The sequence below is a fragment of the Serratia sp. NPDC078593 genome (genome assembly GCF_050268245.1).
Lineage (GTDB): Bacteria > Pseudomonadota > Gammaproteobacteria > Enterobacterales > Enterobacteriaceae > JBNNGK01.
Genome location: NZ_JBNNGK010000012.1, coordinates 57672 through 114922 on the forward strand (window position 1 = coordinate 57672; position 57251 = coordinate 114922).

Here is a 57251-nt window from a genome sequence, read left to right on the forward strand (position 1 = left end):
ATCTGATGATGTCCTGTATTGCCTGTCTTAAATCGTCTTCGGCGCTCTGAGCTGGCTCAGTCGGCCTCTATTGCTGACGGCGCGTGGTATGACAGTAAGAAAGTTCGCCTTACTCGCCTGTTAGCAGCCTATCTATTGCGATATGAGAGCGCGTAGGAGGCATCGTTAAAATTGTGCACAACCATGGCGAGCCATGATGTTTAAGGGGCGCAAGATTACTCCTTGGCCTGGCAAATTAACAGACTTTATGGTGGCTATCTTGTTGATAAAAAAAGAAGTTAAAATTTCGCATGAAAAAAACTAATGTTAAAAAAGGCGGGCTAAAACGTAATGGACTTCACATTATTAAAGCAGCAGATGTGTTGTTAAACATGTGCGACAGTATACGCAACCATGCGCTTTATTGACCGATCGTTACCTTCTATTTCATAACAATCATACCGTTATCGCCGTATTATCCGGTTAATGAATATCCCGTACGGCAAATTTTTTGCCGTAAGAAAGCGCATTTTCCTCTTTGCATCTGATCTCGCAAGGTGGTGTGGTGTATTCAGAGTAGGGAGACAGCGAGATTTTTTATGCTGGAAGGCGTGCGTTTACCCGCAAAACAGATCATGAAAAATGGGTAGCGGAGATTTGTTCTTGTCAGTGTTCTGGGAAGGTTTTTTGGCGTGGTAAATTGAGGCAATCGGGCGGATAGAACGCTTTGCCGATCACAAATTACGGATAAATTAATACCCGCTCTCCATGGGCAGAAGTAAGCTTGTTATTAATGGAACTACCAAAGAAGGGGCTGAATATGTACAAGACCATTTTAGTGCCGGTAGATATTGCAGAAGAGCAACTGACTGAAAATGCGATAAAACACGTTGAGTACCTGGCTAAATTGTCAGGTGCAAAAGTACATTTATTCCACGCGTTGCCGGATGCTTCGGCATTTGTTACGGCGTATTCGTTTGGTATAAAAGAGTTTGAAAATCAAGCGGAGGTCATTGCACTCGATAAACTGAAGAAAATTATTTCAGAAATGGATATTCCGTTAGAACGACTGGCGTATACCATCAGTTTTGGTTCGCCGCGTGACGAGGTATTACAACTTGCCGCGGAGATTGACGCGGATCTGATCGTCGTTGGTTCACGTCGGCCAAGCGTAAAAACGTATCTGCTCGGCTCCAATGCTGCCGCGATTGTTCGGCATGCCAAAACCTCCGTCATGGTAGTCCGTTAGTGGTGAGTTAAGGCCTGTGAAACAGGCCTATTACTGACTGCGTCCGCGTCATGCCCATATCGTAGCTGCTACAATAAGGCATCAATATCTATTAAACAGGCGAATAAAGGATGACTGACGCACTGATTACCTTGGGATTATGCCTTTTGCTACTACCGTTGTTGCTATGGTTGATTGCAAAAGCGCTGTCGTCAGCGAAACCTAAGCCTGATGAAAATCGCAAAGCTAAACCAAAAACAGGTATGCCAAATGGTGAAGATGAGTAACCGCTTCGCAATATTACCATTGTGGCCAATAGTAGGTTTTTTCATGCCAACCCTTGCCGTACATACAAGACTCGATGGTCGCTGAACGGGCGCTTGCATTACGATCGTTTTGTACTGTACGGAATGAAGGGCGTGGCTCAAAGCGATAGCCATTTGGGCACGTTTTTTTATTTTTTTCGCAGGTCACGTATTTATCGCTGTAATCAAATTCGAAATCCCTGACCACGTCGGGAGGAAAGCGATCGAAGCCGCGAGCTTCGCATTCGGCATAATCCGCTTGGCGGTCTATCTCACCGCCACCGGGGCGTTCCCACTGAGTACAACTGACCAGCGTCACTATCGGTAATATCACTAAAAAACGACAATTCTTCATCGTATCCTTACTCACTTACGCTCTCTTAGTTGCTAGGATTATTCCTAGCTGCAATGCTGCGAATTCTAATCAATTGTTAGTAAAATTAAAAAAGAGAATGATTATCGTTTATAAATGATTGAGGTTAGTGCTGAAGAGCTATCGTCTATACTTGGTGCTGACTTTCCTTGGAGGCGACCATGCTGCGTATGCTCATTATTATCTTGATTTTGCTGGCAGTCGTAGGAGGAGTCTTATGGTTAGGACGGTTATTACCGCTGGGATATAATCCGTTCACACCGCTTTCAATACACGATCCGCCGACTTTTATTACGCGGATGAAAATAAACTGGGTAACTGGCGATCGGCAACGTTGTCTTACTCTCTTGGCGCAGGCGCGTGCTGATGGACGGATAGATTATCAACAGGAACAGGATGTTCGCGGTGATTGTCCTTTATTGTCGCCGATTCGCGTAAAAAGCTTTGGGCAGGTAAAATTGAGCGCTAGTTTTTTGGCCAGTTGCCGACTGGCATTACGCAGTACGATGTTTGTTTCGCAAGTTGCTGCACCGCTCGCGCAGCAGCAACTGGGATCTCATTTAACGCGAATTGATCATTTGGGGAGTTATGCTTGCCGTAATATCTATCATCGCCCAGAGGGACGATTGAGTGAACATGCGACGGCAAATGCGTGGGATATTTCTGGTTTTCGCTTGGCAAATGGCCAGCGTTTACGGATAGAAAAAGATTGGCCGAAAGAGACAAGCAATGGCCTATTTTTACGCCGTGTGTTTCACGACGGATGCGGTTTTTTCGGTAATTCCCTCGGGCCTGAGTATAACTCGGCACATGCTAATCATTTTCATTTTTCCGTGCGGGGATATGGCTTGTGTCATTGAATATGGTGTATCGATCGGGTAATGAGAATAATCTCAATTAATGGGATGTCTATGAATAAATTTTATTATTTTTATTGAGTCTACTTATTTAAATATGCGGTTGTCGGACGGTTTTAAGATATTTCTTGCGGATAATGTGATTTCGAACGCGCATTCCACGCCTAGGGGGTATGCTGATGGGAAGTTGTCTTAATTTGTAGCTCAACGCGTTTTCATCAACGGCAGGCGCTGTTTCTCTTGCTATTATTAAAGATGATTTTTTGAGGAGTGCAGGATGAAGCGTTACGCAGCGTTACTCATTACTACAGTGTTTTTATCGGGGTGTGCTACGCAGGCTGTTCCACTACAACAGGCTAAATCACCACCGCCAAGCCGCCTGATGCTTTATCAAAATATGCCAACAACGCCTTATGCGACGGTTATTGTGATACGTGACAGCGGGATGTTGGCAAGTACGTGCCGTACCGGTGTTTATGTTAACGGTGAGTTTGCGGCTTCGTTGGCGAGTGAGGAGAAAGCCGAGTTTCGGGTGCCGATAGGTAACAATACACTCACTATTGGTCAGGATATGATTGAAAGCCATCTGTGTATTTGGCGGAAAACGGCAGGACAGCAGCCGATGACCTTACGTGCTGGTGAAGTACGTTATTACCGTATTGGTGGTGATGTACAGCGCGGTTTTATTTTGCAGTCTGGGCGCGCATAACACTTTTGCTTGTCATCCAGAACACACTACAGCCCCGTAATGATATACGGGGCGTATTGACGCCATCGCTCGTTATTGACGATAAGCGTGTTTGATCTGAAGCAAGCTGTTCTTGAATACTTCAGCTTGGGTAGGGTCTTCAATTTGAGCGATGAAACGCTCCAGATTAATGATGACTTTTCCCGCATCAGCTTGGCCGATGGATTTCAAGATCAGCGTTAGCGTAGCTTTCAGGCAGGCGACTTCCGTAGCCAGTGTTTCTGGATCTGCAGACGTAGTGAAATCAACGTTGCTCATTTTATCTCCTGATTTTGAGGTCGTAGCCGTATAAATTGCAGTTATATGCAAATCAAAAGTGACTTAATTCACTTTAGCGTATGCCGGCACCGTTAAGTTGGCGGCGGAGTATAGCATAGCATTTTGTCCCAACCCGCACCGTTTGGATTGTTGTTTGGCTATTGGTTTAGTACATGGGTCCGTGCTTGACTATCAATGACGGAAATTATCTCGATTGGTCGATAGAGCCTAATGAATAGATATGTACCTACAGCGGAGGAATAATGTGCACGGATATTCCTAAATGGTTAATAAGTATTTAGAACCCACGTTATTGAGGTTGTTTTCAGCATATTTATCAATGAAAATGGCATCTTTTAGTGCGCTAGCGGTATGATTAGCGAATGCTTAGATGTTAGTGTAAATGAACGCAGTATTTCATCGCTAATGAGAAGGGGAAGTTGTGTTAGCGGTGATAAAAATATGAAAAAATAGGCCTATTTCGCAACGTTGATCGAAGGTACGTATTAATCTGTATTCATTATTTGATGAAAACCAAGTAATATCTATCTAGATAATAGAGGCTGGTTGCGTTACTCCCCCTTTTTTTGGAGATTTTTCCTTGATTAGCGTTCTTCTTGTTGATGACCACGAACTGGTGCGCGCAGGGATACGACGCATTCTTGAAGATATCAAAGGCATAAAAGTTGTCGGAGAGGCTCAGTGCGGTGAGGATGCCGTTAAATGGTGCCGTGGCAACTCGGTTGATATCGTACTGATGGACATGAATATGCCGGGTATTGGAGGGCTGGAAGCCACTCGTAAGATTGTGCGTTACGCGCCTGACATTAAGGTTATCATGTTGACCATTCATACTGAAAATCCATTGCCTGCGAAGGTGATGCAGGCTGGTGCGGCTGGCTACTTGAGTAAAGGGGCGGCACCGCAGGAAGTGGTGAACGCCATTCGTTCAGTACATTCTGGCCAGCGTTATATTGCTTCGGACATTGCTCAACAGATGGCGCTTAGCCAACTGGAACCACAGACAGAAACGCCGTTCAGTTGTCTTTCTGAACGTGAGTTGCAGATCATGTTGATGATTACCACAGGGAAAAAGGTCAATGAGATATCCGAACAATTAAATCTTAGTCCTAAAACGGTGAACAGCTACCGCTACCGGATGTTCAGCAAATTGAACATCAGCGGCGATGTGGAGTTGACTCACTTAGCGATCCGACACGGTTTGTTTAATGCGGAGACCTTGTTAAGCGGTGAGTAAGCGTTTTGATGACAAAGCATTCCTTAAAACCGTAACCAGCCAGCCTGGCGTTTATCGTATGTATGACGCCACTGGCACGGTTATCTATGTTGGAAAAGCTAAGGATCTGAAAAAACGTCTTGCCAGTTATTTTCGTGCGCAGGTTGGCAGCCGTAAAACCGAAACGCTGGTAAAGAATATTGAACAAATAGACGTAACTGTTACACATACCGAAACAGAAGCGCTCTTATTAGAACATAATTACATAAAATTATATCAACCACGATATAATGTTCTGTTACGTGATGATAAATCTTACCCTCTGATTTTCCTCAGTGCTGATACGCATCCGCGATTGACAATCCATCGTGGCGCCAAGCACGCTAAAGGGGAATATTTTGGGCCATTCCCCAACTCTTATGCCGTGCGCGAGACGTTGGCGTTGTTACAAAAGCTGTTCCCAATTCGCCAATGTGAAAATAGCGTATACCGCAACCGTTCGCGGCCTTGCTTGCAATATCAAATAGGCCGATGCTTGGGCCCTTGTGTCGGTGGCTTGGTGAGCGAAGAGGAGTATCAACAACAGGTTAATTACGTTCGCCTGTTCCTTGCAGGTAAAGATCAGCAAGTGTTACACCAGTTAATCGAGCGTATGGAAAAGGCCAGCAAGGTGCTGAACTTTGAGGAAGCAGCGCGGGTGCGCGATCAAATTCAGGCGGTGCGTCGGGTAACTGAGCGCCAATTTGTTTCTGGTAATAGCGACGATCTCGATGTTATCGGTGTATCGTTCCAGTCTGGGTTGGCTTGTTTGCATGTCTTGTTCATCCGCCAGGGTAAGGTGTTGGGTAGCCGTAGTTATTTCCCTAAAATCCCAGGCGGTACCGAGATCGGTGAAGTGGTACAGACGTTTGTTGGCCAGTTCTATCTACAAGGCAGCCAAGCACGAACCTTGCCCGGAGAGATTTTGCTTGACTTCACCTTACCTGAAAAAGCGTTGCTGGCTGAGTCACTGTCGGAATTGGCAGGGCGTAAAATTTCTATTCAGAGCAAACCGCGCGGCGATAGAGCACGCTACCTCAAATTGGCGCGAACCAACGCGCATACTGCGCTCGTCACCAAGTTAGCACAACAATCAACCATTCATCAGCGGTTGGCTGAGTTGGCGAAGACGCTCAAGTTGGCTGAGATTAACCGTATGGAATGTTTCGATATCAGCCATACTATGGGTGAACAAACTATCGCTTCTTGTGTCGTGTTTGATGAAAATGGCCCGGTACGCGCAGAGTATCGCCGTTATAACATTACCGGCATTACGCCGGGTGATGACTATGCGGCAATGGCGCAAGTATTACGTCGCCGTTACGGCAAAGCGTTAGAGGAGAAAAAAATCCCAGACGTGATTTTTATTGATGGCGGTAAAGGGCAGTTGGGCATGGCCATTGATGTGTTTACTGAGTTAGATGTACCTTGGGATAAAAGCAAGCCGCTATTAATCGGTATTGCTAAAGGAAGTGACCGCAAGGCCGGGTTGGAAACGTTGTTTTTCGTGCCAGAAGGTGAGGGCATTTCCCTCCCGCCAGATTCCCCGGCACTGCATGTTATTCAGCACATCCGTGATGATTCCCATAATCATGCGATTACCGGCCATCGTCAAAAACGTGCGAAAGTCAAGAATACCAGTGCATTAGAGTCTATTGACGGTGTTGGACCTAAACGGCGTCAGATGTTGTTGAAGTATATGGGGGGACTTCAACCATTATTGAATGCCAGCGTTGAGGAAATTGCAAAAGTGCCGGGTATTTCACAAGCATTGGCAGAAAAGATCCACAATGCATTGAAACACTGAGGGCAATGTAGCAACATACTCATTATTTCCACTCAAGCCAGATAGTTACCGTAGCATTATGCAATTGAATATACCGACGTGGATTACCCTGTTTCGTGTAGTTCTGATCCCATTCTTTGTTCTGGCGTTTTATTTGCCGTTCACTTGGGCCCCGATGGTTTGCGCCATAATATTTGTGTTTGCGGCAGCAACCGACTGGTTTGATGGATTTTTAGCCAGGCGCTTGAAGCAAACGACGCGTTTTGGCGCATTCCTCGATCCTGTTGCTGATAAAGTGATGGTTGCTATGGCGCTGGTGTTGGTCGCGGAACATTACCATTCATGGTGGATCACGCTACCTGCAGCGACGATGATTGCTCGCGAGATTATCATCTCTTCATTACGTGAATGGATGGCTGAGATTGGCAAGCGCAGCAGCGTGGCAGTTTCTTGGATCGGTAAGGTGAAAACCACGGCTCAGATGATGTCGCTCGTTGGTCTGTTATGGCGCCCCGATCATAATGTTGAGTATGCGGCGATAGGTTTGTTGTACATTGCTGCCGTGTTGACTTTTTGGTCAATGTTCCAATATTTAAACGCAGCGCGTGATGATTTGCTGGAACCGTGATCAATACGCTGCAAAAATCGTCAAACAAACGTGATGAGGCAACAATTTTATTGACTCATCACGTCAGGTAAGTAGAATGCATCGCATCGGAAGGCAGCGATGGTTTGCAGAAAGTTAGCAAAAAAATCAGCAAGTTCTGATGATGCGGGAATAGCTCAGTTGGTAGAGCGCAACCTTGCCAAGGTTGAGGTCGCGAGTTCGAGCCTCGTTTCCCGCTCCAAATTAAACAAGGTTGGTACTTTACGAACCTTGTAGCTTGAAAAAGTAAATAGTATTACGGCGCGTTAACAAAGCGGTTATGTAGCGGATTGCAAATCCGTCTAGTCCGGTTCGACTCCGGAACGCGCCTCCAAATTCCCGAGCCCGGGTGGTGAAATCGGTAGACACAAGGGATTTAAAATCCCTCGGCTTATGGCTGTGCGGGTTCAAGTCCCGCCCCGGGTACCAGGGAATAAATTTTAGAATAATCAAAGCAGTATGTAGTAACGTTATAGCCGCCGAAAGGCGGTTTTTGTTTTATACCTTCTCTCCTTGTTCTACACCCCAAATTTTTTCCATGCACTGTCAGTGATAAAACAACTGATTAATCATATCCTGATATGAACAGTTACTACGGCGGACGTGCGGTTTACAAAATAATACTGTGTTCTGGCATCGTCGTTTTATCGCAAGATGTACTTTCAAAAGCACAATACTTTCCCCTTATTTTGCTATACAAACATGTTCTGAAACGTTGTAGTGTTGTAAGTATCCCGCATAATCGAGCCATTCACATTTAGAGATCTTCCGGCATACTCAATCTGCCAACGAAGGAGATCGCTATGCGCAAAGCCCGTTTTACTGAGCATCAGATTATCGCCATAATTAAGTCCGTTGAGGCCGGACGAACTGTTAAGGATGTTTCCGACATCAGCCTTGAGAACCGGGCACTGAAATACGTTATCGAAAAAGTTCTGAAACCAGCCTTTAAGCGTGAGCGGGGGGCATATGTGATAACGACATTTGGACTGAGTGTCTGTCAGGCCTGCCGGAGTCTGAATCTGAACAGAACCGTTTACCATTATCGCCCAGACAGCACGCGTGACGAACCCGTTATTGTCGCGTTGCAGGCTGCGGCCGAACGGTATCCACGCTATGGTTTTCCAACGTTGTTTCAGGTTCTGCGACGGCAGAGATACGCGTGGAATCATGAAAGGATCCACCGTGTTTACTGCCTGCTTAAGCTGAATTTTCGCTGCAAAGGTAAATAATGCCTGCCGGTGCGCAATCCATCAGCGTTGGCTACGCCAGAAACGTTTTCATGCATGACGTCTTGATTTGCGCTCGTCGTTTTCGCACGTTCAATGTCGTTGATGACATTAATCGAGAGGCCTTATCTATTGCAATAGACCTGAACCTACCCGCCAGCGAGTGGGTCGTCTCCTCGATAGGATCGCGGCAAACCGTGGCTATTCGATAATGCTTCGCATGGATAATGACCCGGAGTTTATCTCTCTGACACTGGCTGAATGGGCAGAAAAGCATGCAGTAAAACTGGAGTTTATTAAGCCGGGGAAACCAACGCAGAATGCTTTCATTGAACGTTTTAACCGGACATATCATACAGAAGTACTCGATTTTTATCTGTTCCGGACACTGAATGAAGTGCGTGAAATCACAGAGTAATGGTTGTCAGAATATAACTGTGAACGCCCGCACGAATCGCTGAATAATATGGCACTGGAGGAATACCGCCAACAACAATATCAGGCCGGGAGCTCAAAAAGTGCGTGGAACTAGAGCGGGTCTTTTTATAAACGATAGCGGCGTAAATTTCTGATAATGGATCGGTCGGCTCTTATCTTTCTGGATCACTTCGACTCAATCGCATGCCATAACCCACAATCAATAATGTTATTTACTGATTGAGTTTGATAGGTGTTATCGTATTGTTGCTGGGATGTTTCTTATATAGCACATCATAAAACGGTATCCTCTCCTCACAATACTTCTACAATTGTTGTAACACTATAGAGACTGATAGTGACTCATGTGCAATTGGCAAATTCATAACAGATCTTGTCAGGCCATTAAAAATACATTGATGCTTAGATAATTTTTTGAAAACTATGAGGTATGAGATGAGTAATGTAACGAAGACAGTGACAAAAGATTTTAATTTCAACAGTCAAAGATATAGGGTGTTTATCTCCCATAAAAAAATACGTTTGGACATTTCCAGCCTGTATATATTATGGATGCTAATTCACAATTTGACATAATGGTTAAGAATAACAACGAGAATGATGGCGCACAGGTGATCTATATTGGCGTCGGTTATCAGGATGGTGTAGATATAAAGCAATCCAGAACTAAAGATCTTACGATCTATTCAGCAGATGAAGAGTTTGCAAACGGCGGCGGAGCGGAAGATTTCTATGACTTTATTGTTACGTGTGTCCGTCCTTGGGTTGAGTCGCACTATCCTATAGACGTAAGCCGGCAAACGTTAGCTGGCCATTCGCATGGCGGGCACTTTGTACTCTTTACTGCTCTCAATCATCCCGATGCTTTCCAAAATTATGTGGCGGCAAGCCCATCAATTTGGTGGGGTAACGGTGATTTGATCCCTGAAGGTGAGTTGATGCTTGACGAACGCATCAACAAGTTAACGCTTCTAATCGGGGAGTATGAAGAAACACTACATCCTCTCAGTAGTAATACTGAGAAATCACGAGTTGAAAGGATAAATGCTAAGGCGAAGTTACGGACAAGAAATCTCGCGATGCGACTGATAGCGAATGAACAACGTTGTGATTTTGTCTTTCTTCCCGGACGCCGCCATCCGGGGGTTATTAAAGATTACGCGAAGATCGCTAACATTATTGCCGCGCAAAATCCCCTAAATGATGGGCTCTAGCGTGTCGGTAATGGTGTCGACAATGCCGGTATTGTAACTATATGCGCACATTGTATCTTTAGGTTTCACGTAGGGCGCATGTAAGAATAGTACTCGAGATTCATTATTGTCCGAGGTGCAGCTCAAAAGATGTTGTAATGTTCAGAGAAACGAGCAAAGTTTTTTGGGCTAGGTATTGGGGCTGCATACATGACGGGGCCGCAGGCATGATGCTCGTTAATTAAATAGCGAAAGTTACAGTTATGAACTGGTAATGCTTTGATATAGTTATTTATTTCCATACTTACAAAATTAAGTGTGGCAATGGGTTTGTAGGATTTTTAGCCGGCGTTGTAGTCGATGAAGCGTGAGGTTAATGTGCTAATTATCACTTAATTTATTAATTTCCTAATTAAAATGTCCGGATAAATATCCCTGGTGTATTGAATTACTCCTATATAAAATTATTCTTGGTTAATTGGAATTTCTCGATTTCAACCAAGAATGATCCTGTTTATTTTTGTTTTATTTACGCTCGATTAATCTTGGTGCTATGATTAATTCGCCTTTACCAAGGCGTCTTATTAAAAACAACAACTCTATATCAGCCTGACGACACCCATACTTATATAAGTATGGGTTATGTCTGCCTGAATGACATAAAGAAAAGGAATGCTTTATAATGATAAAAACAAAAACACAGCTCGTTGCAAAACTGTCTCCCATCTGCTTTTTTAGCTTAGTTTCTTGGGGGGCCGTAGCTCATGCAGCAATTACTCCGGCAGGTGGGCCTTCAGTCAGTGCGGGCGCTAATGGCAGCACAGTGATTAATATCAATGCGCCAGGGCAAGGCGGGGTCTCTCACAATATCTATACGCAATTTGATGTAGACAAAGGTGGTGTCGTCCTTAATAACAGTAATGCAGGGAGTGCTACACAACTGGCAGGGAATATTGCAGGTAATGCAAATCTGGCCGGTGGTACGGCATCTATCATCCTTAACGAGGTTAACTCCAACAAGGCTAGCCAGTTGAACGGAATGATAGAAGTTGCAGGTGATAAAGCTCAGGTTATTGTCGCTAACCCATCAGGTATTACTTGCAGTGGTTGCGGGTTTATCAACACCGATCGTGCTACCTTGACCACAGGTAAGGCGCAAATTGCTAATGGTTCGTTACTGGGTTACACCGTTAATAAGGGAACGATCGTCATTGAGGGGAATGGCCTGAATGCGTCGAATGCTGACTATACGGATATTATCTCTCAGGCTGTTCAGATTCATGCTGATATACGGGCTAAAGATCTAAAAGTCACGGCAGGCAGCAATAGGGTAAATAAAGATAATACTCAGATTGATGCACTGCCTCAGTTGGGAAGTAAACCTTTAGTGAGTATTGATGTTGCTAAACTCGGAGGTATGTACGCCAATAAAATTACGTTGGTGAGTACAGATAATGGTGTTGGTGTTCGGAATTCAGGGACTATTAATACTTCAGTGGGTGATATTAGCCTACTATCCGGTGGGTATTTGCAAAACAAAGGAATCATCTCTGCAAAAGGTAATGTAGATGTTAACTTTGAGCAGGGTAACAATGTTAATAGTAAAAAAAATCATATGGTTTCCAATTTAGATAGTGGTGTTATTACATCCGGAAAAAATGTAAATATTGACGTTGGTAATGGCTCGTTAGTTAATGCGGCTTTAATTTCTAGTGGCAATGATATAAACGTAGTTGGTACGATTTTCGATAACAATCATGGTAAAATTGAAAGTAAAGGGTTTATTGATATAAGTCAAAAACCTTACTCCAATGGCTATGGAGTAACACTTCGTAACTCTAATGGTGTTATTAGCTCAGTTAATGGAGTGAAAATTAAAACTGCTGGTGTTAGCAATAGAGATGGTATTATTACAACAAGTCTCGGTGGGGTTGATATAGATGCTCAGGGAAGTATGAATGCACCAGGATATGCCTTAGATAATACGAACGGTATTATTGAAGCCTGTTGTGAAATAAATTTAAATGTTAATGGTATTGAAAATAGAAATGGAGTAATTCAAGCCCTTGATAATATAAATATTAATACCAAACTAAACTCATTGGCAAATGATCTTGGGGTTATCCGTAGTCAAAATGATATTTATATTGACGGGTTTAGAGTAAATAACGTTGGCGGCACGATAATGGCCGCGAATCATTTAGATATTAATACCGGCAATGGTGTGATAACTAATGCTGGGACATTAAATAATCCAGTCGGTGCGGGCTTGTTCAGTGGTAAGGGAGGTACAATACTATCCTCAGGATCTCTATTCAATAGCAATGGTCTTATTGCATCAAAAGGTGATGTTGTCAGCAATTCTACCGGTACTGATAATAGGAATGGTACGATTCAAGCTGAAGGTAATGTGACCATTAACTCTATTACTCTATCTAATGATAAAGGAAAAATAAACTCAATAAAAGATACCGTAGTTACCACTAAGTCTTTGAATAATATGTATGGCGAAATTACTGCAGAAGGTAAGGCAAGTTTAATTTTGTCGAGCAACTATCAGAACTTTGGTAAGTTGAGTGGTAATGAAGGAGTTTATATTTCCAGTACCGGTTATGTTATAAACAATGGAAGCATTAACTCACAGAATGGTGTGACAACCGTTAATAGTACACGCTTCCAAAACAATCGTGGTGGGAGCGTGAATAGCCCAGCTGGAATAAATTTAGAGTTGGGAATGCCTAGTTCATATATCAATTTTGGATATATTAATGGTCCTGTAAGTCTTAGTAAAAATTAATAGTAGTACAGCTCTAAAATATTTTAATTTATACGATTAAACTAATACGTTACCAATAAACCAACACTTACGGTTGTAGGTGTTGGTTCATTCGTTAAGTTGCTATTCATCGAATGTGTATTAGAGAGAGGGTTATTGCTCTGCAAGCACCATTAACAAAGAGAAGTGGCTCTTACCAGACTATTCCTATAAAAAAGATATTTCTCACTCGATGTGAAAATTTGTTTCTACGAATAGTGGAGAAAAAAAAGCCCCTCATAAGAGGGGCAACATACAACAACACCAGGGAAATCGGTTATAAATCTTAGTTATTGTAAGGTTTTTGAGACGAAAGTTTAATAAAAAAAGTGATGCAAAAATTCAGCATGGTGATGTGTATTTGCATCAACAGGGCGTTTGCACCATTTATGTTCGATAAAATTACCCACTATGAGACGGAGTTTCGTTTTTGCGGAAGTAATGCCCACAATTCGGGCAAATCATCGTCATGTTCTTCATCAGTTTTAGGCGCTCTTGAGCCGATACGCGTGAGCATTCTGGACAGGTAACGTCAATGGATGAATGTCGAAACATCTTGAAGGCACTCAAGATAGTCATATCTTTAACCGGGTAGATGTGTGGGGATTTAGTATACGCTTATTGGTGATATATTGTGCGGTCTTTCTTTTTACGCAGAGATTGGTTTCTGAGTTTGTACTGTCATTTGATCATTAAATTGACGCCCTTTGCTAGGCGTCAGGCGTTAAGTCGATGTTCAGGAAGGGAAACTGGCTACTTTAGGTATGCTCGGAGCGCTAATGGAAATGATAAAAAAATCATTATCCTTAAAAATACGCGCTCCTTTATCTTGGCAAATTGTCGTAAGCTCGGAAATATCATCGGCGCTGACCGGATAATCCAGTTTGATTCTCTTTACTTTCCCTGTCGAGATGGCAACTTTAGCTTCTTTCTTGCTTTTAACTGTAATTGTCATAATAACCTTTTATTTCATAATGTTAAAGGTAGTAGCTGACCAAGTCGGCTTTAGCAAACTAGCTTTATGGGGGCTATGACGCAAGCCGTAAGCTATAGCTTCCCTTAAAAACGTGATATTTATCCCATTTATGATGAAAATAAAGCTCTAAAAAGAGGGCGGTTAAATAATGACGCAATTTTTTGCAGAATGGCGAGATTTTGTTAAATCTAATTACAATTATTGAGTAACCCTAAAATAATTGTGTATTGCGAAAAATCCTAAACCCGAGCAGTTACGTAGGACGTGCTTGCTCATTTTCGGGAAAAATCTTATTGTTCTCCTATTGTGAGTTAAATCTCGTTATCTTTGTTAGCATAATATGAAATATATTACAGCATGCTTTACGATGACTGATTTTAGGGGAATTGGGTAACGATGATAGATTATACTCTGTATGGGTTGCCACAAGAGAATGCGCACCTTTATCGTGATAAATTAAGCGCGATTTTTGGTGAAAGTATTATTCATTTACTTATGGCACAGAGAGCAATTAATAAAGACAATATTTTTAAGTATTTAGTCTCTGAAATTGAACGACAGCCAGAGCATCAGCAAAAATATTACCGGGCTGCACTGGAAACTATAGGCTTACATGCCCGTTAGTCAGTCCTATGATAGAGAAAATAAAGCTAGCAATGACGGATGTAGCCGCCATCATCCTGTAGACGGCTAAATTAATGTTTGATACTTAGAAGCGTCTTTAGGCAATGGTATCGGCAACGGTATTAACAACACCGCTGATTTCAACAGCGATTTGAGCAGAACTGTCTTGTGCTACATGTGTAGTATTATCCAGTGCAGCGATCAGGCCATCTGTGCTCAAATTACCGGAAGTCACTCCATCGGTGACACCGCCGACCGTATCGGTAATATCTCCTGCGGTGTCACCAATCTTGTCTAAGATACCCTCTGCGATGCCAGTAACAGTATCGGCTATCCCGCCGATGACACCGCTAACGGTGCCAACTACTCCTACAACGGTACCAACGACACCGCTGACAATTCCGGTTAAACCGCTTAATAAACCGGTTAAGCTACCTAAGTTTAAAGCCATAGAACCTCCAGAGTTAAGGGGATCACACATTCATGTTTGCTCTTGAACCGGTTTTGGCCGGTTCAACATGTATAGTTCAGAAATTAAAAATCTGTCAATGAAATTGGCAATTTTATATAAGAAATATTTAATTGATGGGTAGGGCGTATGACAGCGAATCTTAACCGTCAGTGTACGAGGATGTGATTGAAACCTTAAGGCATCAATTGAGGTTAAGCTTTTGATCTACAATGTGAGATGGTTTTAATTTGACTATTCACTTCTTTTTGTATTGATTGTAACTCATTGTAAATATAGGGTTAAAAATTAAGCCCCCCATCTCTAGATAGGAAAGGGGGCCTTTAAGCAGATTAATCCAGTTTTGGATGCTGATCGATCAACACTTGCTTTTTCTTCTCTAGTGTCTTGATTTGTTCTTCCAAATCAGTGATTTCGTCACTGATATTTTCCACCTTTAGTTCAATATTATCGTAGGTTTCCTGCAGTAACTCTTTAGCTTCAGAGCGGTCGGATGCAGCCGGTGTCGCACCACGTAGTGGTTTATTTGCCGTTTCCTTCATGTAAAGACCGGTGACCAAACCAATGACTGCAACCACCATCAGATAATAGGCTGGCATGTACAAGTTGCCGCTAGATTCAACCAGCCAAGCGGCAATAGTTGGCGTTGCACCAGCGACTAATACCGAGATATTGAAGGAGATAGCCAGTGCGCTGTAGCGTATGTGAGTCGGGAACATTGCTGGTAAGATGGATGCCATCACGCCGGTAAAGGAGTTTAGTAATACGGCCAGAATCAGCAGGCCAACGAAAATGAGGCCAATAACGTTGCTGTTTATCAAAAAGAAACACGGTATAGCGAGTACCAACAAGCCGATACTGCCACCTATGACAAAGGGTTTACGACCAATTCGGTCACTGGTTAAGCCAATCACGGGTTGCACAAATAACATACCCAGCATGATGGCAATGATGATCAGCACGCCGTGACTTTCTGAATAATGCAGGTTATGCGACAGATAACTTGGCATATAGGTTAGCAGCATGTAATAGGTCACATTGGTGGCAATCACCAAACCTACACAGACTAATAGGCTGCGCCAGTGATTGGCTGCAATTTGTTTGAAGGTAGAACGCGGTGGATTTTGAATAGCATCGCGATCGTTTTTTTCCATCTTATCGACGTGTTGCTGAAATGCCGGGGTTTCTTCCAGCGCATGGCGCAAATATAGGCCGATAATACCAAGCGGGGCGGCCAAGAAGAAAGGAATACGCCAGCCCCAATCAAGGAAGTTGGCTTCACCAATAGTGCTTGAGATTAGCACCACCACGCCAGCACCGAGTACGAAACCAGCGATGGAGCCAAAATCTAGCCAACTGCCCATAAAACCGCGTTTCCGGTCTGGCGAGTATTCAGCAACGAAAATCGCAGCCCCAGAATATTCACCGCCGACTGAAAAGCCCTGTGCTAGTTTAGCGAGCAGCAGTAGGATAGGTGCCCAGATACCAATTGATGCATAAGACGGTATCAGTCCAATACAAAATGTACTGATCGCCATAATAATGATGGTGACAGAAAGCACCTTCTGTCTACCGAATTTATCACCCATAGCACCAAAGAATATCCCTCCCAGTGGACGAACTAGGAAAGGCACTGAGAACGTCGCCAGTGCGGCAATCATTTGTACGCCGGGGGATGCGCCAGGAAAGAATACTTGTCCAAGCGCGTAGGCGACAAAACCGTAAACACCAAAATCGAACCACTCCATTGCATTACCTAAAGCGGCTGCGGTAATGGCTTTTTTGAGTTTACTGTCATCAATAATAGTTATGTCATTAATATGCAATGGCTTATTGCGTTTTTTTCTTAGCTTCATAGCGTCATCCCTTAATACATTGGTCTATCGTGGCTTTGTCATTTCTTGTTTCACGAAGATTTGCCCAGATATCATTACCGCTAATATTAGCGCACTGAAAAAACTGTCATTCAGCGGCACGTTTTTTCACGCCCGGCGTTAATATTGCCGTTTTATGTCATTAACGTGACTAATTTTTTGTATCTATATCTTAACGTTATATGTGACGACGATCAAATCTTCGAGATTGGCTTACCGCTGTTTTGATGAGGTTACAGGAGGGGGAATAATCAACAAGCGCATGAATTGCCAAGGTAAATTCATCATCTCAACGTTATTATATAAAGCATGATTATAGTAACGGATGTCATTATGTGGGTTCAACTACGTCTAATTATTAAGAAATTATCTCTTTTCGCACTCTACTCTGTGGTTCTGGCTCTGTTGATGGGGCTGTTGATGATTGATGTTCATTGGTTACATAATTTTGTTCATGAGATGTCGTTGACCGAGTTCGCTCAGGAGATTTTGCTGGCAATTATTGTTTTCAGTTTCTTCATCTCTGCGAAGCGGCACCCATTATATAGACACTCTAGGGTATTGATTGGTGGTTTCTTTTTATGCATGTTGATACGTGAGTTGGATTTTGTTTTTGATTATTTACATCATGGTGCCTGGGTATGGTTGGCATTGTTCACCACCGTGGTCTGTGTGTGGTATGCCATTCGTCAACCGAAGGCAACCGTTGATGGTTTAGCACATTTTTTTACCCACTCTAGTTACGGTATGATGTGTGCGGGGTTGCTCTGTATTTTGGTTTTCTCGCGTCTTTTTGGCATGCACCAACTGTGGCAGGACCTAATGCTAGATAGGTATGATCGAGTGGTAAAGAACATGGTGGAAGAGGGATGCGAAATCCTTGGTTACGCTCTCTGCTTTTTTGCTACCTGTAGCTATTTGAGCCGCAATAAGCAATCATGAAAATGAGCCTTGTGATGCTAATGCGTGACGAGGCTTCATAGTTATGTTCGCCTGTGTGATATGTGTTGCGCAATGACGCTATAAAACAGGGCATTCATTTAATCTTCTAAAGTTATTGCTAATATAATAAACGCGTTGTTGATGTTGATAATTAAGCTGCAGAATTTCCTGACTTACATTGATATTATTAGCTGGGATTATATTTCATGAAAATGAAAAATAAATAGGCAGCCTGATGGTTTGAATTTATACTGGGCATAGAAATAGGTTGATAGCGAATTTGGATTTTTCTGTAATATGATGTCTCACCAACCAGAGCCCGGCGTTAATATCTATCAATATCCCGAACACCTACGCGACTACCTGGCAATTTTACCAAAAGCACCAGGCGTTTATGTGTTTCATGGCAACGGTGATCGAATGCCGTTGTACATTGGTAAGAGTGTGAATATCCGCAGCCGTGTGATGGCCCATTTTCGTTGCAAAGATGAGGGAAAGCTCTTACGGCAAACCCAGCGCATTAGCTTCATTGAAACAGCGGGTGAACTAGGGGCATTGCTAATTGAAGCGCAGATGATAAAGAAGCTTCAGCCCTTGTTTAACAAACGGTTACGCCGCTCTCGTCAATTATGCTCGTTGTATTTACACGCTCAGCGGCTTGATATTGTTTATGCTAAAGATATTGATTTTGCGACCACGCCTGCGCTATATGGTTTGTTCGCTAATCGCACCACTGCGTTAGAAAAATTGCGTGCTATCGCGGATGAACATCGCTTATGTTACGGCACGTTAGGCATTGAAACTTTACCGAGTGGCAAAGCCTGCTTTCGTTATAGTTTGCGTAAATGTCACGGTGTCTGTTGTGGTGAGGAAAGCCTTGAGGCGCATACTCTGCGTCTGGTTCGTGCATTGGAAAGGTTGCAGATTAACTGTTGGCCATATCGCGGGCGGGTGGCTTTATTTGAACAACGTGAGCGTTTTCAACAATATCATATTATCCATAACTGGTTTTATCTGGGCACGGTGAGTTCGTTGGATCAGGCAGAATGTTTACAGCGTACCGCCAGCCATTTTGATAGTGATAGTTATAAGGTTTTATGCCGTCCTCTGTTGAGTGGCGAGTATCCGATGATAGAGATGGATGAATAGTCGGTTGAATCGATTCTTTGCTAGACTGTAGTAAGCCAGACTTATTGCATGGCAACCGGAGGTCGATATGTCTGAATCAAGCCAACTACAGGCGTTAATGCAACGTGTTGCTGTGCTGGAAGCGCGCGAGAAGGTTCTGACAGCAGAGTCTAATGCTTACCAAGCCATCATTACTACCCTATTGGGTAATCTGGATGAATCTTTACGTGACTCGGTTATCACGATGATCGAGCAAGCGCATGAGATCGCCTATGCGCGTGCTATTCACCGTGGTAATAGTAACCAGCAGAACAGAATTAAGCAGGCAGATGATGTTGCACAGCGTATGTTTATGTTTGCTCAGGGTAAGATGTCGCAATCGCGTTAAATAACTATAACAGTTTGTGGTTTTTTATTGCTGAATTGTTCTACCTGACTCAACTGTACTTGTGCTAGTTTGAGGGACGATTATTGATAGAAATTATCTTCCCACGTTAAGGTTGCAAAGATGGACGCGATTAAAAACATCCTGGTGAAAGAGATCGAGCAAATTAACCAGCAAGAACGGCGTGACGGCAAACCACGTTTCAATAGCGAGTTTGCCCGCAATCACCGCTATCTCTGTTTTGCTATGTTTGCGGGCTATTTTGCAGTCATCGCGGTCATGTATCCGGTACCTTATATGGGGACGTGGTCATTTATTGGTTTTACCGCTTTTGTGTTGTTCATGTTCGCCATGTTGCTTATTGAAATCAAACCGACTTATCGATTCGAAGATATCGGCGTACTTGACCTGCGAGTTTGTTACAACGGTGAATGGTTCTTTACGCGTGCACTTTCGTCAACAGCGGTTGCAGAGCTGTTTGCTGAACCGGCCATTAGTCATCGGTTGAAGACACGTTTGCAGCAAATTCTTGCCAGCAAAGGTGAACTGGATTTTTATGATGTATATGACTTGGCTTACAGTAAAAAACTGCAGGATACCCCGGCGTTAGTTGCGACTCATTGAAAGGTTTGCGACGACAAGAATGTCAATTATACTCTACTTTTGACGTCATTAAAGAGTAAGGAAGTAACAATGAGTGATGACATTTTTGATTTTGACATTGATGCTGAATTGGCCGTAGCTGAACAAAAAGCGGCCGAAAAAGCGATTGAAGTTCCAGAAATCCTTGAAGATGAAGCTGACTGCGAAGGATGCAAAATCTAATTTTTTTGCCGCTAAAGCACCGGTAAAACGGTTTTTAGACCGCTGATAACGTATCGAATCTCCAGCAATATTTTTAGCACCGTGAGCCGTTATAATCACTCACGGTGCATTTGATTTGCCTATCCCGCCAATCGCCAATCCCAAACTACTAATGCCGCTGGTGAGATTGACAATTACTCCAATAAGAATCCCCAGATTAAAAATCCGGCTACGATACACAAAAAAAGTACCGAAACGGTGATTAGAATCTTTCCCAACAGGTCTTTCTCTTGTTCGCGTTCTGTCACGTTACGTCATCCAAAAAAATTTATGAACCAAATCGGCAATTCCCTGATCAAGACTGACATGTCTCTCATTACTGAGGCTTTTCTCTATTTTTAATCAGCGGGTTACTGAGTTTTATACTTTGAGTGAGAATTTAACCATGCCGTAACCTTCTCTGAATTGCACAGCCAATATTAAGAGTTTTCTTAAGTCTATAAGTTCCAAACGATTGGATCTTATGTGCGTGTATAAAGGAAGTTGCTGAGATAGAAAATGGCGCGGACGCGCCAGGCTGCGTTACGAGTACAGAAAGCGACTACCGGGTAAGGTCTTAGCTATGGTGCTAACTATTGCTCAGGATGAATTAGGCGGACAAAAATCTCATCCGCCAGAATGAATTAATCTTCACCGATCTTTACGCCGATTTTACTGACCTGATTACCTTCCATTTCAGCAATTGTCCAGGTTAGACCATCCCACTCGACATGGTCACCCACTACCGCTTCACCCCCTATCATCTGGATAACAAACTGGCCCAAGGTTTGCTGTTCGTCTATCCCATCTTGTAGGTTTAGTCCGTAAATTTGCGAAATATCGCTCAATTTTGCATCCGATTGCAGAATGAAATCGCCGAAGAAACGTTCGTCTAGTGTTATCGCTGGTGCTTGACTAAACAGTTTGCCTAACGCGGGCAAGTCATGCTCATGACCAATAACGCACAGAATATCTTGCTCTCGAAGACGCGTGCTGCCGCTAGGGTGTAACAGTTCTTTGCCTCGGAACACGGCTGCGATGCGTGTTCCCGGCGGCATTTTAAGTTCGCGTAACGCTGCGCCAACGCACCAATTTTCCGCGGTTAACTGGTAAACAAACTGCTCCCATTGATTTTCAGGATGAATATCCAGCCCAACACGAGAGATAGGCGACAAGGCAGGCGGCACCACAACCTTGGCTTTCTTGGCTGCAAAAGAGAGCGTGGTACCCTGTAACAGTAAGGAAACCAATACGACGAAAAATGCCACATTAAAGAACAGATGGGCGTTGGGTAATCCTGCCATCATCGGAAATACGGCAAGAATGACCGGCACCGCACCGCGTAGGCCAACCCAGGAAATAAATACGCGTTCGCGTAGCGTAAAGTTGCGAAACGGTAACAAACCGATAAAGACCGAAATCGGGCGGGCAAATAAAATCATCCACAACGATAGCATCAGCGCGGGAAGGGCGATCGGCAACAGATTGCTGGGTGTCAGCAATAAACCAAGTACCAGGAACATGGCAATTTGGCTCAACCAAGCCAAACCATCGAAGGTTTGTACTATGCCATGACGGTTGCGAATCGGTCGGTTGCCAAGGACTAATCCGCACAGGTATACGGCCAGAATACCACTGCCATTAAGTGCCGTCGTCAGCGCAAAAATAAGGATGCCGCCGCTTACCGCCAGCAAGGGATAGAGGCCTTCGGGCAATTTAATGCGGTTAATCTGTGCCAGCAGTAGCCAGCCGCCACCGAGGCCAAAAGCAATGCCTAAGCCGAATTGCTGCAATACATGTAGCAAGAAGCTCCAACTGAGCGTGGTTTCACCGGCGGAGATCATGGCAATCAGCGTAATCGTCAGGAATACCGCCATGGGATCGTTACTGCCTGACTCGATCTCCAATGTCGCGCCGACACGTTCATTCAGCCCTTTACCGCCTAATAACGAGAACACGGCGGCGGCATCGGTCGAACCGATGATGGCACCGATTAGCAAACCTTGTAGTAAATCGATATTAAACAGCCAAGCTGCCGCTAAACCGGTTAAACCCGCAGTTATCACTACGCCGACCGTTGCCAATGATAACGCAGGCCATAACGCAACACGGAAAGAGCTGACGCGGGTGCGCATACCGCCGTCAAGCAGGATCACCGCCAGAGCCAGGTTGCTGACCAGATAGGCAACAGGATAATTATCGAAGGGGATACCGCCAATACCATCAACGCCGGCCAGCATGCCGATCGCCAAGAATATGACTAGAATAGGAATGCCCAGACGCGATGAGAAAGAACTAAGGAGGATACTGGCCCCTACCAACACGGCGCCGATGATAAACAAGTTATTGATCGTGCTGGCATCCAAAATAATCTTCTCCTTTGGCGGGTTGACGTGGTGCGCGATTACGCGTCGGCCCCTAATGATAGCCTGTTTTTTGGGTAAAACGCTAAGGCTGATTTGGGGATGACTTGGTTTTTATCGGCACTGTTTCGATAAACTCGAGAGAAGAGCGTTAAAAACATCGCTGTTTGAGATTTTATACTGATAGATCAGCAGTTTGGTGGTTGAGAAGAAAACGAATTATTCATTGATATCACGAATCAGGAGAATAACCATTAAACCTCTGATGAGGCTTAATGGTTATTGGGCAGAGTGCGCTCTAATGGTCGAGAGACTGCAGTGCTCGCCGGATCAATTCTGAGGCGAGTTTGCGCTCGCCTTCTGAAACGCCATCAAGATTAAAATTAGCAAGATCATGTACTAAGATGCTGCGATCTTTACCGCTGATGGAAGCATCCAACGCTGAAAGTAATCTACCCAGAATTTTCAGTAGGGTGGTATTGGTTGGTACCGATTCTTGCATTGAGATGTCTTTATCACTCATTAAAAATCCTCTCTGTCGTGACGGAAGGGAGATACAGCTACCGTATCACGTATGGGGTGACGGCATCCCTCAGGGTTCATTGAGCCCAATCACTACCGTAAGGCAGGATGTGGATTTCTACTTATGCACTGTTGTTATAACAATTTGCTGCAATAGGCTCCAGTATAAGATTGCAGTCATTTTGCGCAGCGGAGAGAGCAATGTGTTTTTATGACGAGATAGACCAAGCGTAAAATTCAATTATAACGGCTGCGGGGGTATTCGGCGGGAGGGGCGAATACCGCCCCTAAGTACTTTGAGTTATAATGTTTTAATATTTTTACTAGGCAAAATATTACGCGGCCTTTCCAATAAGAAATGGAGGTTTAATCGCTGAATTATATAATAAACAACTACTGGTGCAATCAAACCGAACAATGTGCCCATTATGATATGAATTGACCAGTTATTTATGTGTAATCCTTTGCTTAAAATGATACGTAGGCCACTGCCTGCAAGGATATGCATCAAATAAATAACCATGCTGAGTTCCCCTAACCGACGTAGCCAGCTAAGTTTGATCTTGGCTAACCGTACGGATAGGCAGACAATAAAAATAATTGATGTGAGTGCTAATAATAAAGATAACAAACCAGTTTTGGTATAATCAAGATTTAGAGAGTGGTGGAATAGCCATTCAAACGATACAAAAGAAACCAGTGAGCATAGGGTTATCCCCCAACTAATGTTGGTAACCACACTAGCATAGCGAGCTGTTAATGCACCGAGTAGGAAGAAAACTATAAACTGAGTAATGTAATTCAAATTTGCAACACGACCTAGGCTATTTTGATAAATATAGAGCCCGGCTGAGATCACTATCATAACGGGAAGTACTAGGTGAAATTTTTCTTTACTATATAAGAGTGTTGCAACGACAAATATCATAAATAAAGCATAAAGGAACCAGAATTGTGCACGCGGATGCGTAAACAACATTAATATATCCGAAAAATTGGTTGAATTATTCGTATAGCGGGAGAGTATGACCTCTACCGTCCCTTGCAAAAATGACCAAACAATATACGGATACACAATGGTATCTATCTTACTGATAATAAATCGAGTTTTCCCTTTTCGGTTCAATGACTGAACGAAAAAAAGCCCGGAAATGAAGAAGAACAGTGGCATGTGAAAGCTATAAATCACACTATCAATTAATTGATAGGTGGACGATGACAAGTGGATACCTGCACTGTATAAGCCACGGTTAACGTGGCCAAAAACCACAAGAATAATACCGATTCCTTTCGCATGATCTACCCATGTTTCTCTCATGTCTGTCTCTGTTTGTGATGAAAATATTGTATTTTTCATTATATCAGGGGGTTGCAGATTTACAATATAACTTTATTGCAGAGTTTTCATTTTAAGAAAAACTTACTCATTATTATTTGACTATTTTTATATTTAGTTTTGGTTATAAACATTAAGCTATTAACAATAAGATAGATCCTGCATTTTCAAACTAAAGAAATTTAGTTATGGTTTACCTGAAAACAGAAAACGTAGCAGTGGCACGCGCTTATGGAATTCATATAAGGCGAACGCCAGTCCTGAGACAAATAGGATGCCAAGCGCAAAACCGATCAGATTATTATCAATATGCGGCGTAACAAATGCGCCGTATAGCAGCGTGAGTGGATGGTGTACCAGATATATAAACAATGACGCATTAACCAGATAAGTGATACGTGGTGAATGTTGGTTCAGTAGCCGGTGGCCGAAGGAGAACACCACGTTGGTCATCAGTACGCCCATCACCGCTTTAATCAAAATCTCCACCTCAAACATCACGTTAAAGTGACTGTGGGCAAAAAGCTTTTGGTTTAGCATATAGGCAATCAACAGCAATAATGAGCCAAGTACCGCCCAAGGGGAGGGGTTAATAAAAATCGCTTTTAGCCATGCGTACTTGAAGGCATACGCCCCAAGTAAGAAGAATGGGAAATAGAAAAGTGTTTCCATGACCACGAAGTTAAACATGGCATTGGACAGTATTTCAGGTATAAAAATTAGAATAAGGCGATGGAGGGCAGAATAAAATAATGCATAAAACAAAAAATACATTAAGATAATTCTCAAATTTATCATTTTATTTATTGGGTAGGGCGCAATAGGCGTTTTTATCGCTTTGATTCTGCGGAACAGAAAGAAACATATGCTGGTTAGAAGCGCCAGCGTTAATAAAAACCACAGGTGTGAAACTAGCTCCCAAACCGCGATATTTATTTTTTGATACAAAGATGAATCATCCCAACTTGTCAATTTATTGGTGAAATACTTCAGTAGGAAAAACTGCGGGATTGTAATCAAAGGGATTGAGCTTAACAGCGGTATGGCAACGCGCTCTAAGCGAACCTTGAGCCAACGACGACGCTCATATCGCTGATAGAGCATAAAGGAGAAGTAGCCAGAAATGATGAAGAACACCTGCATGCGAAAGGCATGGATGAAGTCGTTCAACACCGTCAACGGGAACGACGGTGTGGCACTGTTGACTGCCCAAGAATGACTGGAGTAAATCAGAGAAAGATGAAAAGGAATACCGAGCAACATTAAATACGCTCGGATTGAATCAAGGAAAAACTCGCGCTGATTGTTACCGTTTGTCATAGATTACCGCAATTATTTTTATGGAAGGTCATTAACCTGCTTATTTTATTAGCATCGGTTAAATTGCAGATAAAACTCTACTATACCCATTATTAACTTTCCATAGCGTCTTGGTTGCCGGCTTGGTACGCTGGTGTTTTGTTGGTTGCTTAAACTCTGAGCCATAAGCATGAACCATTCATTTATCATGTTGTCGGAATGCTGAATAATCAATTAATATGCATTTTGAATGATTTGAGCACACGAATAGGGGGGGATGTGCAAATTAATAATTTATCCATAAAACCACGCGCCGTGGGTGGACGTTGGTTGGGTGCTACCGTGTTGTTCACACTGTTTACCTCGCAAGTATGGGCTTTTTCTATTGATGATGTGGCCAAGCAAGCGCAGGAGCTGGCAGGAAAGGGCTTTACTGCCCCTAAGAGCAACCTTCCTTCTCAATTCCGTGATATGAAGTTTGCGGACTATCAACAGATTCAGTTCAATCACGATAAAGCCTATTGGAACAAGTTGAAAACCCCTTTCAAACTTGAGTTTTACCATCAGGGGATGTACTTCGATACGCCCGTGAAGATCAACGAGGTGACCGCCAGCACCGTTAAGCAGATTAAATACAGTGCAGATTATTTCAATTTCGGTTCGGTCAAACACGATCCTGAATCAGTGAAAAATCTGGGCTTTGCCGGTTTCAAAGTATTGTACCCGGTAAACCACGCGGATAAAGATGATGAAATTATGAGCATGCTGGGCGCCAGCTACTTCCGTGTGGTCGGCAAAGGCCAGGTTTACGGCCTGTCTGCGCGCGGTTTAGCTATCGACACCGCATTACCTTCCGGTGAAGAGTTTCCACGCTTTCGGGAGTTTTGGATTGAACGTCCTAAACCGGGTGATAAACATCTGGTGATTTACGCGCTGCTCGATTCTCCACGCGCGACGGGGGCCTATCGCTTTGTGGTGTATCCAGGTCGTGATACCAAGGTTGATGTGCAATCGAAAGTTTTCTTGCGCGACAACGTCGGCAAATTGGGTATTGCGCCGTTGACCAGCATGTTCCTGTTCGGTCCCAGCCAACCGTCGCCAACATTAAACTATCGCCCGGCGTTGCATGATTCCAATGGTCTGTCGATTCATGCGGGTAACGGCGAATGGATCTGGCGTCCGCTGAACAATCCTAAGCATCTGTCGGTTAGCACTTACACCGTTGAGCATCCGAAAGGATTTGGTTTGTTGCAACGTGGCCGCAACTTCAAAGATTATGAAGACTTGGACGATCGTTATGACCTGCGTCCCAGTGCTTGGGTAGAACCGCGTGGCGATTGGGGGAAAGGTAAAGTTGAACTGGTAGAAATCCCGACCGCGGATGAAACTAACGATAACATCGTGGCGTTTTGGACACCTGATGTGTTGCCAGATGCGAAGACGCCACTGTCGCTCAACTATCGCCTACACTTCACGCGTGATGAGGATAAATTACACTCGCAAGATATTGCCTACGTAAGCCAGACCATGCGTTCAACGGGTGATGTTAAGAAGTCTAATTTGATCCGTGAACCCGATGGTAGTGTGGCTTTCTTGGTCGAATTTGAAGGCCCAGTGCTAAAAGGGTTAGACGAGAAAACGCCTATCGCCTCTCAGGTGAGTATGGGGGATAACGGTGAAATGGTGGAAAATAGCGTTCGCTATAATCCAGTAACCAAAGGTTGGCGTTTGACGCTGCGACTGAAAGTGAAAGACGACAAAAAGCCGGTAGAAATTCGTGCCGCGCTGGTCAATGGCGATAAGACACTGTCGGAAACCTGGAGCTATCAGCTACCTGCCAATGAATAAATTTACTCAATCTGCCCAAGGTTACCTTGAGGCAATGCCCCTGACCGATGCGCGGTCAGGGGCGCTTAAGCAACAACTGACTACTGGCGATCGGCCATCGCTAGAGGCACTGCATCGCCAAATGGGCGTTGATGATGCCAATGTCACAACGTTGTCGTCTGATGACGTGGCGCTGGCGTCGGTAAAAAATCGTATTGAAAGTGCTTGGCCGGATGCCGTCAGTGATGATGAGTTTGATACGGATGCGGAAGGCCGAACGATTCTGAAAGCTATACCGCCCATCAAACGTACCAGTATGTTTCCTGAAGCCTGGCGGACTAACCCCGTGGCACGCTTCTGGGATTCTTTACTTGGACGCAGGCCGCACAACCGCCATGCCAATAAAGAAGATGCCGAGGCGGAAAACCGCTGGCGTCTTGTGGGGTCAATGCGCCGCTATGCATTGTTGGTGCTGATGCTCGTGCAAACCGGTATTGCAACCTGGTATATGAAGACCATTCTCCCTTATCAGGGATGGGCATTGATTGATCCTATCGGCATGTTGGATCAAGACGTTATGCAGTCGGTATTGCAATTACTGCCATACGTGTTGCAAACCGGCATCTTGATATTATTTGCGATTCTGTTTTGTTGGGTATCGGCGGGGTTCTGGACGGCGCTGATGGGTTTCCTGCAATTGCTGATTGGTAAGGATAAATACAGTATATCCTCCACTATCAAGGGTGATGAGCCGATTAACCCTGCGCACCGTACCGCGCTGATCATGCCGATTTGTAATGAAGACGTTGAGCGGGTGTTCGCCGGTCTGCGTGCCACTTATGAGTCAGTGGCTGCGACCGGTCAGTTAGCGCATTTTGACATTTATGTACTGAGCGATAGTTACGATCCGGATATTTGCGTAGCAGAGCAGAAAGCGTGGATGGAACTGTGTCGCGATGTTGATGGCCACGGTCGTATTTTCTATCGCCGCCGCCGCCGCCGCGTAAAACGTAAAAGCGGCAACATTGATGACTTCTGCCGTCGTTGGGGCGGTGAATACAGCTATATGGTGATTCTGGATGCCGATAGTGTGATGAGCGGCGAGTGTCTCACCGGCTTGGTACGCTTGATGGAAGCGAATCCAAATGCGGGCATCATCCAGTCGGCACCGAAAGCATCGGGTATGGATACGCTGTACGCGCGCGTTCAACAGTTTGCAACCCGTGTTTATGGCCCTTTGTTTACCGCAGGCCTGCATTTTTGGCAGTTGGGGGAGTCTCACTACTGGGGTCACAACGCGATTATCCGGGTTAAGCCATTCATTGAGCATTGTGCCTTGGCACCGCTGCCAGGGGAGGGCTCGTTTGCGGGGGCGATCCTATCGCATGACTTCGTTGAGGCAGCATTGATGCGCCGTGCTGGCTGGGGGGTATGGATTGCTTATGACCTGCCGGGTAGTTACGAAGAGTTACCGCCAAACTTGCTCGATGAGTTGAAGCGAGATCGCCGTTGGTGCCACGGTAACCTGATGAACTTCCGTCTGTTTCTGGTCAAAGGTATGCACCCGGTACATCGTGCGGTATTCCTGACCGGCGTGATGTCTTATTTGTCAGCGCCGCTGTGGTTTATGTTCCTGGCGTTATCAACGGCGTTACAGGTTGTACATACGTTGATGGAACCCCAATACTTCCTGCAACCGCGTCAGTTGTTCCCCGTTTGGCCGCAATGGCGGCCGGAGTTAGCCATTGCGCTGTTTTCCACGACGTTAGTGCTGCTGTTTTTGCCTAAGTTATTGAGCATCGTGTTGATTTGGGCGAAGGGTGCGAAAGAGTATGGTGGCGCATTACGTTTGCTGGTGTCGATGTTAATGGAAATGCTGTTCTCCGTACTGTTGGCGCCGGTGCGTATGTTGTTCCATACGGTATTCGTCGTTAGCGCATTTCTTGGCTGGGAGGTGGTGTGGAACTCACCGCAGCGTGATGACGGCGATACGCCATGGAGCGAGGCCTTTAAACGCCACGGTTCACAAATGTTGCTCGGTTTAGTGTGGGCAGGTGGCATGGCTTGGCTGGATCTGCGATTTTTATGGTGGCTGTCGCCGATTGTATTCTCATTGATTTTGTCGCCGTTCGTTTCAGTCTTGTCTAGCCGAGCGACGCTGGGGCTGAAAAGTAAACGCGCTAAGCTGTTCCTCATCCCGGAAGAGTACTCACCACCGCGTGAATTGGTGGCGACGGAAACGTATCTGCAACTGAACCGCGATCGTGCGTTGCGTGATGGTTTCTTGCATGCCGTAGTGAATCCGTCTTTCAATGCGTTGGCAACGGCAATGGCGACCGCACGTCACCATCTGCGTGCCGCCATTGAACGTGTGAGGGCGGAGCGGGTTAATGAAGCGTTGCAAGCCGGGCCTGAAGGATTGACGAAATCCCAGCGTCTTGAACTGCTGAGCGATCCGGTCGCGTTGGCACGTCTGCATCACTCTGTGTGGCAGTGTCCTGAAGGTGAAAACTGGCTTCAGTATTATCAGCAGTTACCGCACAATGCGTTGGCGCATCCTGTAGGTCAGCGCTAAGTAAGGTCATCAACCTCAGACACGCATTGCGCGTCTGAGGTTGATAACAAAATAGCCTTTGAACCTGAGATACACGCACCGAGGCGAGTCGGTGGCTTACGCTACAACGGCGTCATCGTCACGCTCTCTTTAATCACAGGTTGATCAACAGTCTGAGACGCGCATTGCGCGTCTTTTTTTCATCATTATTTACGCGATACGAATATTCTGGCCGGTAAAAACAGGTTAATATTCTTATTAACGGTGTTGATATCTAAATAATTATAGGGATGAGTGTAGCGGGTGAAATTACGGTCTCTTTTTTGTTTGCTCGCGCTGGCACTCAGCACCATAGCATTATCCGGTTGCGGTAGCATTATTAGCCGTACGGTGCCGGGCGCAGGACATGGCAATCAATACTATCCGGGTGTGCAGTGGGATTTACGTGATACGCCTTGGCGGTATATCACCGTGATTGATGTACCGTTGTCGATGGTGGCCGATACCTTTATGCTGCCGTTCGATATGCAGCATGGCCCGTATAACTAATTCAGATGCGGGGGGTAAATGCCAGTAGTTGATAGTGTTCACCCTGACTGCTAAATTCGCCGAGTATCGTCATGCCTAAGCCCTTAACGTGAGCGGCTAAGGAGTGCGGGTTGCTCTGATTGATAAACAAGATGCCAATATCAAATTGATCACGAGTGCGCGTTTTTACCGCGTTGAACAGCCGTTTCAGTACACCTTTTCCTCGCCAATCGCTTGCCAGGCAGACTGGGCCATACAAAAATAGCCGCTGTTTGGTGATGAGGGTATCAGCGAAATAATGATTCGCCAGTTCGCTAAGCATGGCGTCAACTACCGGTGGCCGAGGTTGCATGTTGGGTCGTGCTAAACAGACAAAACCGGCTAACCGACCGTCCTGCTCTGCGATCAAAATGCCGAGCTCGTCATTGAGCTTTGCTACCTGTGCTTCATTCATTTCTGACACAATGAAACCTTGTTGGCGCTGTTGGGCATTGAGATTCTCTGGCGTGTTTTTCGCCTGTAGCGCTAAAATGGCCGGATAGTCGTGGGAGGTGGCTTGGCGGATAAGCATATGATTGTCCTACGTAATGAAAAATCAGCTTGCTATTGTACATGCCGCTTGTCAAGCCTTCGGGCAGAGCCACGATGTGTGCCCTGCCCGAGGGGATTAACGCGCATCCCATTCGTCAGCGGCGGTTTCGCCTTCTTCGGTGTCGAGTGGCGGTTCCAGTTGGAAATCACCTTCATCCCATTCGTATAAGGTATTTTCATCCAGCCATTCTTCACGTATTTCTATCTCGTCGTAATCGCCGTCAAATACCGCTTGGGCGGCAGCACCACTGCGTAATGTCAGACATTCAACCGACTCTCCTTCCTCCTCGAAAAACTCAGCCTGCCACATGATCTCGCCTTCCTGCATCACATACTTTTGCAGGTTGAACTGTTGTGGCACCGGTAGCGCGTCACCATCAACGTCGTCAGCGGATTCAATAAATTCTTCGCGAGCGGCGTCAATTGCTTCTTCCAGCGTGACATATAGGTTCATAAGCACCTCCAGTAACGATAGAGTAACGGTGTGAATTTCAGGTGGTTCCTGAAGCGTTGTGATAAACATCAGCATTAATTGTTGTCGTGTTGGCGCAGGATGCAACTATTTTAATGCCGTTTTGTTGCAGATTGGGTGAGCGTATCGGCGAACAAATAATGCAGCGGCATTATCATACCGGCTATTTTAATTCGGCATGTTCGTAGCGACAGGTCGCTCGGGTATTTGGGCCGAGTAGATGCTTGGTTTGCGCACATTTTATTGGGTGCTGTAGTGTGATTCGGAGCTATTTTATTGAGCATTCAGAATTCGGCGTAAGAACGGGCAAACTTGTGCCGCTAAAGCGGAGTATTTGCATGACATCATTAAACGCGGTGCTACGTATAGCGAGACCGACAGATTCTCTTGAGGCTGTGGCATTGATGTATTGTCAGGGATTAGGGTTTCGGCGATTAGGTGAGTTTAATGATCATCAAGGTTTTGACGGTATTATTATCGGTCACCCCTTTCATAACTATCACTTGGAATTCACCCATCATCGAGGTGTGCGGGTTGGTAAGGCACCAACCCAAGATAATCTATTAGTGTTCTATTTACCTGAAAAAATGCAGTGGCAGGTACAGTGTCAGCAGATGCGGAATGCTAATTTTCGGCAGGTGACATCTTATAATCCCTATTGGGATGTCGGTGGTATGACGTTCGAAGATCTTGATGGTTATCGCGTGGTTTTACAACAGCAGGCATGGCAGGGATAAAAAAACCGGTGCCCTAAAAGGGCACCGGTGGATAACGCCACAACGGAGTGCTGTTACGCAGCAGTCTCGGCTTTCTGTTCGTTTTTGCCTTGGGTATTTTCCATCATGCGGCGAATTGGCACGATCAGTAAAATCAGTATCGCAGCGCAAATCAGCAGGGCGATCGAGCAACGCGCGAACAAGTCCGGCAGCATGTCTAATTGGTCTGCTTTGACATGCCCCCCGATCAGGCCGGCCGCGAGGTTGCCCAACGCGCTGGCGCAGAACCACAACCCCATCATTTGCCCACGCATTCTCTCCGGAGCTAGCAGCGTCATCGTTGCCAAGCCTATCGGGCTCAGGCACAGTTCACCCAATGTTAGCATTAGGATACTGCCTACCAGCCACATCGGCGATACGCCCGCGCCATCGTTGCTTAACACATGTTGTGCGGCCATCATCATTAAACCGAAGCCGGCAGCAGCGAACAGAATGCCGATGACAAACTTAGCGATGCTACTTAGGCGAACGTTGTTACGTGACAGCGCAGGCCACAACCAGCTAAATAGGGGAGCCAGCAGAATAATAAACAGCGCATTGATCGATTGGAACCAGACCGCAGGGATCTCGAAACCACCGATCATACGGTTGGTGTAATCATTAGCGAACAGGTTAAATGATGTGGGTTTTTGTTCAAATGCAGACCAGAAGAACGCGGCCGAAATCAGCAGGATAAAGCACACTAACAACCGTGCGCGTTCTTTACGGTTAAGACCCGCGAACATAAACAGATAAATAAAGTACAGTGTCACCGATGCGGCAATGACATAGACTAAACCGCTCGCGACCGCAACCGGGCTAATGACGATAATGCCTTTTGAGATCAGCACGATGACTACGGCGATACCGGCGGCAATAGCCAGCAGCCAAGCGCCTACGCCATTTTTCCGGGCAACCGGATTGTTCCAGGTCGAGTCCAGACCGACCTCACTGTCATAGCGTTTCATCGCAGGCACCGCGAAGACGCGGAAAATCACCAGTGCCACCAACATACCGATGCCACCGATACCGAAGCCCCAATGCCAGCCGTGTGAACGAATCAGCCAGCCTGAAATCAGCGGAGCGATGAAAGAGCCCATATTGATGCCCATGTAAAACAGCGAGAACCCGCCGTCACGCCGTGCATCGCCTTTTTTATACAACGTACCGACCATGACCGAAATACAGGTCTTGAACAGGCCAGAACCCAGCACAATGAACATCAGACCGATGAAGAACCATGCGTTGCCCATAATGGCAGACAGGGCAATGGACAGATGGCCTAGGGCAATAAGAATGGAACCATACCAAACGGCTTTCTGTTGACCAAGCCAATTATCGGCTAGCCAGCCACCGGGTAACGCAGCCAGATACATACTGCCGGCAAAGATACCGACAATGGCCGATGCATTTTCTCTCGCCAAGCCCATACCGCCGTCATAAACGGTGGCGGCCATAAACAAAATTAATAACGGACGAATACCATAGAACGAGAACCGCTCCCACATTTCGGTAAAAAAGAGCGAACCGAGCGGGTACGGGTGGCCGAAGAAGGTTCGGCTTTCTGTCTTGTTGTTAGAGGATTGCATAACTATTCCCAATAAAATGCACCGCAGTAAGGCGGTTTATATTTGTGGTATGACTGTGTTTTAAGGAGGGTGCTCCACTAACGTGGATAACCCGACAAAACCTGAGCTGCAGCGCTTGATAACCGTGGAAGGCGCAGCACCCCTTTCTTCACTTGGCCGGAAGTTAACAACCGGCGTGATATTATTTAACCATTTGATAACCAAATACTGGTTTTGTCTAGTCCTTATATCCCATTTATTAGATGAAAAGTCGACAAACATCTACTTTTTTAGTTTTTATGTTGGTGGTTGTCGAAAGAGGGTTGACAGCTTAAATTGACAGGGTTTGCATAAATAATCAAATTAAAACAACAGATTACAATGTTATTATGTTAGTTGTTGGAATAATGAAAGCGTGAAAAACGCCAAAGAGTAAAAAGAGTAAAAATATTGGTTAAGGACAAAAAAACGTCAGTAAGGCAGATAAGTGCGGTTAACGTTCTTCCCGCAAGGTGTCCTCGCGCATGCGTGCGGGGCGACGATGTTGTAAACACCACCAGGAATAGATGGCATTAAACAAGACGACAAGCGCCGTAACGCAAAATACGGCGCGGAAGCCATAACTGGCGGAAACCGCCGCACCAAGTAAAGGGCCGGTGACGTTGCCGACATCACGGAATGACTGGTTGTAACTGAATATTCGCCCGGCGACCTGATTAGTGCAGTTGTAGATAAGTAACGTCTGCACTGCGGGGAGCAATGCGCCATCGGCTGCGCCAAGCAGGAAACGCAATACGCCGAGTTGCCATGGGCTCTGGACGAATGCCATGGGAATCAGTAGCAGGACGGAAAACACCAGCATGCAGATGAGAATGCGTTCTGGCCCGATCTTATCACCCAGCTTTCCCAGCCTGGGGGCACTGAGCAGGGCGGCGACGCCGGGCACCGAAGCAATAAGCCCGCTGACAAAGGCCAGGTTGTGAATGTCACCGGCCAAATCTCGTACATAAAGCGTCAGGATCGGCGCGATAGAGCCACTGGCGACCTGAATGATCATGGTGGTCACGAATAACGCCAAAATAAGTTTAGGGCTTTTTAGCGAGGCAAAGACTTGCTTGGCGTGCAGCATGTCTTTCTTTTGTACCGGCGTAAATCGTTCCTTGACGAAACACAGCGTCAAGATAAAGCATAAAAACAGCACGGTGGCGGTGATATAAAAAACGGGACGTAACCCATATTGGTCCGCCAGCAGCCCGCCAATCAATGGACCGATTAACGCGCCGCTAACGCCACCCGTCGCTAATGTCCCTAATGCCCAACCGCTACGGTTACGTGGTACCTGTGTGGCAATTAACGCGTTAGCATTGGGAATAAACCCGCCGAGCAGACCAAGCAAGGCGCGCAGGCCAAGAAACTGCCAGATATTTTGCGCCATCCCCATCAGCACCATCACGATGGCCATGCCGAGGGCTGAACGTAACAGCATCAATTTTCGCCCGCGACGATCGGCCAGCCCCCCCCAAAACGGCGAGGCAATAGCCGAAAACAGGAAAGTAATACTGAACACTAAACCTGACCACATATTTAAGGCTTCGTGGCCGGTAACGCCTAATGCTTCAACGTACAATGGCAGGAATGGCATGATTAGACTAAAGGCCGCGCCAGTCAGAAAGCAGCCAAACCAAATGACAAACAGATTGCGTTTCCAGTTAATAGTGACTGATGCCGGAGCCATAAATTACCGCTACAGAAGGTGACGAACTTTGCGATCGCACAAAAGCAGAGCAAAGGAAAAAGTTAGCGTGTTAAGTATGCGCTCGAATCTGGCGGACTTCAAATGCGTAACCGCGATAGAATCCATTAAAATGAAATTAGGTTTTAAAAATTAAAAATGCGCCGTACGATGCACCTTGGGGGACTAAAGGATGTTGGGGCTTTCGATACCGCGCGGTGCGGGCTATTGCGGTTTCAGATGTGTCGTGGGCGATGGCGGTAAAACCGGGTTTTGCGCCACAAAAGTGCCTAACCGCTTGCGTTCCACGCTGTTCACCAAATCATAGCCGCTGCTATGCGGTTGTTTTCAACCCAAAGCAATAATGTCACTTTATGCCGAGACGAAAGGGGCTTCGTCCCGACATCTTCAGGTGATTTTGCGCAGTAGCGGCTGCCAGGCTCTGCGCTTTGCCACCGGCTCCATTGTCATTAATATCTCACCGCTGAGGTTGGGTGAGATTAATACAGTGAGGGTTCACCTTCGGGACGAGTTTTGAACCGACGATGCAGCCACATGTACTGATCCGGTGCCATCAGAATTTCTTTTTCGATCACTTGGTTCATAAATGTAGCCGCTTCCAATTCGCTATCGAGCGGGAAGTTTTCCACTGCGGGCTGCATGATTAATTCATAACCTTTGCCATCCGGCAGGCGACGCGGGGTAAAAGGAATGATCGCTGGTTTACCCATACGTACTAACACATAGCTGCCTGCGGTAGTTGCGGCGTTCTCTACGGCAAACAGTGGGGCAAACACGCTGCTACGTGGGCCATAGTCGTGATCGGGCGCATACCAAATAATGTCACCTTGCTTCAACGCGCGAATCATGCCTTTCAAATCTTTCCGATCCAGCATGGATTTGTTGGATCGCATACGTCCCCACGTTTGCAGCCAGTCCATCAGCTTATTGTCATGTGGACGATAAACTCCAATGCCGGGATTATGAATACCAAAGATGCGAGCACCTAACTCTAATGTCAGGAAGTGCAGCCCGATAAGCAATACGCCCTGATGGTTGTCGCGTGCTTTTTGAATGTGCTCGAGCCCGGAGACGGTAAACCAACGTTCGATTCGCCAGTTTGGCCAGAACCAAGCCATGCCGGTTTCAAATAGACCCATGCCGACCGATTCAAAATTCTTTACTAAAAGCGCATCGCGTTCTGACTTTGGCATATCAGGGAAACACAGTTCTAAATTGCGCTCGGCAATCTTTACCCGCCGTTTCAGAAAGCGCATTGAAAAACGCCCTAACGAGGTGCCTAAATGATAAATTACCGGATAAGGCAACAAGACCAACAGGTAGAGCAGGCCAATACCAAACCACGTTAGCCAGTATCGTGGATGCAATAGAGATCGATTAAAAGAAGGAACTTGCGTCATGTGTTCTCAGCTTAGAAACAGTCATTTAATAATAATAACAGAGGATTAGCATGAGCGGACGCCCAAAGGACTCTTTACACGCGTTTCATTTTCTGCCGGTTATAGAGACATAGTGTGACATTTTTTTGGCATAACAGGAAAAGTCACAGCATTAAATCATCATTTTCTTTATTAACAGCTCTAACGCGTTTATGTCCATGTCGTGCTTATCATTGTCCAATAGGCAATCGTAATACCTCTGGTTACGAGTATGATAGCAGTATAACTATTCATAAGGTAACTGTGTCACAGGGGAGCAAGCGTATGTTTGCTCAATGTTGCAGTGTTATTCGTTTGCTAGTGGCATATTTGCCGCAGAATCATTGGCTTGAGCCGCTGAGTTATTCGGTAGCGCTGAAGCTTGGAATTGACCGTGCTGCACAATGAAGACTAAATGGTGAGACGCTAAAGGCTCAAATTAGAGTGCACCAGCCAGTGTCGGTGGGGCTGACAGATAGCCAGCATCTGTGGGCGGTTAATGCTGTGTTAGGCAATATTTTCGGGTATGATGTGTGCCGCGTTTGGGCTATGGCCCGTCGCGTAAGCACATCAGTCACCTCCGAAGACAGGAACGTACACCATGCCAGTGTTACATAACCGAATTTCTAATGAGGAACTGAAGGCGCGCATGCTTGCTGAAACCGAGCCGCGAACCACAGTTTCTTTTTATAAATATTTTACCCTCGATGACCCAAAAGCATTTCGCGACAGCCTCTACATTCAGTTCGAAAAACTGAAGGTATTTGGCCGCATTTATGTGGCTAAAGAGGGTATCAATGCGCAAATCAGCGTACCGCAGAATAACTTTGATGCTTTTAAAGCCGCGCTGTTCGCTTCTCATCCGGCGCTTGATCAGGTGCGCTTGAATATTGCACTTGAAGACGATGGCAAATCGTTTTGGGTGTTGCGGCTGAAGGTGCGCGACCGTATTGTCGCGGATGGCATTGAAGATCAGACTTTCAATCCAGCGAATGTCGGCGAGTATCTGAAAGCCGATCAAGTCAATGCGATGGTCGATGATCCCGATACGCTGTTTGTCGATATGCGTAATCACTATGAATATGAGGTCGGCCATTTCGAGAATGCTATTGAAGTGCCCTCGGATACTTTCCGTGACCAACTGCCTATGGCGGTTGAAATGTTGCAGGACAATAAAGACAAAAAGATCGTCATGTATTGTACCGGCGGCATCCGTTGTGAGAAGGCGAGTGCTTATATGCTGCACAAGGGCTTCAAGAATGTCTACCATGTAGAAGGCGGTATTATTGAATATACGCGCCGGGCGAAAGAGCAGGGTTTGCCACTTAAGTTTATCGGCAAAAACTTCGTGTTTGATGAGCGGATGGGGGAGCGTATTTCTGACGATGTGATTGCTCATTGCCACCAATGTGGCCAGCCGTGTGATACGCATACCAACTGCAAAAATGACGGTTGCCATCTGTTGTTCATTCAGTGCTCGCATTGTGCCGCCAAGTTTGAAGGGTGTTGCAGCGAAACCTGTCGCGAGGAGCTCAAACTACCGCGTGAAGAACAGCGAGCGCGTCGCGCAGGTCGAGAAAATGGCGTCAAGATTTTTAATAAATCTAAAGGGTTATTACAAACAACGATGCACATACCGGCACCGGAAAAGAAATAACACGCAAGCTGAAGGAAAAGGCACGATATCGCTATATCGTGCCTTTTTTATTATTTCTCGCGAACGCCTTCGACTGAGATGATCAGTTCAACGTCTTGAGAGGCTGGGCCAAGATCGGTGGTGATGTCGAAGTCTTTTAACGCGATGGTTCCGTTGGCTTCAAAGCCTGCACGATAGCCGCCCCACGGGTCATTGCCTTGCCCTGTCAGTTTGGCATCCAAGGTTACAGGCTTGGTCACGCCGTTCAGCGTTAGGTTGCCGACCACGGCGTAACCTTCGCCGTTTTTCTTCACTTCGGTCGATTCAAACGTGGCCTGTTTATTCTTCTCTACGTTCAGGAACTCAGCGCTACGCAGGTGTTTGTCACGCTCGGCGTGATTGGTGTCAACGCTGGCAGTGTTGATGGTGACACTGACTTTATCTTTGGCAGGATCTTTTTCGTCGAAGGTAAAACTGCCATCGAAGTCGTTGAAACTGCCGTATAACCAGCTATAACCCAAGTGCTTAATACGGAATTCGATAAAGGCATGCTGCCCTTGTTTGTCAATCTTGTAGTTGGCGGCTAAAGCCGAACCTGCGTTGAGCAGCAGTGCGCCGACGGTCAGGCCTAATACGGTCTTTTTCAACATAACAATCTCCATATATCCAAGAGGTTAATCGGCGCTGCGACCCAGCATCCGTTTTAGAGTGGCATCACGATCCACAAAGTGATGCTTAAGCGCGGCGAGTCCGTGCAGTACTGACAGTACAACCACGGCCCAAGCCAGATAAAGATGTACGGTACCCGCAGTATCGGCCTGAGAGGCCATCCCGGTGAGGGTGGCAGGAACGTCGAACCAGTCGAACACGCTAATGGCCTGACCTTCTGCCGTCGAGATTAGATAACCACTGATCAGAATACTGAACAGTATGACGTACAAGGCCAGATGCGCCAGTATCGCGCTAATGCGAGTCACGCGGCTGTAACTGCTTAACGGTTTAGGCGGTGGTGAGATGAAGCGCCAAATCACGCGCGTAACCATAACCATGAAGAGTATTACGCCGATGCTCTTATGAATTTCCGGCGCTTGGTGATACCAGACGTCGTAATAACCAAGCGTAACCATCCACAAACCGAGCGCGAACATGCCGTATACCGTGAGTGCGACCAGCCAGTGAAGCAAAACTGAAATATGACCAAAACGGTCAGCGGTATTCTTCCAAAGCATAGGACTTCCTTACTTTCCTTATTTGCTGGTGGCAATAATTAAACAATCAGAACGTCAAAATCAATAATAAATTGATCTATGTTACTACTTAGTTAGTTATGTCAGTAAATTTGTTGTAATTTGTCATTGTTAATCAAAGTAATTGTCAGGGTGCTGAATGGGTGGCTCTCGTGATTTCGTCGTTATATATTGAAATATCTGTGTTTTGTTATTTTTTTCGCGTTTTGTCATTTAATGTAAATATTTCGATGGAATTAACCGAAAAATACCGGTTTAGCTACGAGTGTAGCAATCACAGTTGGCGATGAATCGAATGATTCTGTTTATTAGCTTAACAGTGAGTGAACCTGCGGAAGTCGCGTAGAATTTGCTAACATACCCTGTTATTAGCTCTGCTCAGGGTCTGATGCCTTGAACGAATACAAAGGATAAAGTCATGGGACGAATTATTCTGACCGATCGCTCGCTGCGTCTGGCGGTCCTGCTCGCAATGATTGTGGTGATTCTGGCTGGCATAAAGGCGGCATCCGAAATTGTCGTGCCGTTTTTATTGGCGGTATTTTTAACCATTGTACTCAACCCGTTGGTAACGCTGCTTGAACGCCAACGGGTGCCGCGTGCGCTGGGTGTCGCATTTTTAGTGATCGCGGTGGTCGCGCTATTGTTGTTATTCATCGGTATGTTAGGCGCGTCGTTGAATGAATTTGCCCAATCGTTGCCACAATATCGTGGCATGATGGCGGAAAAAATGCGTGAACTTCAGCATTATGCCGATCGTTTTAATATCACGATTTCGGTCGATGCCATCGTTAAGTATGTTGATCCTAGCTCAGCAATGAATCTGGTGACGCGTTTGTTAAGTCATTTTTCTGGCGCTATGACTAATATCTTTCTGTTACTGATGACCGTGGTGTTTATGCTGTTTGAAGTTCAACTCTTACCGTATAAACTGCAACACGCACTGAATAAGCCGGATGAGGGTATCGCTAATATTCGACGGGCAGTGCAGGGTGTTACACGTTACTTGGTGATAAAAACAGCGATCAGTCTGGCTACCGGGCTGATCGTGTGGGTGTTTTTAGCTGCTGTTGGTGTGCGTTTTGCCTTTATCTGGGGGCTGTTGGCGTTCTTACTCAATTATATTCCGAACATTGGCTCAGTCATTGCTGCTATTCCACCGCTCATTCAGGCGTTGTTATTCAATAGTTTTGGTGATGCATTAGTGGTCGCTGGTGGATTTGTGACGATTAATCTGGTCATTGGCAACATGCTTGAACCACGCTTAATGGGGCGAGGGCTGGGGTTGTCGACATTAGTGGTGTTTTTATCATTGATATTTTGGGGGTGGCTGATGGGACCGGTTGGGATGCTGCTCTCCGTGCCACTGACCATTATTGCGCGTATCGCATTAGAGGCCAATGAGGGGGATAGGTTGGCGGCAATACTGGGCGATGGCCGCCAGCAGGAGGCTAAGGCAATACCTCCAGAGGCATGATTGAATATATCAATTGGCGACAGGCGTGTTAGAACTCGGCATTCAGACCGTAGGCTGAGTCAGAGACACGCGTTGAACAGGACCGCCAGCTGGATAAAAATAGCGCAATATTTTATACAGTGAGTAGAATTCAAGGCGATTACGCACGTTGATTTTCTCTGTGATATGCCGCTTGTGCACATAGACCGTGTGTGAGCTGATTTGTAATTTCCGCGCAATGCGGTAGTTTGGCATTTCTGCCATCCAGAGGTTCATCACCGTGAGTTCTTGTGGACTGAAAAGTGCCGGCGAGCTGCTGCTCATCGATAGCATCGGTGCCTCGCGCAAGGTGCGCAGTGCTGTTGACAATACTGATTTATTAAACAAGAAGGCGTTGTTGGCGAAACGTATTGGTGAATCACCGTAGGGATACGGCATCTCCAGATAAATAAACAACATGACGTGTTGGCTAGCGTTGATAAAAGCCGTTAGCGCACTGTCATTATCATTGTGGCGACAAACGTTGGTCAGGTTTAGCAGGATATGCGTTGGTTTAAAACCAGCAAGTACATGAACGGCAGAGGTGAGATTTGTGCTGCATTTAATGTTGTTGAAAGCCGTATCGGCAAAATAGTGGGTAATGCCTAAGCGTGTGTAACCGCATTCGTCCACGACAAGTAGTTTCATGGTGACATCCTTGTGATAATACAAATAAACCTTGGGCACAGCACCTGTAAAATAAGGGGAATGCCAGATCCATTCAACTCGGAAATCCAGATTGAAACACGCGAATTTTCCGGTGTGAGGCTGTTATCATGACAAACGTGAGGTGAAGTTGGCTGAGAGGGAAACAACGATGCCAGCTAGCAAGCCAGGCGGCCACCAGCTGGCAATTAACATTATGCACTCAGTTGAAGCGATTTAACGCAAAGGGTGTGAGATCAAAAGATGCTGCTTTACCCTGAGCGAACAGCGCGGCAATTTCACCTAATACGCTGGCGAATTTGAAGCCGTGACCACTCAACCCGCTGATGACCATCATGTCGTTGCAATCAGGGACAGTATCGATAATGAAGTCTTCGTCATCTGTCATGTCGTAGGTACAGACTTTACCGTGTAGGCAGACGCCAATGCCAGGGATATGTTGGCGAAGGAAGTTGAACACTTCACTGCCGTCAGTGGCAATACTGCCAAATACCGTGCGTTGTTGTGGTTCGTCAATGGGCTGCCCGCCGTTGTGTTTACCAATCTTCAGGCCATTATTATCGGCCGGGAATCCATAGTAATGGCAACCGTCTTGCGCTTCCACGGTGAACGCTGGGAAACCATTCGCTTCACTGTAGCGGCCATCAGCTTGATGCCAGGAAAAGACTTTACGGAGTGGGGTAATGGGTATTTGTGGCAGCAATTTTTTCACCCAGGTTCCGGCCGCGATCACGGCTTTTTGCGCCTGGTAGCGGCCTTCTTGCGTAACAACCTCGACTCCGCCGGGAATAGGCTTAACGGCTGTTACTGGGCAATTGAACAGTTGGCTGCATCCAGCTTCTTTGGCAAGCCGGATGTAATGAGTAATAGCCAACTCTGAACGCAGGAAACCTGCGTCAGGTTCAAATACGCCAACATAGTTTTGCGGTACGCTAAATTCAGGCCAACGCTGTTGAACTTCATCGGCGGTGAGTAATTGAGCATTAAGACGAAATTTTTGAGCACTTTGGCGCGCATGGGTAATAAATTCAGCATCATGTGGGCCAAGGTTCAGTACGCCGCAGGCGTGAAACAATGGTTCACCACATGTCAGTGTCAGGCCATTCCACAGTGCCTGTGCCCGTAACGCTAGCGGAACATACTTTTCACCTTCGCCATAAGCATGACGAATAATACGCGTATCGCCGTGGTGGCTTCCGTCGTTGTGCGGGGGAATTGCGCTATCTATCATCAACACATTCAACCCTGCCTGGGTTGCATAATAACCCGCGGCGGCGCCAACCGATCCGCTGCCCACCACGATCAAATCATATTCCACGGAAACTGCCCTCGTTATTGCGTATGACTTAGGGTGCCATAATAAGCAGTTGGCTGCCTCAATGCATCCGTTGTTGCGCTATCAGCCAAAGAAAAAGCGCCGGGAATAATTGCCGGCGCTTCATGGTCGTTGATGAGTCGTTTAATGTTTCTTACGATCAAGTTCCTGGTAATCAGTCGATTCAATCTTGGCTATGCCCGCTTCTAAAATGTTAATGAGTTGACGGGCAACGTCCGTAGTTAACCAAAGCGTTCTGTCTACTTGTGCTTCTTCAGGCGTTTGGTCTCGTGACGACAGGTAATGAAGGCGTATCATCATGGCGTCATAGACGTCGACAGTACTGATATCCCATCCAACAAGCGGGTGTGTCTGAATTACTTCATCATTTCTGTCCATAAAGACCCCTTATTGAGTAGTAACTAGCATGAGTGACTAACGAGGATCGATGCGGCTCATCTTCATGAGGAGCAATTACAGTATACGCATCACGTAGATAGGATGTGGCTTTTCCTGCGTTATTTTGCAAAATAAATTTCGCTAGTGCAGATAGGCCACAAATTTAAGATGCGGGGGAGGCGTTTATTTGCCTGAACCGAAAGGCGGAACAGGCGAGAGGTTACTCTGCCGAGAGTTCAGTTGAAGGCGGTTGGATGCGTTTTTCTAATTCGTTAGCCAAATGGGCAAAGTGCTGTTGAGTTTCTGCATCACGATTTTGATTTTGCGATTCCAGTTTTAAACTGTGGATCAATAACTGATTTGCTTTGGCATCCAAGCCAAATGCCAAATATGAAAACGCGACTTCAAGCACGCCTAAGCGCCGTTTTTGATCGGCAATCAACGCCAGCAATTCGCCAAAAGTCATCGCTTCTTCTGGTTTTACTTTGTCCGGAGCCATATAACCATCCTCTGATAAAATATCGCCATTATTACAGACTAAATATTGGGTTTAATCCAGCCGTTATTGCGCAGTACAAAGATAAAAAAGCCGGAGAGCGACCCCCGGCAAAACTGCTTTGCAGTATTATTCTGCTGTGAACCAATCGTCAGCACTTTCCCAGGTTTCCTGGAGAATTTCCGCGATCAGATCTTTATCCGTCTTGAGCCCCCCAAGCACTGAAAGCCCGTTGGAACCGGTATATCTGACCTGAACCACCGCGTCTGGGAACTTGCGGTTTACCCGCTTGCTGAACTCGCTGGTCAGCGCCTCGATGGCACCTGACGGCAGTGGCCTGGTTTTATCTAGAGTGACTTCAACACGCATTATTGCCCCCGAAGTTATTTACTGGTTATTTATACAGTCAATAAGATCTGAGAGCAAGCAAAACATCAGCAAGATGTCACTGACCAGTCGACAGTTTCACCGGCAAGGAAAGGCACGATACTTTCTTGGCCGAGAGCAATCTCTTCGGGTTGTTTGGTTGGTACGCGTTGCAGTTCGATGTAGCCTTCGTTCACTGGCAGGCCGTAGAACTGAGGGCCATTGAGTGAGCAAAATGCCTCCAAATGCTCTAGCGCGCCAAGTTGTTCAAATACCGTCGCGTAAGCCGGTATGGCGCTAGGTGCGTTGAATACACCGGCACAACCGCAGCTGGATTCTTTACGGTGTTTCGCGTGTGGCGCAGAATCTGTACCTAGGAAGAAACGATCGCAACCGCTCGACACAGCCTTACGCAGAGCTTCTTGGTGAATATTGCGCTTGAGGATTGGCAGACAGAACAGGTGAGGGCGAATACCGCCAACCAACATATGATTACGGTTAAACATCAAGTGTTGTGGGGTGATTGTGGCGCCAAGAAAACGATTGCCTGCTTGCACATACTGAGCCGCCTCTTTAGTGGTGATATGCTCAAACACTATTTTTAACTCTGGGAAATGGTGACGAATAGGCTCCATGACCTGCTCAATGAAACGCGCTTCTCGGTCAAAAATATCGACACTGGTATCGGTGACTTCGCCATGAATCAGCAGCGGCATACCGATTTTCTGCATTTTCTCAAAGAGCGGATAAATCCCTTTTACATCGCTGACACCATGGTTGGAATTAGTGGTGGCATTGGCGGGGTAGAGCTTAGCGGCGGTGAACACGCCTTGATTAAAGCCGTCAACCAATACGGATGCGTCTAAAGAATTGGTCAGGTAGCAGGTCATCAAGGGAGTAAACTGATGGCCCTGAGGCACTGCTTGCAAGATACGATCGCGATAGTGTTGTGCCGCGGCAATGGTGGTAATGGGGGGCGCCAGATTCGGCATCACAATCGCCCGGCCAAATACCTGGCTGGTATAGGGCAGAACCGTTTTCAGCATGTCATCGTCACGCAGATGGATGTGCCAGTCGTCAGGGCGGCGAATTTTCAAGGCTTGAGGTTGTGCGGTCATGTTGCAAAGCTCCGGCGGTTAGAGATACGTCTGAGTAAAAGCGAATAATAAGGTTGTTATTCACGCCGGGGTGTAAGAATAAGCGGAAAACCATTGCGATGCATCTGTTTGTTAATCATAAATTGAAAACAATGGGCTAACAGAAGTCTATACACCTCGAAACTTGACGTTGCTTTTGTTGCGGGGGCACTCATTCATTCGCATCAATGACCGCGGTCATCGCATCGAGTTCACTCGCACGCTGTCTTGATACAACGCCAATCATTTTCGGTATAGTAACCGTGTTTGAACCGGCCCTCAGTTTGCTATTCGGCTGGGGGAGCGAGTTTTTGTGTGCAAATGGGAGAATGAGATGGAAGTTCGAGTGATCGCGACACTGCAGGCCAAGGCGGAATTTATTGATGAAGTAAATGATGCGGTGCACCAAATCATCGATGCCAGCCGTCAGGAACAAGGCAACTTGCAGTACGATCTGCATCGGGAATGGGATACACCGGATACTTTTGTATTCTTTGAACGTTGGGCCAGCGTCGAAGCATTGGATCAGCATAACGAAACGGAACACTTCAAATACTTTGTTAGTCAGATAGACGGCAAACTCAGCGTACTGGATATTAAGCGTTTGAAGAAAATTGCTTAAGACGACGATAAGCTTTGAGGAAATAAAAAACCCGCCAAGTGGCGGGTTTTTAACGCGTTGATTAACTTAGTCGTTAATAGGTTGCGGCTTAGTTGCCGGTGCCGTAGCCGTGTTAGCGGCCGCATGCGCGCCAGCAGTCCCTTTCCCTTCGAAATTAAAGGACGGGCGTTGCCACTCACTGTGCTGCGGTGCTTCTTCAGGCTGATAAGCCGGCGCTGGGGCTTTAGTCATCGGCGCTGTAGCCATACGCTTATACAGTGTTGCCCCTTGTACCTGCTCCGCTTCAGCAGGGGAAGCAGGTTGTTTGCTTACCACTTCCGATACGTTCGTCTCTGACTGCGCAGTAACCGTATCTTCCACGACAGGAAGTTTAACCGGCATAGCAGGAACATCAGTGACCGGCATCGGCGTCTCTGCATGGGAAGGCTGCTCAGCATCAGCTTCAATAACTTGAGCTGGCTGAGGTTTCTCCGACTCAATAACCGGAACTGATGCGTTCGCTGCGGTTTCCTCAACCTTAGCCTTAACATTAACCACATCAGGCTCGCTAGCCGTTGTCTCTGCGGTATGCGCAATCTCCTCTGCCGGTGGGGTGTTGATCACCGGCTCAACGGCAACAGGTTCGGCTTGGACCGTTTCTTGTTTAGCGCTTGGTTGGGTTGCTGGCGTTGGCGTTTCTTCGCTCGCTGAAACCTGTACCGGCTCGTTAACCTGGACGGAGGATACGTTCTCCTTGGTCATCCCGTTTTCCGCGGCGATTTCTGATGCTTTGACAGCGACCGCAGCCTCTTCAACCGGTTGCACGGATTGAGCAACGGGGTAACTTACCCAAACTTTGCCTGATGCCATTTCTGGTGAGGCAAACGCGCCAGCTAACGGAGTCGGTGACTGCGTTGGGTAACGCTCGTCACGATAGCGGCGGCGACGCTGGCCACTGACACGCAGATGGCGCGGCGAACGACGCGAGCGACGCGGCATACCATTCTCACCGTTACGGGCTTCGCTTGGTGTTTCATCTTCAGAAACCGCAGCAACCGTTTCCTGTGGCTGCTTGGTGCTGTCATCCGTCGGTTTCACGGGTTTCACCTCTTCCGCTTTCACCGCTGGCGTTTTAGGTGCCAACAACTCTGCGGCTGCGCTTTGCAGCTCCTCGTCAGCAGACAGCACGCGTACACGTTGTGTCAGTTGGCGACGTTGACGGCGCTGGGTCGGTTGTTGATGGCGATCGCCATCTTCTTCCGGCGCTGCCGCTTCTACTGGAGCCTCAACACTTTCCAGTGCTTTAACTTCGCGCTGGGCTTGGCGTTTCTCTTCTTGGCGACGACGTTGGCGCTCTGCACGCTGTTCACGACGTTGTTGTTGCTCTTCACGTTGTGCTTTAGCAGCTTCCTCAGACTGTGCCTCACCGGTTACCGGCGCATTCTGTGTCGCATTGCGACGATTACGGCGCTGCTCATCACGAGATTCGCGCGTTTCACGCCCCTCACGATTATCGCGTCCTTCACCGCGTTCTCTGCGTTCTGGGCGCTCACCACGTTCACCCCGTTCGCCTCGTTCTTTGCGACCGGCACCTTGACGGCGTTGTCCACGGCGATCCTGATGTCGCTTATCGCTGTTTTCGGTTTTCGGTGTTTCAGCCGTTTTTTCTTCCGCTGTCGGCTGTTCTTCACTGGCAAACAGCGCTTTCAAACCGGTGAGTAAACGACCCAGCAGGCCTGGTTTCGCCGCGGTTGTTGGTTTGGCTGCGGGTGTGGAAGCCGATTTAGCCACAGCGGCAGTTTCATTGGCTGGCGGCGGCGTATCTGCGGCCATAGAGAAGGCGGAAAGCGCAGGTTGCTCTGGACGCTTGCGCTCCATCGGCGCTTCATCCAATGGTTGCGCCATTTCTTCTTCATGCAGTTTCGGCAACAGATAGCTCAGGGTAGGGGTTTCTTCGCCTTTACGTACGCGTAGCACCGAGTAATGCGGCGTTTGCATTTGATCGTTTGGCACGATAATGGCTTTCACGCCACCTTGGCGTTTTTCAATGGCGCTAACGGATTCACGCTTTTCGTTCAGCAGGTAAGAGGCCACCTGAACGGGCACGATAGCATGAACTTCTTTGGTGTTTTCCTTGAGCGCTTCTTCTTCGATCAGGCGCAAGATGGACAACGCCAAGGATTCATTGTCACGAACGGTCCCAGTGCCGTTACAGCGTGGGCAAACGTGATGGCTGGACTCGCCTAATGACGGGCTCAGACGTTGACGCGACATTTCGAGCAAGCCAAAACGTGAGATGCGGCCAATTTGAATGCGGGCACGGTCTTGACGGACGGCATCGCGCAGACGATTTTCGACTTCACGCTGGTGGCGTACCGGGGTCATATCAATAAAGTCGATGACGATCAGGCCACCGAGGTCACGTAAGCGCAGTTGGCGGGCGATTTCGTCAGCTGCTTCTAGGTTGGTATTAAACGCCGTTTCTTCGATATCGCCACCACGGGTAGCTCGCGCGGAGTTGATATCGATAGCGGTCAATGCTTCAGTGGTGTCGATAACGATTGAACCGCCGGAAGGGAGGCGCACTTCACGTTGGAAAGCCGATTCAATTTGCGATTCGATTTGATAATGACTGAACAGCGGAATCTCACCACTGTACAATTTAATTTTGCTGCTGAAATCAGGGCGGCCCAGCGCGGCAATATGCTCTTTCGCAAGGTCGAGAATTTTGGGGTTGTCGATCAAGATCTCGCCAATATCCGGGCGCAGGTAGTCGCGGAATGCACGCACGATAACGTTACTTTCCTGATGGATCAGGAACGGCGCAGCACGGCCTTCAGCGGCTTTCTTGATAGCGTCCCAGTGCTTAAGGCGGAACGATAGATCCCATTGCAGCGCTTCGGCAGATTTACCGACGCCGGCGGTGCGAACAATCAGACCCATACCATCAGGCAGTTGCAGGGAGGATAAGGCTTCTTTCAACTCGGTGCGGTCATCACCTTCGATGCGGCGTGAAATGCCACCCGCGCGCGGGTTGTTCGGCATCAACACCAAGTAACTGCCAGCCAAACTAATAAAGGTGGTTAATGCTGCGCCTTTATTGCCACGCTCTTCTTTATCAACCTGGACGATCACTTCTTGGCCTTCGCGCAGCACATCTTTGATGTTTGGGCGACCATGAGAAGAATAATTGCTAGGGAAATATTCGCGGGCGATTTCTTTTAGAGGGAGGAAACCATGTCGTTCTGCGCCGTAATCCACAAACGCGGCTTCGAGACTGGGTTCAATGCGGGTGATTTTACCTTTGTAAATATTCGCTTTTTTCTGCTCATGACCTGGACTTTCGATATCCAAATCATACAGCCGCTGTCCATCTACAAGGGCAACACGCAACTCTTCCTGCTGAATCGCGTTAATCAACATTCTTTTCATCTTAACTTACTCATTATTTTTACATTATCGACAGAGCTACGGGCACAATATCCGCCATATCCCAGGCTGCCTCTGCGTTGGCGTTCCTCTCTCATCCCAGCTACATAGTGAGCTATGTTTTTTGGGATGTGCGTAGTTGCCGCCTTGATGCAACCTGAACTATTTAGGGTATAACCGCATGACCGGGTTAAAACCGATAACCCCGTGTCTTCTCGCAAAGTCGTCAACCTCACGGTTGTCGCCTGCATAGGGGCGCATTATCTCGGTAAGCCTGTATTTCTTTGTGAAAAACAGCACTTTTACTAGGGGAATAGCATCTGATTTACGTCGACAGATCTGATTCCATTTACCGGCCAAGCTGCAACCCGCAGCCCGCTAATTGTTTGATTTCACATTACGTCTTACGCCATTGCTGCGTTTTTGTGTAACCAGACAAACTTTATAATTCCGCATTAACCCAGCTTTAGCGGGAATCAACGCGGAAAGCGAACTCATTATTCCACTGCTGATGCCGTTATAGCAAGGTGACTTTTCCTTAACTGCGGAAGAAATCGCAAACGATCAAACCGGCTTGCTGCCTTATTGTTCGCTGCGGTGAGTTCCCTCGTCAGAGAGACAGTTAAGCACATAAAAAGAGGTGGCGCTATTTACGCACTGTATTTAGAATTCTGCACCATGAAAACGAACAATCCTGCAGTACAACTAATCACGATTTCTGACGACGAAGCGGGTCAGCGGATCGACAATTTTCTTCTTGCGCGCCTTAAAGGCGTGCCGAAAAGCATGATTTACCGCATCGTGCGCAAAGGTGAGGTGCGAGTTAATAAAGGGCGCATCAAAGCAGAATATAAGCTGGCCGCGGGTGATGTGGTGCGCATCCCTCCGGTACGGGTAGCAGAGCGTGAAGAGGCGCCGGTTTCGGCAAAACTGGATAAAGTTGCCGCGTTGGCGAACTGTATTTTGTATGAAGATGATCATGTGCTATTGCTCAATAAACCGTCTGGTACGGCGGTGCACGGCGGTAGTGGTTTGAGTTTTGGCGTGATTGAAGGGTTACGCGCCCTGCGTCCAGAGGCGCGTTTTCTTGAGCTGGTACACCGTTTAGACCGTGATACCTCTGGTGTGTTGCTGGTCGCCAAGAAACGCTCGGCATTGCGTTCGTTGCATGAGCAGTTGCGTTTAAAAGGCATGCAAAAGGATTATCTGGCGCTGGTGCGTGGGCAGTGGCAATCGCATTGCAAAGCAGTACAGGCACCGCTGCTGAAAAACATTTTGCAAAGTGGCGAACGCATTGTGCGGGTGAGCAGTGAAGGTAAACCGTCTGAAACCCGCTTTAAAGTTGAAGAACGTTTCGAGCATGCCACGTTGGTGAAGGCCAGCCCGATCACGGGTCGTACTCACCAGATTCGTGTGCATACGTTGCATGCCGGGCATCCGATTGCGTTTGATGACCGCTATGGCGATCGTGAATTCGATCGCCAATTGGCGGGAACGGGGTTGAAGCGATTGTTCCTACATGCGGCTGCGCTACGGTTTGAACACCCAGGCACAGGCGAAACACTGCGCATTGAAGCACCGATGGATGCCGAACTGCGCCATTGCTTGCAGGTGTTGCGTAAACAGACACAAAAGTAAGTATCATCCCAACGGGTTGAGTCCTTCGGCCCGTAACATATCGAGTAGCGCGATCAGTGGCAGTCCAATCAATGCGTTCGGATCGCGGCCTTCCAGTTTTTCAAATAGCGCAATCCCCAATCCTTCACTTTTAAAACTACCGGCACAGTTAAGCGGCTGTTCGAGTTGTACATAGGTGGCGATCTCTTGATCGCTGAGCGTACGGAAATGCACATGGAACGGCTCACATAACGTCTGTAGGTGCTGGTTATGGCTATTATACAGCGCCAGACCGGTATAAAACGTCACGCATTGACCGCTGGCCTTGCGTAATTGAGCACAGGCGTTTTCCACCGAGTGCGGCTTGCCGGTAATTTCACCGTTCAGTACGCACACCTGATCGGAACCGATTATTAGATGGTCAGGATAGTCGAGCGCGAGCGTTTGCGCCTTGGCCGCCGCCAACCGTAGCACTAATGCTTCGGCGCACTCACCGGGCCATGGTGTTTCATCCACCTGCGGTGCGGCCGTCATAAATGACAGGTTCAGCTTATCCAGCAGAAGTTTGCGGTAGGGGGATGTTGAGGCTAACAATAATCTCTGCATAATATTTTTTCGTAAACCGTAGCGTTATGAGTGACAGCATTTTAAACTGTCGGCCGCTGTGGAAGCGAATATTGGTGAAAGGTGCCGTTTTACGGCCTTTTTCTTTGACTCTACGTCGTTACAAAGTTAATATGCGCGCCCTATGCAAAAGGTAAAATTACCCTTGACCATTGATGCGGTACGTACCGCTCAGAAACGCTTGGACTATGTTGGTGTCTATGCGCCTGAGCAGGTTACACGTGTTGCCGAATCCGTGGCCAGTGTGGACAGTGATGTTCAGGTTTCGTTATCGTTTGATATTGATAACCAACGCCTGGCGGTGATTTCAGGGCAAGCGGATGTCGCGGTAACGCTGACATGCCAACGCTGTGGTATCCCGTTCCCACATCATGTTCACACAACATATTGTTTTAGCCCGGTCGTCAATGATGAGCAGGCTGAGGCATTACCGGAAGCGTACGAACCGATCGAAGTTGACGAGTTTGGCGAAGTCGATCTGTTGGCAATGATTGAAGATGAAATTATTCTTTCACTGCCAGTCGTTCCGGTACATGAATCTGAACACTGTGAAGTGTCCGAAGCGGACATGGTATTTGGCAAACTGCCTGCAGAGGCGGAGAAACCGAATCCGTTTGCCGTATTAGCCAGTTTAAAGAAAAGTAATTGAGGAGTAAGGTCCATGGCCGTACAACAGAATAAACCAACCCGTTCCAAACGTGGCATGCGTCGTTCACACGATGCGCTGACCACGACTACTTTGTCTGTAGATAAAGTATCCGGTGAAACTCACCGTCGTCACCACATCACTGCCGACGGTTTCTACCGCGGTCGCAAGGTTATCGGCTAAGTAGCGATATCTTGACTCGTCTAACCCTAGCGTTAGATGCAATGGGCGGGGACTTCGGTCCCTGCGTCACAGTGCCTGCTTCATTGCAGGCACTGGCCTCTAATTTACAGCTTCATCTCCTGCTGGTCGGCGACCCCGACGCTATCTCTCCTCTGCTTGCTAAAGCCGATCCAACTCTTTTGGAACGTGTGCAAGTCGTGCCTGCTGAATCTGTGATTGCTGGCGACGCCAAGCCTTCACAAGCGATACGCGCTAGTCGCGGTAGTTCCATGCGTATCGCGTTGGAACTGATTAAAAATGGTGACGCGCAGGCATGCGTCAGTGCAGGGAATACCGGTGCACTGATGGGGTTGGCCAAGATGCTGATTAAACCGCTGGCGGGTATTGAACGCCCGGCATTGATGACGGTGATCCCCAACCAACAGCGGAGTAAAACCGTGGTGTTGGATTTGGGCGCTAACGTTGAATGTGACAGCACGATGCTGGTGCAGTTTGCCGTGATGGGGGCAGTGATGGCGGAAGAGGTGGTTGGCATCGCGCAGCCGCGTGTGGCACTGCTCAATATTGGCGAAGAAGAAACCAAAGGTTTAGACAATATTCGCACAGCGGCCGCCGTATTAAGAACAACACCGACAATCAACTATATTGGTTATCTGGAAGGAAACGATCTGCTTAGCGGTAAAACCGATGTTATGGTCTGCGACGGCTTTGTTGGCAACGTGACATTGAAAACCATGGAAGGCGTGATAAGGATGTTCTTATCTTTGCTGAAATCGTCGAACGACGGCAGCAAACAGGCGTGGTGGTTAAAATTGTTAGGTTATTGGCTACAAAAAAGGGTGGCTAAACGTTTCGGTCACTTGAACCCCGACCAGTATAATGGCGCATGTCTGTTAGGATTGCGGGGCACCGTAATCAAGAGCCACGGCGCTGCGAACCAACGGGCGTTTGCGGTGGCCATCGAACAGGCTGTGCAGGCGGTGCAGCGGCAAGTCCCCGACAGGATTGCTGCGCGCCTTGAAGCTGTATTACCCAAGAGCGACTGATCGTACATGTATACAAAGATTCTCGGTACGGGGAGTTATTTACCCGTACAAGTGCGCACCAATGCTGATTTAGAAAAAATGGTGGATACCTCTGACGAGTGGATCGTCACCCGAACGGGTATCCGTGAACGCCGTATTGCTGCTGTGGACGAAACCGTAGCAACCATGGGCTTCCAGGCAGCCAATCGTGCTCTGGAAATGGCCGGTGTGGCGAAGGACGATTTGGGTCTTATTATTGTTGCGACCACGACCTCAAGCCATGCATTCCCAAGTTCAGCTTGCCAAATTCAGCAAATGCTTGGCGTTAAAGACTGTGCGGCCTTCGATTTGGCTGCGGCCTGTGCCGGTTTTACTTATGCGCTGAGCGTGGCCGATCAGTACATCAAAAATGGCGCAGTGAAGCATGCGCTGGTGATTGGTGCCGATGTGTTATCGCGTACGTTGGATCCTGACGATCGCGGGACTATTATTCTGTTTGGCGATGGTGCGGGTGCGGTTGTGCTGGGGGCATCAGAGCAGCCAGGCATATTGTCTACCCACCTGCATGCTAATGGGCACTACGGTGATTTGCTGACGCTGGCCTACAAAGATCGTCAAGATCACGACAAGCCCGCTTATGTCACGATGGCGGGTAACGAAGTATTTAAAGTTGCGGTGACGGAATTGGCGCATATCGTTGATGAAACGCTGCAAGCCAATAATCTGGATCGCAGCGAACTGGATTGGTTAGTGCCACACCAAGCTAATTTGCGCATTATCAGCGCGACGGCGAAAAAGCTGGGTATGGGGATGGATAAAGTGGTGGTGACGCTCGATCGTCACGGTAACACTTCGGCTGCCTCGGTACCTGCTGCGCTTGATGAGGCGGTGCGCGATGGACGTATCCAACGTGGCCAACTGGTGTTGCTTGAAGCATTTGGCGGCGGCTTTACCTGGGGCTCGGCGCTGGTTCGTTTCTGATTAACAGGAAGAAAAAATGACGCAATTCGCTTTTGTTTTTCCGGGGCAAGGGTCACAGACCGTTGGCATGCTGGCAGAGTTAGCTGCTGAAAACCCCATCGTTAAACACACGTTCGACGAGGCCTCTTCTACTCTGGGTTACGACCTGTGGCAGTTGGTGCAACAGGGGCCAGCTGAGGAGCTGAATAAAACCTGGCAGACGCAGCCAGCCTTGTTGGCGGCTTCGGTGGCTATCTTTCGTGTTTGGCAGCAACAGGGCGGTAAAGTGCCAGCGCTGATGGCTGGCCATAGTTTGGGCGAATATTCCGCGCTGGTTTGCGCCGGTGTGCTGGATTTTCAGGCCGCGATCCGTCTGGTAGAGTTGCGCGGCAAATTGATGCAGGAAGCCGTGCCGGAAGGGACTGGGGCAATGTATGCGATTATTGGTCTTGACAATGAATCCATTGCTAAGGCCTGTGAAGCTTCCGCTCAGGGGCAGGTTGTCTCACCGGTGAACTTCAACTCGCCAGGCCAGGTGGTTATTGCCGGTGACAAAGAGGCGGTCGAACGTGCCGGTGTCGCTTGTAAGGCGGCCGGTGCTAAACGCGCGTTGCCGTTGCCGGTGAGCGTGCCTTCGCATTGTGCGTTAATGAAACCCGCAGCTGACAAACTGGCTGAAGCCTTGAAAGAGGTGGCGTTCAGTGCGCCGCAGGTTCCTGTCGTCAACAATGTTGATGTACGTATGGAAACCGATCCTGAAGCGATACGCAGTGCGCTGGTACGCCAGTTATATAATCCTGTGCGTTGGACTGAAAGCGTAGAGTTCATGGCGGCACAGGATGTTAGCTTGCTGCTGGAAATAGGCCCGGGTAAAGTGCTTACCGGCCTGACCAAACGTATTGTTGATACCCTGACGGCGGCGGCGGTTAATGACACGGTCAGTTTGTCTGCCGCGCTTGAGCAATAAAGAGGAAAACAATGAGCTTTGAAGGAAAAGTTGTTCTGGTCACCGGCGCAAGCCGGGGCATTGGCCGAGCTATTGCAGAATCGTTTGTTGCGCGTGGCGCAAAAGTAATTGGCACCGCGACCAGTGAAAACGGCGCGGCGGCGATCGGTGACTATCTGGGAACAAACGGTAAAGGGTTCATGTTAAACGTTGTTGATGCGCAATCTATCGACAGCGTGCTGGCATCGATTCGTGCGGAATTTGGCGAAATCGACATTTTAGTGAATAATGCGGGCATTACGCGTGATAACCTGTTGATGCGTATGAAAGACGATGAGTGGCAGGATATCCTGGATACGAATCTGACTTCCGTATTCCGCCTGTCAAAAGCGGTAATGCGAGCTATGATGAAAAAGCGGTTTGGCCGGATCATCACCATTGGTTCCGTTGTCGGCACCATGGGAAATGCAGGGCAGGCGAATTACGCGGCGGCTAAAGCAGGTTTGATCGGCTTTAGTAAGTCTTTGGCACGTGAAGTTGCTTCACGTGGCATTACGGTCAACGTCGTGGCTCCTGGCTTTATTGAGACGGACATGACACGGGCGTTGACAGAAGATCAACGCGCAGGCATTTTGGCATCGGTTCCGGCCAACCGGTTGGGTGATGCTAAAGAAATCGCCAGCGCAGTTGCTTTTTTAGCCTCTGATGAGGCGGGCTACATCACCGGTGAAACGTTGCATGTCAATGGCGGCATGTACATGATTTAAAAAATGCGAAAACTATTTGCGTTATTTGGGGTAAAAACCGCAAAATAGCGTAAAATCGTGGTTTGACCAGCCGGGATTTAGTTGCATCTTTTCCAACATTTTATACACTACGAAAACCATCGCGAAAGCGAGTTTTGATAGGAAATTTAAGAGTATGAGCACTATCGAAGAACGTGTTAAGAAAATCATTATCGAGCAGTTGGGTGTTAAAGAGGACGAAGTGGTAAATAGCGCTTCTTTCGTTGAAGACCTGGGCGCCGATTCTCTTGACACCGTTGAGCTGGTAATGGCTCTGGAAGAAGAATTCGACACCGAAATTCCAGACGAAGAAGCTGAGAA

The 57251-nt window shown here is 47.0% G+C and carries 56 protein-coding genes, 3 tRNA genes and 1 pseudogene (2 of these 60 cut by a window edge); 34 read left to right on the forward strand and 26 right to left on the reverse strand.

Features of this window, described 5'->3' with window-relative positions; genetic code table 11:
• On the reverse strand, positions 1–2 hold a 2-nt sliver of the coding sequence (gene cycA, locus ACQKDS_RS14180; protein WP_399672714.1) for a D-serine/D-alanine/glycine transporter. Its footprint begins 1399 nt before the window's first position; just 2 of its 1401 coding nucleotides fall inside the window; its start codon straddles the left edge of the window (only 2 of its three bases are visible, at positions 1–2); the stop codon falls past the left edge of the window.
• Between the two features lie 797 nt (positions 3–799).
• Here cycA and ACQKDS_RS14185 point away from each other — a divergent pair.
• Entirely contained in the window at positions 800–1228 is a 429-nt protein-coding gene (locus ACQKDS_RS14185; protein WP_399672716.1) for a universal stress protein, read from the forward strand.
• Between the two features lie 110 nt (positions 1229–1338).
• On the forward strand, positions 1339–1494 hold the full coding sequence (locus ACQKDS_RS14190; RefSeq protein WP_399672717.1) for a hypothetical protein: 156 nt from the start codon (positions 1339–1341) through the stop codon (positions 1492–1494).
• Positions 1495–1507: 13 nt separating this feature from the next.
• Here ACQKDS_RS14190 and ACQKDS_RS14195 read toward each other — a convergent pair whose 3' ends face one another.
• A complete protein-coding gene (locus ACQKDS_RS14195; RefSeq protein ID WP_399672849.1) occupies positions 1508–1867 on the reverse strand; it encodes a hypothetical protein in 360 nt (119 codons plus the stop codon).
• Positions 1868–2046: 179 nt separating this feature from the next.
• On the opposite strand from ACQKDS_RS14195, the gene ACQKDS_RS14200 reads away from it, so the two are divergent.
• Complete coding sequence (locus ACQKDS_RS14200; protein WP_399672720.1) at positions 2047–2745, forward strand: extensin family protein; 699 nt, start codon at positions 2047–2049, stop codon at positions 2743–2745.
• Positions 2746–3019: 274 nt separating this feature from the next.
• Positions 3020–3451, forward strand: a complete 432-nt coding sequence (locus ACQKDS_RS14205; RefSeq protein ID WP_399672722.1) for a hypothetical protein — start codon at positions 3020–3022, stop codon at positions 3449–3451.
• 72 nt (positions 3452–3523) lie between these two features.
• Here the strand turns inward: ACQKDS_RS14205 and ACQKDS_RS14210 are convergent, their stop codons facing one another.
• Positions 3524–3748 carry a DUF2594 family protein gene (locus tag ACQKDS_RS14210; RefSeq protein WP_399672724.1) on the reverse strand — a complete coding sequence of 75 codons (225 nt, stop codon included), beginning with the start codon at positions 3746–3748 and terminating at the stop codon, positions 3524–3526.
• 601 nt (positions 3749–4349) lie between these two features.
• On the opposite strand from ACQKDS_RS14210, the gene uvrY reads away from it, so the two are divergent.
• From uvrY to ACQKDS_RS14255, 9 genes and pseudogenes are all read left to right on the forward strand, one after another.
• Positions 4350–5006 (forward strand): UvrY/SirA/GacA family response regulator transcription factor, encoded by a 657-nt coding sequence (uvrY, locus tag ACQKDS_RS14215; RefSeq protein ID WP_399672726.1) that lies wholly within the window; start codon positions 4350–4352, stop codon positions 5004–5006.
• Positions 4999–6831, forward strand: a complete 1833-nt coding sequence (uvrC, locus tag ACQKDS_RS14220; protein WP_399672728.1) for an excinuclease ABC subunit UvrC — start codon at positions 4999–5001, stop codon at positions 6829–6831. Before uvrY ends, uvrC begins: the two co-directional genes overlap by 8 nt.
• A 58-nt stretch (positions 6832–6889) precedes the next feature.
• On the forward strand, positions 6890–7438 hold the full coding sequence (pgsA, locus tag ACQKDS_RS14225) for a CDP-diacylglycerol--glycerol-3-phosphate 3-phosphatidyltransferase (protein WP_399672730.1): 549 nt from the start codon (positions 6890–6892) through the stop codon (positions 7436–7438).
• A 144-nt stretch (positions 7439–7582) separates the two neighbouring features.
• Positions 7583–7658: transfer RNA gene (locus ACQKDS_RS14230), tRNA-Gly, on the forward strand.
• 58 nt (positions 7659–7716) lie between these two features.
• A tRNA-Cys gene (locus ACQKDS_RS14235) sits at positions 7717–7790 on the forward strand.
• Positions 7791–7799: 9 nt separating this feature from the next.
• A tRNA-Leu gene (locus tag ACQKDS_RS14240) sits at positions 7800–7885 on the forward strand.
• Between the two features lie 374 nt (positions 7886–8259).
• Positions 8260–9217: pseudogene (locus tag ACQKDS_RS14245) on the forward strand (IS3 family transposase).
• Positions 9218–9671: 454 nt separating this feature from the next.
• Complete coding sequence (locus tag ACQKDS_RS14250) at positions 9672–10337, forward strand: alpha/beta hydrolase (protein WP_399672732.1); 666 nt, start codon at positions 9672–9674, stop codon at positions 10335–10337.
• A gap of 661 nt (positions 10338–10998) precedes the next feature.
• Complete coding sequence (locus tag ACQKDS_RS14255; protein WP_399672734.1) at positions 10999–13113, forward strand: filamentous hemagglutinin N-terminal domain-containing protein; 2115 nt, start codon at positions 10999–11001, stop codon at positions 13111–13113.
• A 420-nt stretch (positions 13114–13533) separates the two neighbouring features.
• Here the strand turns inward: ACQKDS_RS14255 and ACQKDS_RS14260 are convergent, their stop codons facing one another.
• Positions 13534–13710: a YnfU family zinc-binding protein gene (locus ACQKDS_RS14260; RefSeq protein ID WP_399672736.1), complete on the reverse strand. Its 177-nt coding sequence runs from the start codon at positions 13708–13710 to the stop codon at positions 13534–13536.
• A gap of 157 nt (positions 13711–13867) precedes the next feature.
• The gene (locus ACQKDS_RS14265) at positions 13868–14086 is read right to left on the reverse strand and encodes a hypothetical protein (RefSeq protein ID WP_399672738.1); all 219 of its coding nucleotides are present in this window, start codon (positions 14084–14086) and stop codon (positions 13868–13870) included.
• A gap of 417 nt (positions 14087–14503) precedes the next feature.
• Between ACQKDS_RS14265 and ACQKDS_RS14270 the strand changes: the two genes are divergently transcribed.
• Positions 14504–14731, forward strand: a complete 228-nt coding sequence (locus ACQKDS_RS14270) for a hypothetical protein (RefSeq protein ID WP_399672740.1) — start codon at positions 14504–14506, stop codon at positions 14729–14731.
• A gap of 97 nt (positions 14732–14828) precedes the next feature.
• Here ACQKDS_RS14270 and ACQKDS_RS14275 read toward each other — a convergent pair whose 3' ends face one another.
• Together ACQKDS_RS14275 and proP are read right to left on the reverse strand one after the other, a co-directional pair.
• Positions 14829–15182 (reverse strand): hypothetical protein, encoded by a 354-nt coding sequence (locus tag ACQKDS_RS14275; RefSeq protein ID WP_399672742.1) that lies wholly within the window; start codon positions 15180–15182, stop codon positions 14829–14831.
• Between the two features lie 350 nt (positions 15183–15532).
• On the reverse strand, positions 15533–17056 hold the full coding sequence (gene proP / locus ACQKDS_RS14280; protein WP_399672744.1) for a glycine betaine/L-proline transporter ProP: 1524 nt from the start codon (positions 17054–17056) through the stop codon (positions 15533–15535).
• Positions 17057–17407: 351 nt separating this feature from the next.
• Here proP and ACQKDS_RS14285 point away from each other — a divergent pair, with 351 nt between their 5' ends.
• From ACQKDS_RS14285 to ACQKDS_RS14305, 5 genes are all read left to right on the forward strand, one after another.
• Positions 17408–18016: a hypothetical protein gene (locus tag ACQKDS_RS14285; RefSeq protein ID WP_399672746.1), complete on the forward strand. Its 609-nt coding sequence runs from the start codon at positions 17408–17410 to the stop codon at positions 18014–18016.
• A 297-nt stretch (positions 18017–18313) separates the two neighbouring features.
• On the forward strand, positions 18314–19165 hold the full coding sequence (cho, locus tag ACQKDS_RS14290) for an excinuclease Cho (protein ID WP_399672748.1): 852 nt from the start codon (positions 18314–18316) through the stop codon (positions 19163–19165).
• A 67-nt stretch (positions 19166–19232) separates the two neighbouring features.
• Positions 19233–19532 carry a hypothetical protein gene (locus tag ACQKDS_RS14295; protein WP_399672750.1) on the forward strand — a complete coding sequence of 100 codons (300 nt, stop codon included), beginning with the start codon at positions 19233–19235 and terminating at the stop codon, positions 19530–19532.
• A gap of 120 nt (positions 19533–19652) precedes the next feature.
• The gene (locus ACQKDS_RS14300; protein ID WP_399672752.1) at positions 19653–20153 is read left to right on the forward strand and encodes a YlaC family protein; all 501 of its coding nucleotides are present in this window, start codon (positions 19653–19655) and stop codon (positions 20151–20153) included.
• A 69-nt stretch (positions 20154–20222) separates the two neighbouring features.
• Positions 20223–20354, forward strand: coding sequence for a hypothetical protein (locus ACQKDS_RS14305; protein WP_399672754.1), 132 nt, complete (start codon positions 20223–20225; stop codon positions 20352–20354).
• Between the two features lie 662 nt (positions 20355–21016).
• Here the strand turns inward: ACQKDS_RS14305 and ACQKDS_RS14310 are convergent.
• From ACQKDS_RS14310 to mdoC, 4 genes are all read right to left on the reverse strand, one after another.
• Entirely contained in the window at positions 21017–22738 is a 1722-nt protein-coding gene (locus ACQKDS_RS14310; RefSeq protein ID WP_399672756.1) for a potassium/proton antiporter, read from the reverse strand.
• A gap of 295 nt (positions 22739–23033) precedes the next feature.
• Positions 23034–23258 (reverse strand): hypothetical protein, encoded by a 225-nt coding sequence (locus ACQKDS_RS14315; protein WP_399672758.1) that lies wholly within the window; start codon positions 23256–23258, stop codon positions 23034–23036.
• Positions 23259–23558: 300 nt separating this feature from the next.
• Positions 23559–24575 carry an acyltransferase family protein gene (locus tag ACQKDS_RS14320; RefSeq protein WP_399672760.1) on the reverse strand — a complete coding sequence of 339 codons (1017 nt, stop codon included), beginning with the start codon at positions 24573–24575 and terminating at the stop codon, positions 23559–23561.
• A gap of 204 nt (positions 24576–24779) precedes the next feature.
• On the reverse strand, positions 24780–25913 hold the full coding sequence (gene mdoC / locus ACQKDS_RS14325) for a glucans biosynthesis protein MdoC (RefSeq protein WP_399672762.1): 1134 nt from the start codon (positions 25911–25913) through the stop codon (positions 24780–24782).
• A gap of 258 nt (positions 25914–26171) precedes the next feature.
• Between mdoC and ACQKDS_RS14330 the strand changes: the two genes are divergently transcribed.
• The 3 genes from ACQKDS_RS14330 to ACQKDS_RS14340 all read left to right on the forward strand — a co-directional run bounded on the left by ACQKDS_RS14330 (position 26172) and on the right by ACQKDS_RS14340 (position 30822).
• Positions 26172–27740: a glucan biosynthesis protein G gene (locus ACQKDS_RS14330; RefSeq protein WP_399672764.1), complete on the forward strand. Its 1569-nt coding sequence runs from the start codon at positions 26172–26174 to the stop codon at positions 27738–27740.
• The gene (gene mdoH / locus ACQKDS_RS14335) at positions 27733–30294 is read left to right on the forward strand and encodes a glucans biosynthesis glucosyltransferase MdoH (RefSeq protein ID WP_399672766.1); all 2562 of its coding nucleotides are present in this window, start codon (positions 27733–27735) and stop codon (positions 30292–30294) included. The genes ACQKDS_RS14330 and mdoH overlap by 8 nt, the downstream gene beginning before the upstream one ends.
• Positions 30295–30576: 282 nt before the next feature.
• The gene (locus ACQKDS_RS14340) at positions 30577–30822 is read left to right on the forward strand and encodes a YceK/YidQ family lipoprotein (protein ID WP_399672768.1); all 246 of its coding nucleotides are present in this window, start codon (positions 30577–30579) and stop codon (positions 30820–30822) included.
• Position 30823: 1 nt separating this feature from the next.
• Here ACQKDS_RS14340 and ACQKDS_RS14345 read toward each other — a convergent pair whose 3' ends face one another.
• The gene (locus tag ACQKDS_RS14345) at positions 30824–31372 is read right to left on the reverse strand and encodes a GNAT family N-acetyltransferase (RefSeq protein WP_399672770.1); all 549 of its coding nucleotides are present in this window, start codon (positions 31370–31372) and stop codon (positions 30824–30826) included.
• 96 nt (positions 31373–31468) lie between these two features.
• Positions 31469–31846 (reverse strand): MysB family protein, encoded by a 378-nt coding sequence (locus tag ACQKDS_RS14350; protein WP_399672772.1) that lies wholly within the window; start codon positions 31844–31846, stop codon positions 31469–31471.
• Positions 31847–32202: 356 nt separating this feature from the next.
• On the opposite strand from ACQKDS_RS14350, the gene ACQKDS_RS14355 reads away from it, so the two are divergent.
• On the forward strand, positions 32203–32601 hold the full coding sequence (locus tag ACQKDS_RS14355; protein ID WP_399672774.1) for a VOC family protein: 399 nt from the start codon (positions 32203–32205) through the stop codon (positions 32599–32601).
• Between the two features lie 53 nt (positions 32602–32654).
• Here ACQKDS_RS14355 and ACQKDS_RS14360 read toward each other — a convergent pair whose 3' ends face one another.
• The 3 genes from ACQKDS_RS14360 to ACQKDS_RS14370 form a co-directional block, all read right to left on the reverse strand.
• On the reverse strand, positions 32655–34208 hold the full coding sequence (locus ACQKDS_RS14360; protein ID WP_399672776.1) for a peptide MFS transporter: 1554 nt from the start codon (positions 34206–34208) through the stop codon (positions 32655–32657).
• A 472-nt stretch (positions 34209–34680) separates the two neighbouring features.
• Positions 34681–35922: a multidrug efflux MFS transporter MdtG gene (gene mdtG / locus ACQKDS_RS14365; RefSeq protein ID WP_399672778.1), complete on the reverse strand. Its 1242-nt coding sequence runs from the start codon at positions 35920–35922 to the stop codon at positions 34681–34683.
• A 497-nt stretch (positions 35923–36419) separates the two neighbouring features.
• Positions 36420–37340: a Kdo(2)-lipid IV(A) acyltransferase gene (locus ACQKDS_RS14370; RefSeq protein ID WP_399672780.1), complete on the reverse strand. Its 921-nt coding sequence runs from the start codon at positions 37338–37340 to the stop codon at positions 36420–36422.
• Positions 37341–37959: 619 nt separating this feature from the next.
• Between ACQKDS_RS14370 and ACQKDS_RS14375 the strand changes: the two genes are divergently transcribed.
• Complete coding sequence (locus ACQKDS_RS14375) at positions 37960–39015, forward strand: rhodanese-related sulfurtransferase (RefSeq protein WP_399672782.1); 1056 nt, start codon at positions 37960–37962, stop codon at positions 39013–39015.
• 50 nt (positions 39016–39065) lie between these two features.
• Here the strand turns inward: ACQKDS_RS14375 and ACQKDS_RS14380 are convergent, their stop codons facing one another.
• Together ACQKDS_RS14380 and ACQKDS_RS14385 are read right to left on the reverse strand one after the other, a co-directional pair.
• A complete protein-coding gene (locus ACQKDS_RS14380) occupies positions 39066–39644 on the reverse strand; it encodes a YceI family protein (RefSeq protein WP_399672784.1) in 579 nt (192 codons plus the stop codon).
• A 24-nt stretch (positions 39645–39668) separates the two neighbouring features.
• Complete coding sequence (locus ACQKDS_RS14385; protein WP_399672786.1) at positions 39669–40223, reverse strand: cytochrome b; 555 nt, start codon at positions 40221–40223, stop codon at positions 39669–39671.
• Between the two features lie 436 nt (positions 40224–40659).
• Between ACQKDS_RS14385 and ACQKDS_RS14390 the strand changes: the two genes are divergently transcribed.
• Positions 40660–41718: an AI-2E family transporter gene (locus ACQKDS_RS14390; protein WP_399672788.1), complete on the forward strand. Its 1059-nt coding sequence runs from the start codon at positions 40660–40662 to the stop codon at positions 41716–41718.
• A 42-nt stretch (positions 41719–41760) separates the two neighbouring features.
• On the opposite strand, the gene ACQKDS_RS14395 is transcribed toward ACQKDS_RS14390, so the two are convergent.
• From ACQKDS_RS14395 to pyrC, 6 genes are all read right to left on the reverse strand, one after another.
• Positions 41761–42384: a LuxR family transcriptional regulator gene (locus ACQKDS_RS14395; RefSeq protein WP_399672790.1), complete on the reverse strand. Its 624-nt coding sequence runs from the start codon at positions 42382–42384 to the stop codon at positions 41761–41763.
• Between the two features lie 220 nt (positions 42385–42604).
• Complete coding sequence (solA, locus tag ACQKDS_RS14400) at positions 42605–43720, reverse strand: N-methyl-L-tryptophan oxidase (protein ID WP_399672792.1); 1116 nt, start codon at positions 43718–43720, stop codon at positions 42605–42607.
• A 141-nt stretch (positions 43721–43861) separates the two neighbouring features.
• Positions 43862–44116: a biofilm formation regulator BssS gene (gene bssS / locus ACQKDS_RS14405; protein WP_399672794.1), complete on the reverse strand. Its 255-nt coding sequence runs from the start codon at positions 44114–44116 to the stop codon at positions 43862–43864.
• 220 nt (positions 44117–44336) lie between these two features.
• Positions 44337–44615 carry a hypothetical protein gene (locus tag ACQKDS_RS14410; RefSeq protein WP_399672796.1) on the reverse strand — a complete coding sequence of 93 codons (279 nt, stop codon included), beginning with the start codon at positions 44613–44615 and terminating at the stop codon, positions 44337–44339.
• Positions 44616–44741: 126 nt separating this feature from the next.
• The gene (dinI, locus tag ACQKDS_RS14415; RefSeq protein WP_399672798.1) at positions 44742–44981 is read right to left on the reverse strand and encodes a DNA damage-inducible protein I; all 240 of its coding nucleotides are present in this window, start codon (positions 44979–44981) and stop codon (positions 44742–44744) included.
• Positions 44982–45046: 65 nt separating this feature from the next.
• Entirely contained in the window at positions 45047–46096 is a 1050-nt protein-coding gene (gene pyrC, locus ACQKDS_RS14420) for a dihydroorotase (protein WP_399672800.1), read from the reverse strand.
• Positions 46097–46448: 352 nt separating this feature from the next.
• Between pyrC and ACQKDS_RS14425 the strand changes: the two genes are divergently transcribed.
• Positions 46449–46736, forward strand: coding sequence for a putative quinol monooxygenase (locus ACQKDS_RS14425; RefSeq protein WP_399672802.1), 288 nt, complete (start codon positions 46449–46451; stop codon positions 46734–46736).
• Positions 46737–46802: 66 nt separating this feature from the next.
• Here the strand turns inward: ACQKDS_RS14425 and rne are convergent, their stop codons facing one another.
• Complete coding sequence (gene rne / locus ACQKDS_RS14430; protein WP_399672804.1) at positions 46803–50147, reverse strand: ribonuclease E; 3345 nt, start codon at positions 50145–50147, stop codon at positions 46803–46805.
• A gap of 675 nt (positions 50148–50822) precedes the next feature.
• Between rne and rluC the strand changes: the two genes are divergently transcribed.
• Positions 50823–51782: a 23S rRNA pseudouridine(955/2504/2580) synthase RluC gene (gene rluC, locus ACQKDS_RS14435; RefSeq protein ID WP_399672806.1), complete on the forward strand. Its 960-nt coding sequence runs from the start codon at positions 50823–50825 to the stop codon at positions 51780–51782.
• 3 nt (positions 51783–51785) lie between these two features.
• Here rluC and ACQKDS_RS14440 read toward each other — a convergent pair whose 3' ends face one another.
• Entirely contained in the window at positions 51786–52367 is a 582-nt protein-coding gene (locus tag ACQKDS_RS14440; RefSeq protein ID WP_399672808.1) for a Maf family protein, read from the reverse strand.
• A 142-nt stretch (positions 52368–52509) separates the two neighbouring features.
• Between ACQKDS_RS14440 and yceD the strand changes: the two genes are divergently transcribed.
• The 7 genes from yceD to acpP form a co-directional block, all read left to right on the forward strand.
• Complete coding sequence (yceD, locus tag ACQKDS_RS14445; protein WP_399672810.1) at positions 52510–53034, forward strand: 23S rRNA accumulation protein YceD; 525 nt, start codon at positions 52510–52512, stop codon at positions 53032–53034.
• Between the two features lie 12 nt (positions 53035–53046).
• Complete coding sequence (gene rpmF / locus ACQKDS_RS14450) at positions 53047–53214, forward strand: 50S ribosomal protein L32 (protein WP_004927778.1); 168 nt, start codon at positions 53047–53049, stop codon at positions 53212–53214.
• Positions 53215–53225: 11 nt separating this feature from the next.
• Entirely contained in the window at positions 53226–54260 is a 1035-nt protein-coding gene (gene plsX / locus ACQKDS_RS14455; RefSeq protein WP_399672812.1) for a phosphate acyltransferase PlsX, read from the forward strand.
• 6 nt (positions 54261–54266) lie between these two features.
• Positions 54267–55220: a beta-ketoacyl-ACP synthase III gene (locus ACQKDS_RS14460; protein WP_399672814.1), complete on the forward strand. Its 954-nt coding sequence runs from the start codon at positions 54267–54269 to the stop codon at positions 55218–55220.
• A 16-nt stretch (positions 55221–55236) separates the two neighbouring features.
• Complete coding sequence (gene fabD, locus ACQKDS_RS14465; protein ID WP_399672816.1) at positions 55237–56166, forward strand: ACP S-malonyltransferase; 930 nt, start codon at positions 55237–55239, stop codon at positions 56164–56166.
• Positions 56167–56177: 11 nt separating this feature from the next.
• Positions 56178–56912 carry a 3-oxoacyl-ACP reductase FabG gene (gene fabG / locus ACQKDS_RS14470; protein WP_399672818.1) on the forward strand — a complete coding sequence of 245 codons (735 nt, stop codon included), beginning with the start codon at positions 56178–56180 and terminating at the stop codon, positions 56910–56912.
• A gap of 154 nt (positions 56913–57066) precedes the next feature.
• Positions 57067–57251, forward strand: partial view of an acyl carrier protein gene (acpP, locus tag ACQKDS_RS14475; protein ID WP_399672820.1) — the 5' portion only. 52 nt of this gene lie beyond the right edge of the window; 185 of the gene's 237 nt are visible here — the first part of the coding sequence; the start codon lies at positions 57067–57069; its stop codon lies beyond the right edge, outside the window.

Excerpts from the sequence above, each read along its gene's own strand:
- ACQKDS_RS14250 (WP_399672732.1), top strand. The coding sequence starts at position 9,672 with ATGGATGCTAATTCACAATTTGACATAATGGTTAAGAATAACAACGAG.
- ACQKDS_RS14425 (WP_399672802.1), top strand. The coding sequence starts at position 46,449 with ATGGAAGTTCGAGTGATCGCGACACTGCAGGCCAAGGCGGAATTTATT.
- fabD (WP_399672816.1), top strand. The coding sequence starts at position 55,237 with ATGACGCAATTCGCTTTTGTTTTTCCGGGGCAAGGGTCACAGACCGTT.
- ACQKDS_RS14190 (WP_399672717.1), top strand. The coding sequence starts at position 1,339 with ATGACTGACGCACTGATTACCTTGGGATTATGCCTTTTGCTACTACCG.
- ACQKDS_RS14295 (WP_399672750.1), top strand. The coding sequence starts at position 19,233 with ATGTCTGAATCAAGCCAACTACAGGCGTTAATGCAACGTGTTGCTGTG.
- ACQKDS_RS14255 (WP_399672734.1), top strand. The coding sequence starts at position 10,999 with ATGATAAAAACAAAAACACAGCTCGTTGCAAAACTGTCTCCCATCTGC.
- mdoC (WP_399672762.1), bottom strand. The coding sequence starts at position 25,913 with ATGACAAACGGTAACAATCAGCGCGAGTTTTTCCTTGATTCAATCCGA.
- ACQKDS_RS14350 (WP_399672772.1), bottom strand. The coding sequence starts at position 31,846 with ATGAACCTATATGTCACGCTGGAAGAAGCAATTGACGCCGCTCGCGAA.
- cho (WP_399672748.1), top strand. The coding sequence starts at position 18,314 with ATGATGTCTCACCAACCAGAGCCCGGCGTTAATATCTATCAATATCCC.
- ACQKDS_RS14440 (WP_399672808.1), bottom strand. The coding sequence starts at position 52,367 with ATGCAGAGATTATTGTTAGCCTCAACATCCCCCTACCGCAAACTTCTG.
- mdtG (WP_399672778.1), bottom strand. The coding sequence starts at position 35,922 with ATGGCTCCGGCATCAGTCACTATTAACTGGAAACGCAATCTGTTTGTC.
- ACQKDS_RS14260 (WP_399672736.1), bottom strand. The coding sequence starts at position 13,710 with ATGACTATCTTGAGTGCCTTCAAGATGTTTCGACATTCATCCATTGAC.
- ACQKDS_RS14285 (WP_399672746.1), top strand. The coding sequence starts at position 17,408 with ATGTGGGTTCAACTACGTCTAATTATTAAGAAATTATCTCTTTTCGCA.
- ACQKDS_RS14460 (WP_399672814.1), top strand. The coding sequence starts at position 54,267 with ATGTATACAAAGATTCTCGGTACGGGGAGTTATTTACCCGTACAAGTG.
- ACQKDS_RS14385 (WP_399672786.1), bottom strand. The coding sequence starts at position 40,223 with ATGCTTTGGAAGAATACCGCTGACCGTTTTGGTCATATTTCAGTTTTG.
- ACQKDS_RS14305 (WP_399672754.1), top strand. The coding sequence starts at position 20,223 with ATGAGTGATGACATTTTTGATTTTGACATTGATGCTGAATTGGCCGTA.
- ACQKDS_RS14195 (WP_399672849.1), bottom strand. The coding sequence starts at position 1,867 with ATGAAGAATTGTCGTTTTTTAGTGATATTACCGATAGTGACGCTGGTC.
- fabG (WP_399672818.1), top strand. The coding sequence starts at position 56,178 with ATGAGCTTTGAAGGAAAAGTTGTTCTGGTCACCGGCGCAAGCCGGGGC.
- rne (WP_399672804.1), bottom strand. The coding sequence starts at position 50,147 with ATGAAAAGAATGTTGATTAACGCGATTCAGCAGGAAGAGTTGCGTGTT.
- ACQKDS_RS14380 (WP_399672784.1), bottom strand. The coding sequence starts at position 39,644 with ATGTTGAAAAAGACCGTATTAGGCCTGACCGTCGGCGCACTGCTGCTC.
- proP (WP_399672744.1), bottom strand. The coding sequence starts at position 17,056 with ATGAAGCTAAGAAAAAAACGCAATAAGCCATTGCATATTAATGACATA.
- ACQKDS_RS14410 (WP_399672796.1), bottom strand. The coding sequence starts at position 44,615 with ATGGCTCCGGACAAAGTAAAACCAGAAGAAGCGATGACTTTTGGCGAA.
- ACQKDS_RS14370 (WP_399672780.1), bottom strand. The coding sequence starts at position 37,340 with ATGACGCAAGTTCCTTCTTTTAATCGATCTCTATTGCATCCACGATAC.
- ACQKDS_RS14375 (WP_399672782.1), top strand. The coding sequence starts at position 37,960 with ATGCCAGTGTTACATAACCGAATTTCTAATGAGGAACTGAAGGCGCGC.
- ACQKDS_RS14185 (WP_399672716.1), top strand. The coding sequence starts at position 800 with ATGTACAAGACCATTTTAGTGCCGGTAGATATTGCAGAAGAGCAACTG.
- ACQKDS_RS14320 (WP_399672760.1), bottom strand. The coding sequence starts at position 24,575 with ATGAGAGAAACATGGGTAGATCATGCGAAAGGAATCGGTATTATTCTT.
- ACQKDS_RS14315 (WP_399672758.1), bottom strand. The coding sequence starts at position 23,258 with ATGAGTGATAAAGACATCTCAATGCAAGAATCGGTACCAACCAATACC.
- ACQKDS_RS14355 (WP_399672774.1), top strand. The coding sequence starts at position 32,203 with ATGACATCATTAAACGCGGTGCTACGTATAGCGAGACCGACAGATTCT.
- rluC (WP_399672806.1), top strand. The coding sequence starts at position 50,823 with ATGAAAACGAACAATCCTGCAGTACAACTAATCACGATTTCTGACGAC.
- ACQKDS_RS14205 (WP_399672722.1), top strand. The coding sequence starts at position 3,020 with ATGAAGCGTTACGCAGCGTTACTCATTACTACAGTGTTTTTATCGGGG.
- ACQKDS_RS14390 (WP_399672788.1), top strand. The coding sequence starts at position 40,660 with ATGGGACGAATTATTCTGACCGATCGCTCGCTGCGTCTGGCGGTCCTG.
- pgsA (WP_399672730.1), top strand. The coding sequence starts at position 6,890 with ATGCAATTGAATATACCGACGTGGATTACCCTGTTTCGTGTAGTTCTG.
- dinI (WP_399672798.1), bottom strand. The coding sequence starts at position 44,981 with ATGCGTGTTGAAGTCACTCTAGATAAAACCAGGCCACTGCCGTCAGGT.
- ACQKDS_RS14210 (WP_399672724.1), bottom strand. The coding sequence starts at position 3,748 with ATGAGCAACGTTGATTTCACTACGTCTGCAGATCCAGAAACACTGGCT.
- yceD (WP_399672810.1), top strand. The coding sequence starts at position 52,510 with ATGCAAAAGGTAAAATTACCCTTGACCATTGATGCGGTACGTACCGCT.
- ACQKDS_RS14345 (WP_399672770.1), bottom strand. The coding sequence starts at position 31,372 with ATGCTTATCCGCCAAGCCACCTCCCACGACTATCCGGCCATTTTAGCG.
- pyrC (WP_399672800.1), bottom strand. The coding sequence starts at position 46,096 with ATGACCGCACAACCTCAAGCCTTGAAAATTCGCCGCCCTGACGACTGG.
- ACQKDS_RS14395 (WP_399672790.1), bottom strand. The coding sequence starts at position 42,384 with ATGAAACTACTTGTCGTGGACGAATGCGGTTACACACGCTTAGGCATT.
- ACQKDS_RS14265 (WP_399672738.1), bottom strand. The coding sequence starts at position 14,086 with ATGACAATTACAGTTAAAAGCAAGAAAGAAGCTAAAGTTGCCATCTCG.
- rpmF (WP_004927778.1), top strand. The coding sequence starts at position 53,047 with ATGGCCGTACAACAGAATAAACCAACCCGTTCCAAACGTGGCATGCGT.
- ACQKDS_RS14300 (WP_399672752.1), top strand. The coding sequence starts at position 19,653 with ATGGACGCGATTAAAAACATCCTGGTGAAAGAGATCGAGCAAATTAAC.
- ACQKDS_RS14360 (WP_399672776.1), bottom strand. The coding sequence starts at position 34,208 with ATGCAATCCTCTAACAACAAGACAGAAAGCCGAACCTTCTTCGGCCAC.
- ACQKDS_RS14275 (WP_399672742.1), bottom strand. The coding sequence starts at position 15,182 with ATGGCTTTAAACTTAGGTAGCTTAACCGGTTTATTAAGCGGTTTAACC.
- mdoH (WP_399672766.1), top strand. The coding sequence starts at position 27,733 with ATGAATAAATTTACTCAATCTGCCCAAGGTTACCTTGAGGCAATGCCC.
- ACQKDS_RS14270 (WP_399672740.1), top strand. The coding sequence starts at position 14,504 with ATGATAGATTATACTCTGTATGGGTTGCCACAAGAGAATGCGCACCTT.
- bssS (WP_399672794.1), bottom strand. The coding sequence starts at position 44,116 with ATGGACAGAAATGATGAAGTAATTCAGACACACCCGCTTGTTGGATGG.
- ACQKDS_RS14200 (WP_399672720.1), top strand. The coding sequence starts at position 2,047 with ATGCTGCGTATGCTCATTATTATCTTGATTTTGCTGGCAGTCGTAGGA.